A 57671-nucleotide genomic window follows, 5' to 3' on the forward strand; every position below is an offset into this window, starting at 1 on the left:
GTAGATGTCGCAATCCACACCGAGCCAGAAGGCCCTCACCCGTTCAAGCACCCAGCCCGCGTGTCACCAACGTCCCGGGACAACACACCTAGGGCCTGTCCGACGGGTCACGACCGATCACAGCACCCAGATCCGCAATGCACAGCGGAGCATGGCAGCGATACTGACGCCTGCCTCTCTTGGCCCTCCGAGCGATGCGAGCTGCCCATACGAGGGCATCCCACATTGCCCATGCACTCGGCATCACGGCGGCGTACCCAGGGTGGAGATTGCTCTGGGCGCACAGGGTGCCTGATTGCTCGGCACTCCCACACCGACACTGAGCCAGAAGCTGCCTTGGTCAGAAGTGCCATTGACTTTCGGTCGGGCAGACCATCGTCAACGTGTAATCAATTTCCTTCGACAGGCCACCTTCTAGCATCTTCTTCGCGTCGCTGACGGAGCGTTTCGTGCGGAACATCTCGGGGCTCACCGGGACCGAGAATGAAGCAAAGGTCGCGCCGCCATCTTTGATGTTCAACTTCACTTGATACCCACTGGATGATGCCGGGTCAACGCCGAAGTCCTTCTTCCCCGCTCCCTCGACATCAAAGTTGTCCATCGTCAACTCTGTCCAATCGCTGCAAAGGTCCCGAAATTTGCCTCGCACTTCGTTGATTGTGAGGTCAAAGGTAAAGGCGATGGGACTGCGTTGGACGATGTTGTATTGGGCGGTCTCGGCCATCGTGGCGATCTCGGCGGTGGCGAGATCCTTGAGGGTGTACGAGACGGGGACACAGTCCTCCATAAGGATGTCGTCACTGAAGTAGGTGTGCAGCTGATCGGTTCTGATCAGTTGGGCGATGTCCTTGTTCGGACCGCCTCGGGCGATGACGGTGACTTCGGCGGTGTCGAGGATGTTCTGGTACTCCATGGTTACGTTCCCCTCGACCTTGTTCGCCCCGCTGTCCCAGGACGCCTGGAGGGCAGCCCTGGCCTTGGTGACGTCGTGTGTGGTGTGGAAGCCGAAGATGAGGCTGCGCCCATAGGAGAGTGCCGACATGTACAGGGGCGGGTTCTTCTTGCCGATGTACACAGGATCGTAGGTGGCGAGTGCATCCCAGGTGAGATCTTTGGTGAACCAGTTTTGCGGCTTGCCGTGGTTGTCGCAGTTGACGGTGTATGAGCCCTGGATGAAGTAGGCATAGATGGTGTGGCGCTTGGAGTTCTTCTCCAAGCTGGCCTGGGCGCTGGCATTGACCGACAGATATTTGGCGGAGACGTTCATCTCCAAGAGTGCTGCCTCCATAGATGAGGCTTCGCTCATGTTGTACTGCACGCTGGTGTTGGGAGCCTTGTGCCCCTTCAAGGGCGATTTGCTTCCAAGCACTCAGATTCCGCACGTAAGTGTTCATGTCGGCCGGGTCAGTGCCCTTCTGGCCGGTCGGGATCGTGACGGAGGTGGCGCTGATGGTCTTACCGTCTGCAAGTGCGACGATTTTAAAGGAGGTGCAGGTTTGGGCAGCCGTAGCCGGCACGGTGTACGTGGGATTCTCCACTGTTCCCAGGGCGGTTGTGGCTCCGTCCGCGGCGATCCCGGAGATCTCGTAGCGGTCAGCCTTCACCGGTGCCCACCACGACAGTGCCACGCTGCCGTCGTCGAGGACGCGCACCGGCTCCTCGGGGAATGAGTGCTTGACGGTTTCCTGCTGCATGGACATGGTCCACTCCTTTCCGTGAGTTCCTAGAGTTCCTAACGAGCGCCATGACCTGCGAGAGATGGACTTACCCGGGCTGCTGGACTCCTCCTTCATAGACAGCTGAAAAATCCCACTCCAGAGGGACTCCCTTTACACCTGACAGGCCATTGCGTTGCGAGTGTCGCCCCTGGTGGCAGCTGTTTACGGGCCTTGCAGCGGCTAACGCAATGAAGGTGGATGGCTGCTGCTTGCCGTGTCAAGGACAGGAGTTGAGCGTTCGCTCCGTTGTGGGGACATCGCCGTGGATCGTGTCGGATGAGCTGGGGGACCGCTTGGAGCCGCTACTTCCGCAGCGTGAACGGCGCTTTCGGTACCCGGGCCGCAAGCGGCTGCCGGACCGGGAGGTGCTGTGCGGGATCTTGTACGTGCTGCACACCGGAACCCAGTGGGAGTACCTGCCCAGGGAGCTGGGCTTCGGCTCGGGCACGACCTGCTGGCGGCGGCTGTGGGACTGGAATGAGGCCGGCGTCCGGCAACGACTCCACGAAGTTCTGCTCGCAGAGCTGAACGCGGCCTCACGACTTGATCACCGACGGGCATGGCACACCGCTCACCGTCCTGCTGACCGGCGGCAACCGCAACGACGTCACCCAGCTGCTCCCGCTCCTCGATGCGATTCCATCAGTCCGAGGCCGCGTCGGCCCTCCTCGCCGCAAACCTGACGTGCTCTTCGCCGACCGCGGCTACGACCACGACGTCTACCGCGACCAGGTCCGCGAACGTGGCATCGTGCCCGCGATCGCCCGGCGCGGAACACGACACGGCACCGGACTGGGCACCTACCGGTGGGTGGTCGAACGGAGTTTCGCGTGGCTACACGGCTTCCGACGGCTACGGATCCGCTGGGAACGACGAGGCGACATCCACGAAGCGTTCCTCAAACTCGCCTGCTGCCTGATCACTCACCGACGACTCAGCTCGTTGTGTTAGCTGTTGTAAGCGGCTTATCTCGGTCAGGTTCCTGGGGTGTGACGTCGATCTGACCAACCCGGCTCGTTCACAATGACTCGCGCCTTCCCGGACGCGCCACGCCCACGAGTCGCTGGAAATCACCGACGACGGCGTTGACGCCGTCACGCCGGACGTTCCGCGCACAGAGCCGGGGAACGGGCCGGACTACGAGGCCGGGCCCGCCGGGGTCAGGAACGGATGAACGCGAGGATGTCCGGGTTGAGGACCTCCGAGTGCGTCGACAGCATCCCGTGCGGGTAGCCCTCGTAGGACTTGAGGATCCCGTTCTTCAGAAGCTTGACCGTCAGGGGTGCCGAGTCGTCGTACGGGACAACCTGGTCGTCGGTTCCGTGCGCGACGAGGACGGGCACCTCGATCTGCTTCAAGTCCTCGGTGAAGTCGGTCTCGGAGAACGCCGCAACGCACTCATAGTGCGCGATCGCAGCGCCCATCATGCCCTGGCGCCACCAGTTGTCGATCAAACCCTGCGACACCTGCGCGCCGGGACGGTTGAAGCCGTAGAACGGCCCCGAGGGAATATCAATGAACGACTGAGCCCGGTTGCCGGCAACGCCCTCACGGAAGCCGTCGAAGACCTCCATCGGCAGGCCGCCCGGGTTGGCCTCCGTCTTCAGCATCAGCGGCGGCACGGCGCCCACCAGGACCGCCTTTGAGACACGGCCGGGCTTAGCGCGGGCGACGTAGCGGGCGACCTCGCCGCCGCCGGTGGAGTGGCCGATGTGTACGGCGCCGCGCAGGTCGAGGGCGTCGGTCAGGGCGGTCACGTCCGCGGCGTAGGTGTCCATGTCGTGGCCGGTCGCGGTCTGGGTGGAGCGTCCGTGGCCACGGCGGTCGTGGGCGATGACTCGGTAGCCCTGCGCCAGGAAGAACAACATCTGATTGTCCCAGTCGTCGGCGCTCAGCGGCCACCCGTGGTGGAAGACGATCGGCTCCCCTTCCCGAGGACCCCAGTCCTTGTAGAAGATCGTGGTCCCGTCGTCGGTCGTGACTGTGCCCATAGCTGATCCTCCGCTCGTCCGGGCGCACCCCAGTCACGGAGGAATGGGTGGGGGGCGCGCGGGACCTTCACGCCCAGCGGGCGCGGTCCGGATGTATGGCCCACATTACGCCCTGCCGCGGCGGGCCACATCCGCAGCTTGCCGACGTCCGCCAAGCCTCAGATAGAGGCTGCCCGGGCACATCCACCTCATTGTGTTACACGCTGTTACTGCACTCCCGCTGGACACTGCTGGTCGGGGGCACCCGGGGTCGTCATGATTCTTCTGGTGAGACTGCTTTGAGTTCGCGGCGGCGGCCGGGTGGGATCTTGACTGAAAGTTGACCCGTCTCGTTTCTGCATCCTTGCGCACTACGTCTGAGGAGCAACTGTCCAGTCCTGAACTCGACGCTCCGAGCGCCGCCTGGTTCCTCGTCGCCGTCAGTCAGGACGACGGCACCCGTGTGCTCCTTCCGGCGAGCCGACGTGTGGCACTCGGCCATCTCGTCACAGGTGGTGGCCTGTCCAGAGGCTGGACGGCTGCCGTGACCGCTAAGGACTGTCCGGTGGTTCACGAGCGAAGCCACAGGCGAAGAGCAGCAACGGCCACCGTGCCGTGGAAGACATACGCCCTCTTGGCGAAGCGCGTGGCCACGGCGCGGAAGCCCTTGAGCGTTGATCGTTCGCTCGACTTCGTTGCGGCGCTTGTAGATGGTCTGGTCGAAGCCGGTGGGCCGGCCGCCCGCGCCACCGCGGCGCCGGCGGTTGTCCCGCTGATCCTTGCGCTCGGGAATGGTGTGCTTGATCTGCGGTTCAGCCGGTACCAGGAGGTCAACAGCAACGGCTGGGATGCGCTCATCGCCCTAGTAGTGCTTTGTTAGGTGGTGTCGTAGGGCTGCCAGGATGTGTCCGATGGGTCACCCACGATCTACCGGACTCGCCCAACCGCCACCGCTTCAGTGCCCGCAGCCGCGCGGGTGATCTCGTGCCAGTCCTGGTTCCGACCGGGTACGTCTTCAGCGCAAGGACGAGACCCCGACACGTCGGCGACGGAGAGGCAGTTCAACATGATCCAGGGGACTGTGAGGTTCTTCAACGAAGAGAAGAGCTACGGCATGATCGCGATCGAAGGCGGCCAGGATGCCTTCGTCCACTACACCGGGATCCAGGAGGACGAACAAACCTTGCGGGAGGGCCAGCGGGTCGAGTTCGATCTCACCGGGGGCAGAAGGGACCGCAAGCGGAGCATGTCAGGGTGCTGAGTTAGCCAGAGCCGGCCTGTCCCATGGGGCGCTCCGGCTTGCAACCCGTCGGACACTCCTTAGGCACGTGATCCGACGAGCTTGGCTCAGTCGGTGGAAACGGTGATGCAGGCGGATCGGTCCCAGCGGGAGCGGCGCCCGCGGCCCAGCTGGGGGGAGGAGGGCGCTGGCACGGGCGGCGGCGCTGTGGCCCTCCGCGGCGATCTGGCATGCGGCGGCACTTGCTTCAGCGGGTAGGGCGGCCGGCCGGCGCGTACATGACCAAGAAGTCATCCGCTTACAGATCAACATCCTTGTCTGGTCGACCCGTCGTTCCCTGCGGACAGAGGATCTGACAGCGTCTCAGTGCCGTAGCGGCCGCCACCCAAGGTGGACATTGGCCTTGGCCAGGTTCCAGCAGCGGCCTGAATCGTCACCGGCGACGTGGAAGACGTCGTAGCCGCACCGGTGGTCCAGCGCGGCCAGAACTGCCCGCGAGAGGTCGCTGGCCGAAACCGCCGGGATCGGTTGGCCGTCCACCGCCCGCTTCACTACTGGCGCGGCCCCGGGCAGCGCCCAGGCGGGCCACGCCTCGTCAGTGGTCGGCCACGCCAGGCGCAGCACGGTCACCGACATGTCCCAGCGGGCGGCAGCGGCCTGGCAGACCTGCTCGGCCAATCGTTTGGTCAGTCCGTAGAGGTCGGTGGCGTCGGCAGCTACCGACTCGTCCAGTTGGCGGTTTGTGAAGTCCTGGTAGACGGACAGGCTGCTGAGGTGCACGGCGTGGCGGATGCCGGCCTGGTGGGCTGCCTGCAGCGTCAGGTGGACCGAGGTGACGTTGACGTCGAACGTGCGGGTCGCGTACGCGAAGGCGTCCTCGCCGACAGGGGCCAGGGCCGCGTGCAGGACGGCGTCGATGCCACGCATGGCGCGGTGCAGCGCCGAAGGGTCGGTGGATGTGCCCGCCACGTGGTCCAGGTCTTCGTCGGGTGGGGGTGGGTCGAGCACGCGTACCTCATGCCGCGCGGCGAGGGCCGGCATGACGAGGCTGGCGACGTACCCGGAGCCCCCGATCACCAGGATGCGCATGCGGCGAAGGTAGCAGGGCCAGCGGGGGCCGAGGCCCAGATCGAACGAGAGCTGCCTCGGGTCCGGCGGGCGATGCCCAGCAGGTGGTGCATTCGTCCCTCAGGTGTGTCGCCCGCAGGTCTTGCCTTCGCTGGGCATGGCTGTCGTAGGAAGGCCGTTGGGCGGGGCGAGGGGATGTCAGAGGTCGAAGACGCGGTGCTGGAGGCAGCCGATGAGGCGGCCGGTCTGCTGGGCCAGGCTGGTGCACCAGCGGATGCGACTGTGGCGGCGCAGGAGGTGGTGGGGGTGGGCAGCGAGCCAGGCCCATGCGGTGAGGCTGGCGCGGATGCCGGTGCGGGGCAGGCCGAAGAGGCGGAAGTCGCGGTAGAGGCGGGGACGTGCCCGGCCGTATCCGAAGCCTTGCCGAGCGGCGCTGAGCGCGTCGGGCCGGTAGCGGTAGTGGATGACGGCGGCCGGGACAAAGCCGATACTGAAACCGGCTAGTTGGGCACGCCATGAGAACTCGATGTCGTCTCCGCCGCGTCGGTAGGCGGGGTCGAAGCCGCCGAGGGCATGCCAGAGCTCCTTGCGGAAGCCGCAGTTGCCGCCCTTGACATAGGGCAGGAACCGGTGGTGGTTCTCCAGGGCGTGGGTGGCGGGTGGGCGACGCGCGGCCTGGGCGGCCTGGCCGTTGAGGAGGGCGGGGTCCATGGCGCCGCTCACGATGTCATAGCTGCACAGGCCGTCGGCCATGGCTTTGATCCAGCCCGGCGCGACGACGTCGTCCGCGTCGCAGAGCAGGATCACCTCGGCGCGAGCGGCTTGGCAGCCCGCGTTGCGGGCGCGGTTGACGCCCGGTTTCTCTAAGATCACCACGGTCAGGGCGGGCAGGCGCGGTACCCAGGCGCGAGCCAGCGCGGCGGTCTCGTCCCGGCAAGCGTTGGCGACGACAACGACCTCCCAGTCGAGGGCGCGGTCCTGGCCGGCCAGCGCCTCAAGCTGCGCTGGAAGAGTGACCTGGGCATTGCGCGCCGGGATCACTACGGACACGGCCGGCCGAAGGCCCCCGGTCGGTGCGGCCTGCGGGCTCGGCGTGGCCGCGCAGGCCCTGGCCCGGCGGACGGCGCCTGTCACAGTGCAGGCGGCCATGTCCGGGGCCACTGCCCGTAGGGCACGGCCGTATACCGTTTCGAGGGATAGCTGTGCCGCACCGCCAACGTCTTCTCCACGGCTGCATCGTCGTAGGGTGCGCCCAGGAAGGAGAACAGCTCCCTGAGCCGCTGCGTGCGGCCGATCACATCGCTGTAGTCGATCACGAAGCAGTCCACGTGATCCGCGGCATACCGCCTGAACGCGGCATCGGTTCGCGCCAGGGCTGCCCGGGAGCCGGCCGGGTCCTGCTGCCACCAGTCGCTGCGCACCACATCGTTGAGATCACGAGTGTTAAAGACCAGCGCCAGCCGGGGAAAAACCCGCACCAGGAAGTCCAGGTACTCGACCAGGTCCTCCTCCCCCAGATCCGTGTACCGGATCTCCTTGAACCCGTAGCAGCGCGCTGGCCATCCGGCATCCCGCGCTCCGATCAGTTGCCTGCGCACCAGACCCCTGACGTCCCGCAGGAAGACCTCCTCGCTCCAGTGGGTCCCGAACCACGGCGCCTCCACCCGCGGCGACGCCCGCCTCACCGTGCCCACCAGACACTTGTAAGACTGGAAGAGGCCGTAACAGAAGTTGTAGTTCTCGCCCCGCACCTCACAGCCCTCGATGCCATTCAGCAGACCCTGCAACAGGGTCGAGCCGCTGCGCCCATAGGTGACGATGAGAAGCGACTCATAGTTCACCGCTCTGCCCTCCCTCCCATGGCCCGCCGGTTGCCGTCGAGCGTGCCCGCGGCCGCTGTGGAAGGCAACGACCTGCCACCTCCTTGGTTCCGGGCCGGTAGGCGATGGGGCTGACGGCCCTCAACAGGGCCGCACGGCCCGCTGGAAGAGTGTCGTGAGGACCGGGCCTGGTCTGAGGTGCCGGTGAACAGCAGATGGAGCCGGGATTCGAAGAAGGCCCGGTCACCGGCAGACACGCCCAGCAGGTGGCAGGCGGCCTTGGAGGACAGTGGCGCGCCGAAGGCGGAGACGAGGTCCGCGGGCGGGCCCTGTTCCTCGACGGCGTCGAGGAGGGCGTCGGTGATCTGCTGGATGCGCGGTCGCAGGGCGTTGGCGTGCTTGGCGGTGAAGGCGGAGACCAGTGAGCGGCGCTGGAGGGCGTGCGTGGTGGGGATGTGGCGCAGGGCCTCGAAACGCGGTCCAGGTGAGGGGAAGTCGGGGTGCTGGGAGTCATGGGACTTTCTGACGGCTAAGGGCTGTCCCGCAAAAGCTGGTGGGGCAGCCGCGACTCGGGCCCCGCGCCTGTGGCAGCCTGCCGTTATGCCAGCCGAGCTGCGAGAACATGCAGGACATCACTACGCCATTCAGTTCCACTACGCCTTGCCCGACGATGCCTGGGCTGTGGAGCTGAGCGAGGCTGTGCCGGCGCCAGCCGCGTGGGCCGAGAACCCCAGCACCGAGGGGTACCTGCCTGGAGCCGCCTTCTCGGTGGCGTTTGTCCCCGCCGAGGATCCGGACCTGGAACCGACCGTCCACATCCACAGCCATGATGAACACGCCATCCCCTACGAGATCATGCGCTGGTTCATGGAGCAGGTGGCTGAGCAGGTCAAACGCTGCCGCATCGCGTTCGAGCAAGACGGGCGGGAAGCAATGGAATGATCTTGCCGTGGCTGGTGTGATCACGGCATCGGAGCCGTCCTGGATAGCCCCGTTCAGCGGGCTGAGCCCGCGTGCGTTCGGGAAGCTGGTGACGGTTCTGCGGCGCGAGGGCGCGGATGCGGGCCGCAGGGGCCGACCGTGGAGCCTTCCGTTGGAGGACCGGGCACTGCTGGTGGCCGCATATTTGGCGCACGAACTTGACGATGCGGCAGCTCGCTCCGCTGTTCGGCGTCTCGAAGTCGGCGGCGGACCGCACTATCGACCACCTCGGGCCGATGCTCGCGCTCCAGCCCCGCAAGCGGTTCGCTAAGGGCAGCGTGCTCATCGTGGACGGCATGCTGGTTCCCACCCGCGACCACTCCGTAGCGGAGCAGTCGAAGAACTACCGGTACTCCACCGCCCATCAGGTCGTCATCGGCGCGGACACCCTTCTCGTCGTCGTGGTCGGCCGGCCTCTGCCGGGCCACCGGCACGAGTCCCGCGGCTGGGAGGAGTCCGGCGCCAAGACCGCCGTCGGCAGCACCATCACGATCGCCGACGGCGGCTACCAGGGCACTGGACTGGTCATCCCGCACCGAAGGGCGAAGGGGCAGGCCAAACTCCCGGACTGGAAGGAGAAACGCAACCGGTCCCTCAAGCAGGTCCGAGCACGCGTCGACCACGTCTTTGCCCGAATGAAGACCTGGAAGATCCTCCGTGACTGCCGTCTCAAAGGCGACGGCGTCCACCACGCCATGCTCGGCATCGCCCGGATGCACAACCTCGCCCTTGCGGGATAGCTCCTACCCTCGCGAGGGGCCTATACGTCCCACCACCAGGAGATCGAGGGGATCGGCAAGGGAGCGTTGCCCGGTTCGATGGCGTCGTAGGAGAGTTCGACCCGGCCGAGTTCCCCGTCCAGGCCGTAGCGTTGTGATGTTGTCTCCCAAGCAATGCATCCGCCGACGAAGGCATCGCAGCACTCGACGAAGGCAACCGTGGATTCATCCTCACCGCGCAGTCGACGACCGAGCTCGAGGTAGCGGTGCAGGAGCTGGTTGCGCATGCCCATAGCCTTGTCCATTGCTTGTGCAAGGGGGAGTTGCTCGCGCCGACGCAGGATTTCCACCAGGCCGACCCTCCAGCGTTCCTGCTTCAGCTCCTTTGGGTATGACAGGATGTCGTTGTCCCAGCCCATAAGGAGCAGAGCCATTTCGGAGAGAGCGCGGAGCTGCGGACGGTGGCGGGAGTCACCGACCCTGGCTCCGTAGGAGATTTCCGACAGGGGGTGCATCAACGGCCGGCACCCGGGAGTCTCTATACGCACTGGGCAGAAGTCATCGAGGGTCGGAACTTCGTTGCGGGAGCGCCAGTACGCCTCCTGCACTGAAGCGAGAAAGAAGGCCCTGATCCCATCGCGCCACAACTGCTGTTGGGCAGGAGACGCGAACGCTTCGAGCCTCCGGACCACATCGCGTAGCGCGTCAGCCAGCGGATCACCCGGCAGCAGATCCTCCTGCCGAGGGCATTCGGCCACCCGCATCAATTGACCCAAGACGATGGAGAGTTTGCCCGGATTGGTGCTCGTATCGGTGTTCTCGCAGTAGCCATCGTCCACGAAGAACAGCCAGACACCCAGGTCCGCCCAGGACCGGGCCACCTCAACGGTTCCTGTGTCGCAAGCGTAGGCCGCCAATAGTGCCGTGCGGGTCCGGATCAGCTTGTCCCGCAGGGCGGTGTTCTCGCCGCCAAGGTTGAATGCCTTGATCCATTCTTCATGGCCGCGCTCAATCTCCTCGCATGCCGGGTGCAGGCGAGGCGCGAACGGCATAAAGAACGGCGGAATCTCGATTGCCGTGGCAGTCACATGTACCTCCCGGATCGGGGCACCGGAGACCTGTAACGCCGTCATGCGTCAAGAGGTCTCAGCGCCAGACTCCAAAAGACACCCCTCGAACGAAGCAGGCTACTGGCAACCCCACAGTGATGCGTGAACGCGTTGAACGCTTGAGACATTTTAACACCTGGGCGTCGGCAGACTTCAGATCGTCAGCGGTCACCTGGCCCATGCCCAACCGGCATCACGCCAGGGACCCGAGTTACGGGACAACCCTTAGCCAAGAAGGCCAGAGCTTCGTTCTCGGTTCCAATGTGGAACGGGAGGCCGCCAAGTAGGCGAGCAAGGGTGCGAGCCGTCTCGGGGGTTGTGGGGCGCGCGATCCAGTTCACGATTTGAGCCAGCAGCCTGCCTCGCGCGTAAGGGCCAGGTTGTAGACCCTCCATACGGGGTGCCAGCACTCCCGTGACCGGTATCGACGACAACCGTGCCGTGGGTGGTAGATCCAGCACAGGGCCGCTGCCAGCTTGGTATGCCAGGCGCACGAGGGGGTCCGGACATACCTGCCAGCCCACCCGTGCCAGTGGGGAACGGCGCTTGACCAGATGCGACATCCAATGACGGGGAATAGTAATGCCCGCCCCTCTTCGTGCGCGAGCGCCCCGCATTGGACCACAACCTTGCCAGCCGCCGGAACCAGCGGGTGAAACCCTGCCACGATGCGATCCAATACCGGGCGCGCCTCCTGGGCGTTGCGGGTACGGGCCACCAACTCGCCGCCGCGGAAAAGGAGAAACAGCTTTTGTGGCCGTTCCAGAAGCAACGTGACCGGCACATAGCCTCTCTGGTCCGAATGCCCCTTGTCAGCGCCTTCGGCTACATCTGCCGCTACAGCGATGGCGTCCTGGCCCCGTGCGGCGATACCCACCGATCGTTCTCGGGACCAGGCCGTCATCAAGGCGTCTACGGGAGCTGCGCCAACCTTGACCGAACAGGAGGTGGGTAGCTCGCTGACCACCCTGTCGGGAACTCCGCCACTCAACTCAATAAGCGTTGCAGTGACGTGGTCGAAACCCTGTAGCACAACTGCTGTGCCGTCCGGGCCGATGTGGACCGCCGTCGGCGTCCCCAACTGTTCTACGCTTGCGTAGGTCGCCAGCAGGTTCTTCACCAAGCGCGGCTCGAGCCGCATCCCGAGCACTTCGGCCCGGCCGTCCTCCATCAACAGGATGGAAGCACCCATGCTCTCCAAGACAGCGCGGTTGGCCGACAAGTCGGTCTGCAACTGGACGCAGTACGGACACGTTGCGGACATGGCCACGACCAGGACCGCGTGAGGTACTGCGACAGGTTCCGCTTGCTCCAGGTCGGCAGCATCCTGTCCGTGAGATGAATCGTCCGTGGTGCTGCGGGCCAGGGTGAGGCCAGCGGCTTCCCAGGAGTCAGCGCGTACCTGCCCAACATGCTTCGCAGATGCGGCTCCGTGCGAGCCCGTCCTACAACGAGCGGAGCAGCCCGCAGACGGGTCCGTCACCCACCCATCAGCCGAGTGAACAACGCTGCGGGTCAATACACCTAGGCCGTGTCCGGCGGATCGTGCGGTGCCCCGTAGGGGCGCGGGGCCCCTTGTCGATGTGCGGCTGCCGCCGCGTGGGCGCGACAAGCCACGACGTGCCCGCAGATGGGGTACACGCTTCGCCCCGGCGCGTCACCGGTGCTGCGGGCGCCATTCGAACAGCAGGATGGTCGCGTCGTCACGCAGCTTGTTGCGCTGGTAGTCGAGGATGGCGTGGATGAGCAGCCGCAGGACCTCCGCCGGGCGCTGGCCGGCGGAGGAGGAGCGGATGATGAAGTCGGTGAACCGGTCGAGCCCGAACTCCGCGCCGTCCGCGTCGCGGGCCTCCACGACACCGTCGGTGTACAGCAGGACGCAGTCGCCCGGTTCCAGTGTCGTCTCGTGGACCTCCCGGGTCGCCGGGGCGAGGTGGTCGGCCAGGCCGATCGGCGGTTGCGGGGGGCTGTCCAGCGCCCCGTGGAGCACCCGCTCGGAACGGATCAGCAGCGGTGGCGGATGACCGCAGTTCACCCAGCGCAGGACCCCGGTGACCGCGTCGAGTCGGCACAGCACCCCGGTGCAGAAGTGGTCGGGCAGCCACTCGGCGAGCGCCCGGTCGACGGCGTCGACGACGTCGGCCAGGTTGCCGCCGCCGCGGCGGGCGTTGCGTGCCGCCGCCATGGCGACCGACGTGGTCAGGCCGGAGGCCAGGTCGTGCCCCATGGAGTCGAGGATCATGGTGTGCAGCAGATCCTTGATCACCGCGTGGTCGAAGGCGTCGCCGGCAATCTCGTACGCCGGTTCCAGGACGGCGGTCGAGACGCATCTGCTGCTGCCGATGGTGTGGGAGGGCAGGAAGGCCCGCAGCATCTCGGCGGGCAACCGCATGGGCACCGTGCGGGCGCGGGCGGCGAGCCAGTCGCTGTAGGTGCGCTTGGACGTGACCAGCATGGCGAACAGGTAGGCCAGCATGCGGCTGCGACGCATCCGCACCCCGTTGAGCGCGGTGGTCCGCACCGCCAGCACGCCGAGCCGCTCCGCACCGTCGATCAGGGGCAGCCAGACGATGACGCCGGCGTCGGCGTCGTCCACGCGCGGGGAGAGCGTGCGGTACGCCCAGCCGGCCAGCGAGCGGTCCACCGGCAGCGACTCCATGGCCTCGTCGAGGGGGACGAGGAGCTCTTGTTGCAGGTCGACGAGGTAGATCAGCGCGGAGTCCAGACCGAGGGCCATGGCGCACCGGTCCGCCAGGCCCGGCAGCTCGAACGGCAGGGCCGTCTGCGCCTCGACGATCAGCTCCTCCAGCTGGTTCTCGTCGGGGGCGGCGTCGGGACCGGCGGACGCGCGCAAGGGCTCCGGCACGGGGATCACCCCTTCCGTACCCAGTCTCACACCGATCCCGACCTCTCTCACGTCGGGAACCGCGCACGGCCGCCGGCCGCCGGCCGCCGGTCGCCGAGCGGTCAGGACTCGTACCAGACGACTCCCTCGCCGCCGTCATGGCCGATGGTCTTCGTCATGACGTTGCCGTCCTGCCAGTACTTCGGGTGCTGGGCGAAGAAGCCGAGGAGGGACGTCACGGCCGTCGCGTCGCACACCCCGTCGGTGCGGATGCAGAAGCGCTGCACCGGGATGCCGTCGAACTTCTCCGGGCCGGCGCCGGGGGACGTGAAGCCCAGGGCGCTCCAGCCCTTGGGCAGCTTCGCCCAGATGCCGGTGCCCGGCTGCATCGGGTCGGCGTAGAGCTTGCCGTCGACCAGCGAGCGGGGGATGCCGGTGCCGCCGCCGGCTATCGTCTGGAGCACCATGTCGGCCACCTGCGCGCCCTGGGAGTAGCCGACGAGGGTCAGACGGGCGTTCGGGTCGCGGCGATGGGTGTCCTCGGCGGCGGCCAGCAGATTGCGGTAGCCCTCGCGGACGCTGGCGTCGAAGGTCGGCGCGCTCGGGTCCGGGTACTGGTTGCGGCCGTTGAGCCAGGGGCCGGCGCTCGCCGGATAGCACACCGGCACCGCAATGCCGCCGTCGAGGTGCTTGTTGGCGAACTGGTAGCTGCGGGTGCAGTCGGGTGCCGGCGCCCCCGAGCCCGTACCGCCCACCTCCAGGTAGTAGTGGTGCACCGGATCCGCGTGGGCGACGGCCGGTGCGGCGGCCGCTGTCATGACGGTTGCCGCCCCGGCAATGATCGCCTTGCGCCATCTGCGGGTCAGGGCCCGGAACAGGGACATCGCTGCGCTCCTCCTGCTGCTGTTGCTGCGGTTGAGATGACACGGAACTGATGACACGGAACTGACGACACAGAACTGCTGTGAAGCGCTTCGACGTTAGGAGCGGGTGGTGACATCGCGATGAAATGGCCGGAGTGGGGCCATGAGTTCAGCGCCGGCCGTCCCGCCCGAGGCGCTCGACGAGCGCGCGCAGGACGAAGAGGTTCGGGGTCCGGGACAGGTCGGCGTCCAGCTCGTGCGAGGTTGCGTCGTGCGAGGTTGCGTCGACGGTGTCGAGTACGAGGGCGCCCTGCCGGATCCGCAGGTCGCGGACCTGCGGCCACCGTGCGCGCACCTTCCCGCACCCGATCTCCTCGCGGGTGAGCCGGATGCCGCCGAAGGCCAGGCGCTCGCCCCTGCCGAGTGCAGCCAGCGCCCGGGGGAGTTGGGCGCGGGTGACGCCCCGCTCGATCTCGGCCCACCATTGCGACGCGTCGTCCTGCCCCGGTCCGTCACGCAGCACGATCCGCTCGCCGTCGACGCCGGTGAGCGCGTGCGAGGCGGCCCCCGTCCGGAACACCGACGTGGTGTCGTAGCGGACGACATGGATGAGGCCTTTGGCGGCGGCCGTCATCCCGTTCTCGTACAGGTCCAGTCGCGCCTCGTCGCGCACGTCGGCGGCAGAGGAGCCGAGGTGCCGGGCGAGGGTCAGGAGCACGCCGATCCCCTGGTCCCACAAGCCCTTCGGTGACGCGGGGCGGACCACCCCCGTGCAGGTGCCGCGCCGCTTGCCGAGGTGTTCGCGGCCGGCCGCCGCCGTGATCCTCGCCAGCAGCAGCTCCTCGGCGCGCGTGGGCGGTACCGGACCGGTCACCGCGGGGTTCCGGTCAGGTCGAGGCGGACGTCGTCCCCGCGCAGGATCGTGCGGTGCGTCTGCCGCAGCAACGGGCCCGGCGAGACTCCCAGCTCGTCGGCCAGCCGGCGGCGGGTACGGTCGAAGACGCTCAGCGCGTCGGCCTGCCGGCCGTCGAGGTACAGCGCGCGCATCAGCATCGCGGCGACCGGTTCGTTCAGGGGCTGCGCCACGGCCAGCGCCGACAGCTCGGCGATGGCCTCGGAGTGCTGCCCCAGCCGCAGCTGCCAGTCGAGCTTGCGCTGGACGAGGACGACCCTGCGCTCGGTCAGCCGCAGCCGCTCCAGCTCGGCGAACGGCCCCGGCTGGCCGGCCAGGGGCTCCCCGCGGAACAGCTCCAGCGCCCGGGCGCAGGAGCGGACCGCCGCCGTCAGGTCGCCCGCGCGCTCGGCGGCGCCGGCCGCGGTGACCAGTTCCTCCATACGGGCCACGTCCACGGCGACCGCACCGGGCAGCAGCCGGTAGCCGCTGCGGTCACGTGCGATCACCGCATCCGGGCCGCCTGCCGGGTGCAGGGCCTTGCGCAGCCGGTAGACGTACACCGGCACCACGTTCGTGTTCGGCGGCTCCTGCCCCCACACCCCGTCGAGCAGCTCCTGCCGGCTGACCGTCCGGCCCTGGCACAGGACCAGCGCCGCCAGGACGGCCTGCTGGCGCAGGTGCCCCAGGTCCAGGGGCTGCCCGTCGCGCCACGCCCGCAGCGGGCCGAGCACCGAGACCCGTAACCGCGGCCCGGGCCCGTGGTGGCCGGCGGGTGCGGGCTGCGGGTTCGCCGGCTGTCTGCGGGGGCCGCGGCCGGGGGCCACCAGACCGATATCGAACGCGTGGACGATGGCGGCGGCCCGGTCGCGCAGCCCCAGCACGGCGAGGATCCGCGCGAGGTGCCCGGCCACGGCGTCCTCGTCGAGGGCGAGGGCGGCGGCGATCTCGTCGTCCCGCAGACCGCAACCGACCGCGTAGAGGACGTCGCGCTCCTGGCGTCCGAGTGCGGTGGTCTGGGTGATCGGCATCGTGGCTCCCCGGCTTCGGGCCGCTTCCCGCGGCGGATGCCGTCGACGTTCGTTCCGTGTCCGCGGAACGGACAGGCCATACGACCGGCCGTTTGCGGCCGGTGGCCGCGCTAGAGTCCCTCACCTGGGGAAACATCTGTGCGAGGGGGAGGCCCTGACCTGTGGCCAGTGAGTTCAGCACGCTGTTACGGCGGCTGCGGCGCGACGCGGGCATGACGCAGGAGGTGCTGGCGGAACGCGCCGGAGTGGGAGTGCGCACCATCCGGGGGCTGGAGACCGGCGAGCGCGCCGACCCCCGGGTGACCACGGTGCGGCTGCTGGCCGACGCGCTCGGGCTGGCGCCGGCCGAACGCGAGGAGCTGCTGGCGGCCGCCGTCCGCCGGAGCGGGCACGCGGCCCGGCCCGACGACCCGCCCGGCGACGCCCCACCGGCCACCGGGCAGGCCGTTGCGGCCGGATCGGCCGCCGGGCGGATTCTTTGGGACGAGCCGGCCGCCGGGCAGGCCGTCCCGACCGGACCGGCCACCGGTCAGGCCGTCCCGGCACCGGCCATGGACCGGCTGCTTCCGGGACCGGCCACCGGGCAGGGGTTTCCGGTCGAACCGGCCATGGACCGGCTGCTTCCGGCCGGACCGGCCGGACCGGCCGGACCGGCCGGACCGGCCGCCGTCCCCCGGCCCGTCTCGCCGTTGTACGACACCCTGGCCGACGTCGCCGACCAGCTCGCCCACGCGGTCGCCGCCCGTTGGCGGCGCGAGGAGGAGCAGCGGCAGGTGCACGACCCGTACCCGCTGCCGGTGCGCTGGCGGCCGGCGTCCGACGAACTGACCGACCACTGGGCCAACATCCGCCGCCTGCCCGCCGGGGCCGCCCCAAGGCCGCTGGACCTCGGCGGTCGGCTGGACCACATCGTGGACATCCACCGCCGGATCCCCTCGGGGCGGCTGGTGGTGCTGGGCCGGCCCGGTTCCGGGAAGTCCGTCCTCACCACGCGCTTCGTCCTGGACCACACCGCCTCGCGGACCCGTACCGACCCCGTGGCGGTGATCTTCAGTATCGGCGCGTGGGACCCCACCGCCATCACGTTCCGGGACTGGCTCACCGCACAGCTGGTTCGCGACCACCCCGGTCTCGCCGGCCCGGCGCCCGGTGGACCGAGCCTGGCCGCCGCGCTGGTCGAGGCCGGCCGGGTGCTCCCCGTGCTGGACGGCTTCGACGAGATCGCCGGCGGGCTGCACCGCCCCGCGCTGGAGGCGCTCAACGCCACCACGCTGCCGCTGCTGCTGACGAGCCGTCCGGCCGAGTACGCCACGGCGGTCGCCGAGACCGACGTGCTCACCTCGGCCGCCGCCGTCGAGCTGACGGACCTCGCCCCGGAGGACCTGGCCGACTACCTGCCCCGCACCGCCCGCAAAGCCCGCGGCGGGGACGCCGCGACGACCGCGTGGGAGCCCGTGCTGAGCGCACTGCGCGCGCGGCCGCGAAGCCGCGGCGCCACCCACCTCGCCGCGGTGCTGACCACTCCGCTGATGGTCACGCTCGCCCGCGCCGTCTACAGCGACACCCCGGGCCGGGATCCGGCCGTGCTGCTGGACACCGGCCGGTTCGGCGGCCCCGCCGAGCTGGAGGAGCACCTCCTCGACACCTTCACGGCCTCCGCCTACCGCCTCCGTGCGGAGCACCGCCCGGCCGGCGGCCGGCGCCGCGCCTTCGATGCGCAACGCGCCCAGTACTGGCTCGGCTACCTCGCCCACCACCTGACCCGGCTCGACACACCCGACCTGGAGTGGTGGCGGCTCGGCTCGGGGCTGGGCCGCGCCGCGCGCACCGTGGTGACCGCGCTGGTGACCGGCCTGGTCGTCGGGCTCGTCGACTGCGTCGTCGGCACCCTCTTCGACCCGCTGAGCTTCCAGATCGTGGAAGGGCTGATGACGGGGCTGCTCTCCGCGCTGATCTGCGCGCTGGCCCACTGGTTCATGGTCGCGGGCAGGAACACGGCGGTGGCGCCGTCGGGCGTGCGCATGAGGGTGTTCGGCGGAACCGGCCCGCCCGGGCGCAGAATCCTGCTGCGCACCGCCGTCGGTTTCCTGTGCGGGCTCGTCTTCGGCCTCGGCTACGGCTTCGAGCACGGCGTGCTCAAGGGCCTCGTCTACGGCACCGGGCCCCTGAGCATGCTGTACTTCGGCCTCTACGACGCCACGTTCTTCGGGTTCGTCTTCGCCCTGGGCGGCGGTCCCACCCTCGGGCTGCTGACCCTCCTCGCCACCCCTCTCGACATCCGGTCCGCCGTCAACCCGGCCGGCCTGCTGCGCACGAACCGCCGGACGGCCATCGCCCAGGTCCTGGTGTGGGTCCCCGCCTTCGGGCTCCTGGCCGGCGTCGGGTCCGCGGTGGCCGTCCGGCCCCTGTCCATGCTCCTGGGCCCGCTCGTCTGGAACACCGAGGCCTCTTTGAAACTCGGCCTCATCAGCGGGCTCTGCGGCGCCCTGGGCTATGGCCTGGCCCTGACCGCCTGGGGCCAGTGGGCGGTCTTCTCGCGGATCTGGCTGCCCCTGACCGGCCGGCTTCCCTGGTCCGTCGTCGCCTTCCTGGAGGACGCCTATCAGCGGGGCGTGCTCCGCCAGAGCGGTGCGGTCTACCAGTTCCGCCACGCCCGCCTGCAGGACCACCTCGCCCGTACGTACCGCGAACGCCGCACCCACCGGGAACGCCGCGCCGCCGGTGGCCCGAGCGGCCGGGCGGCGCCGCGCCCCCTCGACGACGGTGCCCTCGACGACGGTGCCCTCGACGACGGTGCCCTCACGCGGACCCGAACACCACCGCCGAGTTCTGGCCGCCGAAACCGAAGTTCTGCTTGACGGCCACGTTGATCACGGCGGACCGGCCCACGAGCGGGGTGTAGTCCAGGTCGCAGTCCGGGTCGGGGTTGTCCAGGTTCGCCGTGGGCGGTACGTACTTGTCCTGCATGGCCCGCAGCACGCCGACGCTCTCGATGATCCCGCATGCGCCGCACGCGTGACCGATGACCGACTTGGGTGCGGTGATCGCCACCTGCCGCGCGTGCGGGCCGAACGCGCGCTTGATGGCCGCCGTCTCGGTCCGGTCGTTGAGCGGCGTCGAGGTCCCGTGCGCGCTGATCAGGTCCACGGCGGCGGTCTCCAGACCGGCGTCGGCGCAGGCCAGCTCGATCGTCCTGGCCGCCACCGCGCCGTCCGGCCGGGGCGCCACGGGGTGATGGGCGTCGCAGGTGGACGCGGCGCCCAGCACCTCGCCGTGCACGGTCGCGCCGCGCCGCAGCGCGGACCGCTCGGACTCCAGGACGAGCACGGCGGCGCCCTCGGCGGGCACCATGCCGTCGCGGTCCCGGTCGAACGGCCGGGACGCGGCCGCCGCCTGTGCGGCGGGCCGCTGCGAGAGCGCGTCCAGCAGACAGAACGACGCCAGGGCCGGCACGTCCAGCCAGCTCTCCACCCCGCCGACGAGGACGATGTCGGCGATGCCGTCCCGTATGGCGCGCAGACCGGCTCCGATGGCGTCCGTCGAGGACGCGCAGGCGGTGGAGAGAGTGAGCACCGGGCCGGTGATGCCCAGCTCCTGGGCGACGAGCCCGGCGGCCTGGTTGGGCAGCAGCCGCAGCAGCCCGAGCCGGTCCATCCGCGACCACCCGCTCGCGCGCAGAAGCGTCACCTGTCGGGCGGTCTCGTCGAGCCCGCCACCGCCGGTACCGACGTACAGGGCCCCCGGGGCCGTGCGCAGCCCCGCGTCCTGCCGGGCCTTCAGCGCCGCGGCGAACAGCAGTTGCTGGAAGCGCGAGGTGCGGCGGACCTGGGGGACGGACATGTACTGGCGGGGGTCGAACCCGCTGATCACCCCGCCGACCCGGCACGGCAGCGGTTCGTCGAGATCCAGCGCCGAGATCGCCGAGCGCCCCGTGGCCAGGGCGTCCCACAGCTCGTCCGGCGTGTCACCCGCGCACGACTCCACGCCGATGCCGGTCACCAGCACGCGGCTGCGCGCCGCCGCGTGCATCACCGGGCCGCCGCCATCGCGTCGACGACGTCCCCGACGGTGCGCAAGGATGCGATCCGGATGTCCGTGTCCGCCAGCTCGATGCCGAACTCCCGCTCCAGCGCGGAGATCAGCTCCAGTGCCTCCATGGAGTCCAGCCCCAGCACCGGCTGCCCGGGATCGGTGGCGTAGAACAGGGCGGCATCGCGGGTGACGGCCGCTCCGGGGCCGCCCAGGTCCGGGCGGATGCCGGTGATGACCCGGGTGACGACGTCCAGTACCTCGGTCATGAGAAATTCTTCCTTTCGTCCGGTGGTTACGGCCGGGTGGCGGAGAAGTACACGCAGCGCCGTGTGATGGTGAACGGGGCGCGCTCGTACTGCTTTTCCAGCGAGGCGGTGAGCAGTTCCGCGGCGGTGTGCCGGTCGATGCCGGGCAGCGCGGCCGTGGCGAACATCGGAGTCGAGCACAGTGCGGTGAGAAAACGCGGGCCGAGGGTGAATTCCCGCTCGGCGGTGGCGACATCGGTGAACCCGGCACCGACGAGCGCTGCTCGGTAGTCCCCGGCGGTCCTGCGCAGCCCCGGGGGCCGGCCGGCGGCCGACCGGGTCAGGGGCAGCCCGCGCTCCCGGGCGGCGCGGCGGGCGCCGGCGACCAGCTCGGCGTACCGGGGCAGGTCGGCCCCCGACTCGGCGCCCGCGTAGAAGGCCGAGTTGAACACCAGGCGGCCGCCGCCCCCGAGGACCTCGCCGATCGCATCGAGCGCCTCGGCGAGGTCCGGGACGAGATGAATGCAGTTGGCCAGCACGACGACGTCGAAGACACCCGGGCGGAACAGCCGGGCGACGGCGGACGCGTCACCCTCGACGAACCGCGCCCGCTCGCCCAGCCGGGCCCGCGCCGCATCCAGCAGAGCCGCGTCCGGATCGACGCCGACCAGCGACATCGCCGCATCGCGCAGCAGCAGTTGCTCGCTGACGGCCCCGTCGCCGCACCCCAGATCGAGCACGGCCGGCCCCGAGCCGACCGGGACCAGATCGAGCAGCGCGCGGTTCAACCCGGCGTATTCAGGGTCGCGGCGCAGCATCGCGTAATCCGTGGAAGGCGTGCCTGTGCGTACGTTCATGAATCGACCTCCGTCGACACGGTCATGGAAATGACGGAATGCGGAGTGAATGACGGGCGCCGACGCTAGCAGCGTGATCGGACAGCAACAAGCGCGATGTTCTCCGATTCCGCACCACCATGCTCGTGATCAGCGAAAACACCTCCCTTCATCTTTGTTTCATCGTGATCGGTTAGCTTCCGCCAGCCGTATCGAGGCGTCATGAGACGTCATGAGGTGTCATAGGGAGAAGAAATTCCAGTGGAATTCACGGAATTGGGAGACAGCGGCGTTCCCGCCGGCCGGTTGGCGTTGTGGACGCCGTCCGCCCCGGACGCTGACTGGGCGGACGACCCCCGGGCGCCCGCCCTCGTCCACGAGCACCACGTGCGGGCGGCGGCCGCCCACGGGCCGCGGCACGTGGCTCCGGCATGGATCGGGGTGTCCTTCCGTGTGGGCCGGTGCGACCCGGAGCGGATCGCGGCCGCCTTCTCGGCCTGGCTGCGCGCACACGAGCACCTGCGCAGCGCCCTGATCCCGGCCCCCGGAGGCTGCGTGCGCCGCACGCTCCCCGGCAGCGCCGTCACCCTGCTGCGGCAGGACGTCGGCGACTTCGCCGACGGGGCCTCGGTCGGGCGGCAGATCGAAGCCTTCTTCGACCGCGGCACCGGACCGCTCGGCTGGCCGCCGGTGCTCTTCGCCACGGTCGACGGCGCGGACGGCGTGACGGTGTTCGTCGGCGCCGACCACGGCGTCATGGACGGCTGTACGCTCGCCATGATCCCGGGGGAGATCCGCGACGCCCTGGCCGGCCGCACCGGGCCCACGCCCCGGCCGACCTTCCTGGACTACGGGGCCGAGGAGCCGCAACTCCTGGACCGGCTGTCGGCGGAACCCGACCGCACCGCCCCCTGGCGGGCCCTGCCCACCGACCCGCGCGGCCGTACCCCCGCCTTCCCCCTGCCGCTCGGCGCGCCCGAAACGCCGCTCCCGCAGACGAGCGGCTACCACTGGCTGCTCGACGGGCCTGCCGCCACCAGCTTCGCCACCGCCTCCCGCGCCGCCGGAGGCACGACCGCCGCCGGACTGCTCGCCTGCCTGGCGCTCGCCTCGGCCGAGGTCACGGGCGGACGGCAGCTGTCCTTGATCAGTCTCGCCAACACCCGGCCAGAAGCGTGGCGGGCGGCCCCGGGCTGGTTCGTCGGCCTGCACCCCGTACGGATCCCGGCGGCCCCCGGAGCGGCCTTCGCCGACACCGTCGCCCCCGCCGCCGCCGAACTGCGCCGGCGCGCACCGGGGCCGGGCAGCTCACTGCCCCACATCAGCCGCATGCTGCGCAAGCCGATCCACCCCCGGTTCGTCGTCTCCTACCTCGACGTGCGTCGGGTGACGGGCACCCGGCCCCGGCCCGAGGACGTGATGCTGCGCAGCCGGATCCACGGCCCGGCCGAGGTGTACGTGTGGCTGACCAGGAGCGAACGCGGCGTCCACCTGTCGACGCGCTTCCCCGACACGGCCGTGGCACGGGCGAACGTCGGACGCTTCGTCCTCGCCGCCGCGCACGCCGCAGATCGCGTTGTGCAGGGTCACCGTGCCGAAGCGGTGCCGGCGCCCGCCTGACCCCCGCGCTATCTCGTATCACCCGAGGGAAAAAAGGAGACCCCACCGTGCGCATGACCCAGATCGTCGACTGGCGGCCCGAGCCGGGCGAGGTGACCGAGTTCGAACTGACCACCGACCGGGCACCCGAACCGCACGACGTACCCGCCTCGCACTTCCAGCGGGCGCACCTGCAGCTGGCGGCCGCCCACCGCATTGCCGGTCGGCAGCAGTCGCCCTGGGTGGCCATGACGTTCGACCTGCCGGGCCGCGCGGACCTCGACGCCCTCACCGAGGCGTGGCAGGGGCTGGTGCGCCGGCACGAGGCGTTCCACACCTGGTATGCGCCGGACGGCGACACCTTCACCGGGTTCCGCATACCGCCCGACTCCCTCACCGTGCACCCGGCGCGCGTTGGCGACTTCCCGGACACGGCCGACCTGCGGGCCCGTCTGCACCGGCGGATCGACGAGAAGACCTCGGTGAACGGCCTGGGCCTGCTGGCCGGAGTGATCCGCCGCGCGACGACGTCCACGGTGTACTTCGCGATCGACCACGCCTACACCGACGGACACTCCCTGACCCTGCTGTTCCACGAGCTCCGCATCCGCTACCGCGCGGCGCGCTCCGCAACCCCGGTCGACCTGCCGCCGGCCCCCGGCTACCTGGACCTCAACCGCCGCGAGCACCAGCGCTCGGCGTCGCTGACGAAGGGTGCGCCGGAGCTCGCCGCATGGTCGGAGTTCCTGGCCGTCAAGGACGGCGGCTTCCCCGCCTTCCCCGTCGACCTCGGCAACGACGCCGGCGAACTGCTGCCCGCCACGCGCCTGGAGTACCCGGTGTTCACCGGGGAGGAGGCACGCGCGTTCCGCGCCACCTGTGCCCGGCACGGCGGCGGCCTGGCCGCGGGCTTCTTCGCCGCGCTGGCCCTCGCCCAGGAGGAGTTCACCGGCAACGACACCTACCGCGTCCTGACCGCCGTGTCGACCAGGGCCTACCCCCGGCTGCTGCGCGTGCACGGCTGGCTGGTCAACCTCGCACCCCTGCTGTTCCGCCTGCCCGCCTCACCGGACCTCGCCGGCGCGATCGCCGCCGCGCAGCAGGGCTTCCAGCGGGCCCGCGAAGGGTACGACGTGCCCCTGCACCGGGCGCTCGACCTGCTCGTCGAGGACGGCGAGACCCCCGCCATCCCGCCCATGGCGTCCTACGTGGACGGACGCTCCGCACCGGGCGCCCGCGACTATCTCGACGCGGACGCGACGGTCCTGACCGGACCCGACAACGCCAGCGGTGTGTCGCTGTGGCTCAACTGGTTCCCCGACCGGGCCGACCTGGTGGTCAGCATGCCGGACACCCCGCAGGCCGCCGCGGGCGTGCCGAAGTACCTGGACCGGGTCAGGGAGATCATGCTCTCCGCGGCGACGGGCTCGCACGGCGCCCGCTGACCTCCACCACGGGCTGCGCCCGGTGCGGTCGCTGCCGCTGCACGAATGGCGTCCCCCCGTCACTCGTCCGGCCCCCTCACCGCCGCCGGGGGAGCGCCGAGCCGCGAGGATGGACGCAGCAGCGGCACGGCGCGGGAGCACAGGCGCAGCAGCAGGCGAGAACGGGAGCGACGTATGACGGCCCACGCCCCGACCGAGCGGCTCGGTCCCGACACCGACCTGGCCCAGGTCTTCGAGCTGGCGCAGCAGCTGCGGGTGGACTCCGTCCGCGCCAGCACCGCGGCCGGGTCCGGGCATCCCACCTCCAGTCTGTCGGCGGCCGACCTGATGGCCGTCCTGATGGCCCGGCACCTGCGCTACGACTGGGACGACCCCGACAACCCGGCCAACGACCATCTGGTCTTCTCCAAGGGGCACGCCTCGCCCCTGCTGTACGCGATGTTCCGTGCCGCCGGCGTCGTCGGCGAGGACGAGCTGCTGGACACCTACCGCCGCTTCGGCTCCCGGCTGCAGGGGCATCCGACCCCGGTGCTGCCCTGGGTGGACGTGGCCACCGGCTCCCTGGGCCAGGGCATCGCCTACGCCGTCGGCATCGCCCTGGCCGGGCGCGAGCTGGAACGGCAGCCGTACCGCGTGTGGACGCTGTGCGGTGACAGCGAGATGGCCGAGGGGTCGGTCTGGGAGGCGCTCGACAAGGCCGGCCGGCACCGGCTGGCCAACTTCGTCGCCGTCGTCGACGTCAACCGGCTGGGCCAGTGCGGCCCCACCGAGCTGGGGTGGGACACCGGCGCGTACGCCCGCCGCGCCGAGGCGTTCGGCTGCCGCGCGATCACGATCGACGGGCACGACCTCGGCGCCGTCGACAAGGCTCTCGCCACCGCTGCGGACGACCAGGCCCCCACCGTCGTCCTGGCCCGCACCGTCAAGGGCCGGGGCGTCAGCGAGGTCGCCGACCAGAACGGCTGGCACGGCAAGCCCCTGCCCGAGGACCTCGCGGAGCGGGCCGTCGCCGAACTCGGTGGCCTCCGCAACCTGTCCGTCCGCGGCCCCCGGCCACCCGCCGGTGCACCGGCCACACGCCCGGCCGCCCGCCCCGTCGAGCTGCCCCGCTACGACACCGGCAAGGACGTGGCCACGCGCAGCGCCTTCGGCAAAACCCTGGCCGCCCTCGGCGCCCGCCCCGACGTCGTCGTCCTCGACGCGGAGGTCGGCAACTCCACCCACACCGAGGACTTCAAGAAGGCCCACCCGGAGCGCTACTTCGAGACCTACATCGCCGAACAGCAGATGATCGCCACGGCCGTCGCCATGGGCGTACGCGGCTACCGCCCGTACGCCGCCACCTTCGCCGCCTTCCTCACCCGTGCGCACGACTTCATCCGCATGGCAGCGGTCTCCCAGGCCACCATGGCCCTGTGCGGCTCCCACTGCGGCGTGGAGATCGGCGCCGACGGCCCCTCCCAGATGGGCCTGGAGGACCTCGCCATGATGCGGGCCGTCCACGGCTCCACCGTGCTGTACCCGAGCGACGCCACCTCCGCCACGGCCCTGACCTCCGCCATGGCAGACCTGCCCGGCATCTCCTACCTGCGCACCACGCGGGGCGCCTACCCCGTCCTGTACGCCCCCGACGAGGACTTCCCCGTCGGCGGTTCCAAGACCCTGCGCAGCAGCGACCACGACGCGGTCACCCTCGTCGGCGCCGGCGTCACCCTCCACGAATGCCTCGCCGCCGCCGACCAGTTGGCTGCCGACGGCATCCACGCCCGCGTTGTCGACCTGTACTGCGTCAAACCCGTCGACGCCGCGACGCTGGCCCGCGCAGCCCGGGAGACCGGTGCGCTCGTCATCGCCGAGGACCACCACCCCGAGGGCGGCATCGGCGAAGCCGTCCTGTCCGCCCTGTCGGCACTTTCGGCCGAGCGTCTCGCTCCCGCGGTCGCCCACCTCGCCGTCACGGTCCTGCCCGGCTCCGGAACGACGGCCGAACTCCTCGACGAGGCCGGTATCTCCCGCACGCACATTGCCCGGGCCGCACGCGGTCTTGCCGATGGCGGCTAGGCCGTGCCGCGTACCGGCAGCCGGCGACGGGACGGCGTTCGAGGGCAGACGCCCGAGACGACCACCTGCCCCGCATCGCCCGGACCCTTGCCGGCCGCGACGCCGACTGCGTGCGGTGAGCCGACTGCCCGCCAGGCGTAGGGGGAGCAGAGCAGGGGAGCGGCCTGCCATGTGGCATCGGGAAAGAAATGGAGCGGATCGCCCGGGCGGTCGCCGGCCGGGCGCTTGTCGGCCGGGAGGTGGGCAACGGCTGCGCCCTGATCGCGCTGAACGGCAGGGCCGGGGACGGGAAGACGACGCTGGCAGCCCTCCGGGCCGAACACTTGGGAGGGCCGGACTGTGCGGCGGTCGTCCACGGGGACGACTTCCTGCAGCCGACGCCCGACGACCAGCGGTTCTCGCTGGACACGGTCGAGGACTACCGCGGCTATTTCGACTGGCCACGGCTGCGCAACCAGGTCCTCGCACCCCTCACGGGGTGGCCGGTGGCCTACGAGCGGTACGACGCAGCGGCGAACACCGTGCCACCTGGCAGCCCGCGCCCCCTCCAGCCCCACGGGACGGTGGTCGTCGAGGGCGTGCTCACCGCCCGCCCGGAGCTGCCCGTCTGCTACGACCTGGTCGTCCTCGTGGACACCCGGACGCGGTGTGCCTGCGCCGCTTGCACGCCCGGGGACGCGACCCGCGGCGCGAGACGTGGATCGCCGCTGGTACACCGTCGAGGGGTACTGTCTGGCGTCCACCGCGCTGTCCGTACGAGCGGACCTCGTCGTCCGGGGCCGGTGACGTCCGCGCTAGCGCAGGTCGTCGGCGCGCCGGTGGTGAGGAGCACGTAGTCTTCTGACTCCCATCTCCGGGCGCCGGAGGGCGGCTTTCCGTGGCCCGTGCGCCGTCCGAGCTCGTTGACCGGAACAGTCCGGGCCCGGCAGTCCGTACAGCGGGCACTCAGCCGGCCCGGCAGGGTCGATGCGGACGTGCCCGTGCTCTTCACCTCCTTCGCGCCCGCCCCGGTACCATCGCGGCCACGGAACTGGGGGAGGAACCATGGCAGCAATCGTGGTGGTGCACGGCATCGGCAAGCAGTACTCGGGTGCCCATTCGCTGCACACGTCGGTGTCCACCGCACTTTTGGACGGTTTGAGCCGCGCTGGTGTCACGCACGTAGCTCCGGAGAGCGTACGCGTCGCCTTTTACGGTCACCTGTTCCGCCCGCCAGGTTCCGCACCGACCAAGGGCGAACCGTCCTACACCTACCGCGACGTCACGGATCCGTTCGAGGTGGAACTGCTCCTTGCCTGGTGGGCAGAGGCGCATCGCATCGAGCCGGACCTGGTTCCGCCGCCCGCAGCGACAGGCACCAGCAAGGCCGCGGTGCCGCAGAGCGTGCAACGTGGCTTGCACGCACTCAGCAATTCCCGTGGCTTTGCACGCGTGGCCGACAGGTTTCTCATCGGGGTGCTCAAACAGGTGCGCGCCTACCTCACCTCGCCCGACGTCCGCGAGCACGTCCAGAAGGAGATTGCCGCTGCCGTAACGGCGGACACCAGAGTCCTCGTCGGCCACTCACTCGGCTCGGTCATCGCCTACGAGGCCCTGTGCGCTCATCCGGAATGGCCGGTGCATTCCTTCGTGACCCTGGGGTCCCCCCTGGGCATTCCCAAGCTGGTCTTCGACCGCTTGTCACCCGCACCACGCTCGGGGCGGGGCATGTGGCCCGCCGGAGTGGGGACTTGGACCAACCTGTGTGACCGTCACGACGTTGTCGCCCTCGCCAAACGGCTCGCCCCACTATTCGGCGACGCCGACTTCGTCATACGGGACCTCATGATCGACAACGGCCGGCAAGCCCACGCCATCGAACCCCACCTCACCGCGGTGGAGACGGGCACGGCCATCGCGGAGGCTCTGCGGGTGGCCTCGTGACCCGAGGGGCACAGCAAGGCATACGCCACACGCTCTTCATCGGCGGAACGGCGACCTACGACCACCAACCGGAACTTCGAGGCGTGCGCTCAGACATCGAAGTGGTCAGCGGCCTCTTCGGCGCTCTGGGCTACGAGACCGAGCCGCCGTTGCTGGACAGGACCAGCGCCGAATTCCGCACCGGCCTGTCCGCCTGGGCCGCAGCCGAGGACCGGACGGACGACGCACTCGTCCTTTATTACAGCGGCCACGGAGAGCTCAGCCACGAACGTCACTATCTGATGTGCCGAGACAGCTGTAGCAACCAGCTCACGGGCACTGCCGTGGCCACCGAGGACGTCGTGCGGATCGTCAGCGAAGGCGGCGTCCGGCGGCTCCTGCTGATCATCGACACGTGCTACGCGGCACAGGGCGGCATCGACGCCGCACGTTCACTGGCCTGCGATCTCGGCATCCGGCTCAGCACCACCCGGGCCGCCGACGGGCACCGCCTCACCGCCTTCTCGGTGATCGCGGCTGCTCGCTCCCAGGAGCTGGCCGAGGACGGGGCCTTCACCCACGCCCTTCGCGCGGCGATCGACGATCCGGGGCTGGGCGGGCACCGTCAGCCGAAGCTGTACCTGGAACAGGTCGTGGACCGGGTCAACGAGATCCTGGCTACACACAGCCCCTATCAGCACGCCGCCTGGGGAACACTCCCGAGTGGTGAAGGCTTTTCCTTCATCCCCAATCCCCGCTACGCCCCGGACATGCCGGACGAGGACATGGACGTCGCCGAGCAGCGCACCTGGGCCAGCGCGGAAGGGCGGCGACGCCGTGAGGAACTGCTCACCCATTTCGGGCCGCGCGGCCGCGGAACCGATGTCTTCGCCGATGCCACGGGTTCCTACTTCACCGGCCGCGCGGCTGCGCTGGCCGTGCTGACGGCCTGGCTCGACGCCCGGTCGTCGCGGCTCGGCCGCTGCGTCGTGGTCACAGGGCGCGGCGGCGTCGGCAAGTCCTCGCTCCTTGGCCGGCTCGTCCTGCTCGCCGACCCTGGGCTGCGGGCGGCGCTGCCCGACGTGGCCCAGGACTTCGTCCCCCCTCGCCGGCAGGTGCACGCCGCCGTACACGCACGGCACAAGCTCCTGGAGGACGTGACGGCGGGCATCGCAGACGCCGCGGGCCTGTCAGAGACCGACCCGGAGCGACTCGCCACCGCCCTCGCCGCCCGGGCCGAGCCCCTGGTCGTCGTGATCGACGCCCTCGACGAGGCGGGCACGGCGGGGACCGACGAGGAACCGCACCGCATCGCCGCCCTCCTGCTCGCCCCACTGAGCCGACTGTCCTGCGTGCAGCTGCTCGTCGGCACCCGTCCGCACGTACTCGACTCCCTCGGCGACCAGTTCATCCCCTTGGATCTCGACGAGGCGCAGTGGACCGGCGAACGGGACATCGCCGCGTACGCACGCAGGCTGCTCCTTGCCCCCGACGGTCCGGGCAGCGTCGGCGTCTACACTGAGGCCACCACTGAACCCGTCAGTGACGCCGTATCCGTGCGTGCCGACGGCAATTATCTCGTCGCTCGCCTCATCGCGAGATCGCTCGCCCACCGCCCGGCGCCCCTCGACACGACATGCCCCGGCTGGGAAGGGCAGCTCCCGGCTCTGAGCGAGTCCCCGGACCGCTCTGCAGGACCAGCGTTCCGGTGGGTACTTCACGAGCAGCTGCGCACCCGCGCGGACCGCGGTCTTGCGTTGCTGACGGCCCTGGCTCACGCGGAGGGCACCGGGCTCCCCGGCGAAATGTGGCGTGCGGCTGCATCCACCTTCACCACCGACCCGGTGACCGGCCAGGACATCCGCTGGATCCTGGAGTCGGCAGGCGCTCACATCATCGAGGGCCGGGACACCGGCCCGGACGGCGAAGCCCGTTCCGTCTATCGCCTCTACCACCAGTCGTACGCGGACGAACTACGGTCCACCGCCGGCTCGGACGCGAACGCACGCATCGCCGCGGCACTGATGGCGACCGTACCTCCTGCGCCCGTGGGCCAAGGACGGGTGTGGTCGACCGCGGACTCGTACGTACGTGCACACCTCGCCAGCCACGCCACGGGCAGCTCGTTGTTCGACGAGCTCGTCATCGATCCGTCCTACCTGCTGGCAGCCGAGCCGTCGACTCTTCTGCGGGCATTGCGGCACGTGAAGTCCTCACAGGCAACAGCCGCCCGGTTCTCCTACGAGAGTTGCGCACCTGTGCTGCGCACCGAGAGCGATCTCATGGTGCGAGCAGCCCAATTACGGCTCGCGGCCCTGCAGACCGGTGATGAGGTTCTCGCCGACGCGGTGCGCGGCTGCTTCCCCGAACTTCCCTGGGACACGTTGTGGGCCGATGTGCCCACAAGCAGCGATCCCTTCCGTGCTGTTGGCACGTTCTCGAACCCTTTGAGGGGTGTCGAGGTCCTGGACGTCTCGGGTACGAGGGTCATGGCTACGGCTCAGGAACCCAATCGGACAGAACTATGGGATCTCGACACAGGAGCCCCACTGGGACCACTGCCTTCCACTGCCTCTCCGCACGTTCTGGCGCTCGCCTCCTGCCAGGAGAAACCGGCAGCCTGGCTGCTGGCTCACTCCCGTGACGTGCCGGGTTGGGACAGCACCATCGAGGTCTTCGACGCGCGCACGAGACACCGTCTGGGCAAGCCTCTGGTGACACGGGCCGTCCATTGTGCACTCGCCGAGATCGAAGGTACCTGCGTGGTCGGGGTGGTGAACACCGATGGGACTGTAGAACTGGTCGAGGCGCGCACAGGCTCCGTTTTGGTCAGGCTGACCTCGCGCCTTCGGACTTCGAAGCTGGAGCCTGAGTCAAGTCAATTGGTCCGAGCCAGGATGAGCGGACGACGTCATCCCCAGCACCTTGCCATGGGAGTGGTGGACGGTCACCTGGTCGTTACGGCGGCAGTAGGAGTCTCGTACCACGCGTCGTCCCGGTCGGGCCGCGCGGAGCTCGCGGTGTGGTGGGTGGACGCTCGCGACGGTTGGCGTGTCCGCAACAGTTCACACTACCGCTTGACCGGCCGGGAGGTGACGGCTCTGACTGTCCGACGAGGCCGCATCCTGGTATCCACTATCGGACGCCTGCGGATCACTGGGCGAGCACAGGCGATCCGCCGGCAAGGAATCGTCACCGAGTGGTTCGTCCGCCGGGGTCCGGGACCGGTTGCCTTCGTCTCGACGGACCTCGGCAGGTACAGGGTGCGCGCCTCGGGTTCCGGCATACAGGTGACTGATGGGGAGGGAAGACGGACCAACAGCATTGACTGTGAGGCGCCATGGTCCGCACACATCACCGCAACTCCCGTCGGCACCAATCGTGCTTCTCTTCTCATCTGGCGCGAGGACAGTCCTTCCGTTCAGGCGAGGGAGCTGTCTCTCGTAGGTGAGGCGGGCAATAAAGGGAGCGGAGTGAGCATCGCCGCACACCGGGCCTTCGGCACGGTCATGGGCCAGGTCGACGGACGAGCGGTTCTCGCTGAATGCACTTATTCCGGATCGCACCGTCTCCTCGATCCGACTTCCGGCGAGGCGGTGGCAGCCGATGGCCGATTCTCGTTCTGGGCCACAAGCTACTGCGGGACCCGGGGACTCCCGATCATCGGATACCGGTGGTTGCGCCAGTGGCGCGCCTTGCACTGGGTGCGGGTGTACGAGGAGTTCTCCCCCCGCCGCGTGCGTCTGCACGGCGGCTTCCTGCCGCCCGTCTCGGACATGTGGGTCACGAAAGAGGGCGGACGTCCACTACTCGTCGGCCAGGCCTCAGGAGGTCATTTCATCGCATGGACCCTTGATGGCAGGGTTGCGGGGCGGGCCCGGCTGACCGGCTGCTTCGATGCACGGACGCTGGCCGTGGGGCGCCGAGCGATCCTCTCCGTGCACGACCTTCGGGCGCGTGCCATCAGGGTCTACGAACTGCCGGATTTCGCTCCGATCGCGAGCATCCCTGACCGCAGGTACACGTCTGCATATGACCTGGCAATGTGTGGCGGGACACCGGTTGTCGTTCATGCAGACGGGATGGGGCTGGTTCGCGTCCGCTCCTTTCTGGACACTTCGATCGAGTGGCGGTGGCGACTGCCGGAGACTCATCCGATCACACACTTGGCGCTCACCACCGTCGCGGGACGCGGCGCGGCTGTCGTGTGCACGAGTGCGGGCAGCGTCCTGATGGCGGAGGCCGACTCTGGGCGTCTGCTGTCATACGTCCGCCTTGGCACGGCGATCAGGTCGCTCACTGTTGTGGAGGAAGCGACGGTGGTACTCGTCACCGCGAAGGGCGGCACCCTCTGCCTGCGACTTGCGCCGGCGCGGGGCGGTCCTTGACAAGTTGGCCTCCCGCACGATGTCGGAGAGCGGACGGTAGCGGCCTCACTTGTGTTCGTACAGGAAGCCGGGATCTCATCGCGGGTCGGGTGGTTCGGCAAGGCGCCGGCTTGTCCTCCAGATGTGATGCGCCACACCCGGCATGTACTCGGTGTGCTGGGCGGCGGAGTTGTCGGCAAGGATGGTGGTCGCCCCTCGCGGTTGCCTCGCTGGTGGCCTGGCACACTCCGAGGGTGCACGAAGACTCCCTCGAACTGCGCCAGGTCGTCTCCGGCGACCAGGTCGACGCCCGGCTTCGTCAGGCCCTGACCGACTGCTGGGTCGACGTCACCAACGCCGGCGGTGCGGCCGGATTCCCCTTCCCGCCCATCGACGCCGAGCAGGCCGCATCCGCTCTGGACGCCGTCGTCGCCGGCCTCGCCCCGGAGACCTGCCGGCTGATCGTGGCCCTGCTGGACGGGGAGGCGGTGGGCTGGCTGGTCATACGTCGCGACGTGTTCCGTCTCGTCTCCCACTGGGGCACCCTGCATCACGTCCAGACACACCCCGGCGTCCGCGGGCGTGGCATCGGTGGTGCGCTCCTCGAACGGGCCCGTCAGGTGGCCCGGGACGACATGGGCCTCGAACACCTGCGGCTGGCCGCGCGCGGAGGAGTTGGGCTGGAGGACTTCTACGGACGGCTCGGCTGGAAGGAGACAGGCCGCTGGCCCGGCGCCCTGCGTTTCGCCCCCGGGGACGACCGCGACGAGATCCTCATGGTCCTCCAGCCCCTCTGACCGCCGCCCCGGCTTGCGTTGCCCGCCCGGTGCCCGCCGAGGCGTTCAGTGCGGAATCACCCAGCCCGGCCGCCAGGTCCCGGCGGCGTCGTGGCCGGCCGCCGTGGCGGTGAGGTGGGCGCGGAGGGTGGCCAGCGCCGGGTGGGGGTTGTCGCGGTGCCACAGGAGCGCGTGCGGGTAGACGGGGGTCGGGTCGGTCACCGGGATGCGCCGCAGGCCGTGGCCGGCGGGCCAGATGAGCCGGGTGTGCTCGCCCATGAAGGTGGCCAGGGCCGGGGTGTCGGCGATGGTGTCGAGGAGGGCGTCGGAGCCGAAGTTGGGGCCGGTCGCCTCGATGGTGAGGCCGAACTCGGCGACGAGGTCGTCGTAGTAGGCGGTCCATTCGGTGCCGGGGACGACGCCGGGCATCCAGATCCGGTGCCCGGCCAGCTCGGCGAGCGTCACCGACCTGGCGCCCGCCAGCGCGTGGGCGGGGCCGGTGAGGAGCTGGAGCGGCTCGTCGAGCACCCGGGCGGAGGCGATGTCCTCGGGCAGGGGCCGGCCGGGCGCGGCGACGGCGCGGAAGGACGCGTCGATCGCACCGGAGCGGAGGGCGGCGACGGCCTGCTCGATGTCGAAGAGCATCAGGACGTCGAGCTCGATCCCGGGGTGCGCGCGGTGGAAGCCGCGCATCAGGCCTGAGGCCGCGCCGCGCGAGTTGATCACGTCGACCCGCAGCGGGCGGTGGCCGGTGCGCACGGACGCGACCGCGCGCTCGGCGGTGCGCAGCAGCTCGCGTGCGTGGGGGAGGAACGCCTGTCCGTCGATGGTGGGCTCGGCGCCGCGCGGCGTGCGGGTGAACAGCCGCACGCCGAGGTCGCGCTCCAGCGCGGCGATGCGCTTGGAGACGGCCTGCTGGGTGATCGACAGGTCGGTGGCGGCCTTCTGGAACTGGCCCGCTTCCGCGACGGCGACGAAGGTGCGTACCGCTTCGAGATCCACGCCGCCACCCTAATGAACAACCAATGGTTGTGCACAGCTGGCAGGACGGTTGTTTGACCTGCTGCTGTGCTGCTCGCTTTGCTCTTTCTGGTCAACATCGGTTTGTGACAGGGGGCGCCGGCATGGTGGTCAGGAGACGGTTGGGCCGGCGGTTCGGCTGGCTGTGGGCGGCGTACGCGGTGAGCGCGTACGGGTCCGGGCTGGGGTTCGGGGCGCTCCCGCTGATCGCCGTACTGGTGCTGCACGCCGGCCCGGACGAGGTGTCCGCGCTGTCCGCGGTGGGGCCCGCGGTGGGCGCGCTGATCGCGGTGCCGCTCGGGCCCTGGGTGGAGTTCCGGCGCAAACGCCCGGTCATGATCGTGACGGATCTGGCCCGGTGCGCGGCCATGGCGACGATCCCGGTCGCCTACGCCTTCGGCTGCCTCGGCTTCGTCCAGCTGCTCGTGATCTCGGCCGTGGTCGCCGCAGCCAGGATCGCGTCCGGCGCGGCGAGCGGCGCCTACCTCAAGTCCCTCGTCCGGCCGGACGACCTGCTCGTGGCCAATGCGCGGTTCGAGTCCACGAACTGGAGCTCCATCGCGGTCGGGCCCCCGCTGGGCGGGGCGGCGATCGGCGCGTTCGGGCCGGTCACCACGGTGGTGGCGGACGCGCTCAGCTACCTGTGTTCCGCGCTGTGCATCACCGCGATCCGCGGTCGGGAGGAGGCGCCGCACCAGCCCGCCAAAGGACCGGCCCGAGCGAGCGCACTGCTCGACGGCTGGCGACACATCATGGGCCATCCCGTTCTGCGGGCGCTCTACCTCAACCAGATGCTCGTCGCCGGTCTGATCATGGCCACCGAGCCGCTGCTGGCCGTGCTCCTCCTTCGCCGGCTCGGGTTCCCGCCCTGGCAGTACGGCCTCGCCTTCGCCGCCCCCTGCCTCGGCGGGCTCATCGGCTCCCGGCTGGCCCGCCGCGTCGTCGCCCGCCACGGCCGGCACCGCATCTTCCGGATCGTCGGCACCCTGCGTGCCGTCTGGCTGATCGGCCTGGCCTTCGTCCGCCCCGGCGTCGTCGGCCTCGTCACCGTGATGGCCGTCGAGCTGGCGATCATCATCAACATGAGCCTGTACACCCCGGTGCTCGCCACCTACCGGCTCGAACACACCCCGGAGCACCTCGTCGCCCGCACCCTGTCGGCCTGGTCGATCGGCCAGCAGGCATCCATCGCCGTCCTCACCACGCTCGGCGGGCTGCTCGCCGACGCCACCGGCCCACGCACCGCCCTCGCCGTTGCGGGCCTGCTCGTCCTGGCCACCCCGCTCCTGCTGCCCCGGCACGACCGGACGCCGCAGCACGAGCCGGAACCGGCCCGCACCCCGAGCCCCACACCCTGAGCAAGGAGACACCGTGAGCAAGGAGAGCCCTCCCGTGAGCACTGCCCCCGCACTCGACCCGACCCGCACCGCCCTTCTCGTCATGGACTGCCAACCCGCGATCCTTGCCGCTCTGCCCGACGGCGGGGACCGCGAAGCCCTGCTCGGTCGCGTGGAAGGAGCCATCGCCGACGTGCGCGCACACGGCGGCACCATCGCCTCCGTACGCGTCGGCTTCACCGAGGCCGACTGGGACGCGATCCCCGCCGCCAACAAGTCCTTCGCCCCGCTGGCCCAGCACCGCGTCCTGCACCACGAGGACCCTGCCACCGCCGTCCACGAGCGCCTGGCTCCCCGGAGCGGCGACATCGTCGTGCGCAAGACCCGCTACGGCGCCATGTCCACGACCGACCTCGACCGGCAGCTGCGCGAGCGCGGCATCACCACCCTTGTGGTCTGCGGCATCAGTACCAGCGGCGCCGTCCTGTCCACCGTCCTCGACGCGGCGGACCGCGACTACCGGCTCCACGTCCTGTCCGACGGCGTCGCCGACCCGGACCCCGACGCCCACGACGCCCTGCTCCGGCACGTCTTCCCCGCACGGGCCCACGTCGTCGACACCGCTGCACTGCGCGCCGCGTTGCACGGGTCAACGGCTGTTCCCGGGTTGAGGTATTGAGGTCCATTGTCAAGCGGAATATGATGCGCGGGCGCCAAATGGATTCTCGTGTGTGCAACTGTGCGCCCTGCAACCGGACTTGATCCATGGTTGCGGGCGTGGAAGGTTGATCCGGAACGTTTGCTGCCGAGGCGCAAACCACCGCGGAGGCAGGGACGGTCGTCCTTGGCTCCGGCTCCTCCGGCATGGTCCAGATTCCGCAGTCCCTGGGGAGCGTGGGGAGCCGCCTTCGTGGTGCAGCCAACCGTCATCGGTGTCAGTCCTTTCTGGGAGGCGGACCCGCGACTCGTCGCCGCGGTCCACAGAGCCGGTGGGCTCGGCGTCCTCGACCTCGGCGACGGGGGCCCGCGGGCCCGCGAAGCCCTCGTTCTCGCCCGCCGCTGGACCGGCGGCGCCTTCGGCGTGCGCCTCGCGGAGGGCTGCGCGCTCCGTCCGGACGAGCTGCACGACCGGCACACCCCGGGGCCGCACACCGTCCTGCTCGCCCCCGGCGCCGGCCGGCCCGCCGACTGCGGCGAAGGCGTCACCGTCCTGGCCGAGGTCCGCTCCCGGGCCGAGGCGCGTGCCGCGGTACGGGCCGGGGCGGCCGGTGTCGTCGCGCGGGGCAGCGAGTGCGGTGGCCCGGCCGGCGAACTGTCCACCTTCGTCCTGCTGCAACAGCTGCTCGCCGACACCGAGGTCGGCGTTCCCCTGTGGGCGTGCGGCGGCATCGGGCCGAACACCGCCGCGGCGGCCGTCCTCGCGGGTGCCACCGGCGTCGTGCTCGACGTACAGCTCGCGCTGCTGGAGGACGCGACCGTCCCGCCCGCGCTCGCCCGCCTGCTGCGCACGACGGACGCGGTCGGCACGATCCTCGCCGGCGGACGGCGCCTGCTGGACACCGACCGGCCGGGCACCCCCGCCGACCTGCGGGAGCGCCCCGTGCCGCTGGGACAGGACGCCTTCCTCGCCCGCCGTTTCGCCCGGGACCACCGCACGGTGGGCGCCGCGGTACGGGCCGTGCGCGAGGGAATCGACACCGCGCTGCGGACCCCCGGTGCGCCCGGGGCCCTGCGCCCCGGATCCGCCCTGAGCCGCTCCTTCGGCACCGACCTGCCCGTCGCGCAGGGCCCGATGACCCGGGTCAGCGACCAGGCGCGCTTCGCCGCCGCCGTCGCGGAGGGCGGCGGCCTGCCGTTCCTCGCGCTGGCCCTGTCCGGCCCCGAGCGGACCAGGGCGCTCCTGGAGGAGACCAGGACGGTGCTCGGTGGACGGCCCTGGGGCGTCGGCATCCTGGGCTTCGCGCCGGACGACGTGCGCAGCGCCCAGCTCGAAGCCGTACGCGCCCTGCGGCCCACGCATGCCGTCCTCGCCGGGGGCCGCCCCACGCAGGCCGCCGCCCTGGAGGCCCAGGGCATCCGCACCTTCCTGCAGGTCCCGACGCCCGGGCTGCTCGGGCAGTTCCTCGACGCGGGCGCCCGGCGCTTCGTCTTCGAGGGCGCCGAGTGCGGCGGCCACGTCGGCCCCAGCAACTCCTTCCCGCTCTGGGAGGCCCAACTGGACATCCTGGAACGGTTCCTGGACGACCGCGGGCCACAGCGGGACGAACCACCGGGCATCGAGGTGCTGTTCGCCGGCGGGATCCACGACGAGCGCTCGGCGGCCATGGTCGCGGCCCTGTCCACCGGGCTCACCCGGCGCGGCGCAGCGGTCGGCGTCCTGATGGGCACCGCGTACCTCTTCACCCGCGAGGCGGTGGCGAGCGGCGCGGTCCGGCCGGCCTTCCAGCACACGGTGCTCGGCGCCGAGAGCACGGTCCTGCTGGACACCGCGCCGGGCCACGTCACCCGCTGCGTACCGAGCCCGTACACCACCACCTACCGCGGGCTCCAGGAGGACCTGCGCCGCCAGGGCGTCCGCGGACGGGACGCCTGGGAGCGGCTGGAACGGCTCAACCTGGGACGGCTGCGCATCGCCGCCAAAGGCGTCGAGCGCGTGGACGGCGAACTGTGCCACGTGGGAGAGGAACGCCAGCTCGACGCGGGGATGTTCATGGCCGGCGAGGTGGCGGTGCTGCGCAACGCCACCACGACCGTGACCGCACTGCACCGGTCCGTCACCGACGGGGCGGCCGCCTTCTACGAGCGGCGCGCCGCGGAACTGACCGGCCAAGCCCCGTCCGTGGCCAGAACCGGAACGACCCCGCCCGCCCCCGCGCCCCCACCGCTCGACGTCGCGATCATCGGCATGGCCGGCATGTTCCCCGCAGCCCCCGACCTGCCCGCCTTCTGGGCCCAGATACTCGCCGGCACGGACGCGGTGACCGAAGTGCCCCGGGACCGCTGGGATCCGGACCTCCACCACGGCGCGGACGCGCCCGCCCACGACACCTCGGCCTCCCGGTGGGGCGGCTTCCTGCCCCCCGTCCCCTTCGACCCGCTGCGCTTCGGCATTCCGCCGTCCTCCCTCGCCTCCGTCGACCCCGTGCAACTGCTCGCCCTGGAGGCGGCCCGGCGCGCCCTGGCCGACGCGGGCTACGAGGAGCGCGACTTCCCGCGCGCACGCACCGCCGTGGTCTTCGGGGCGGAGGCCGGCAGCGAGCTGTCCCACGCGACCGCGCTGCGCACCGTCCTGCCCTCCTACCTGGGCGGACGGCTCCCGGAGGACCTGGCGCAGCAGCTGCCCGCCCTCACCGAGGACTCCTTCCCCGGGATGCTCGCCAACGTCATCTCCGGCCGGATCGCCAACCGCCTGGACCTCGGCGGGGCCAACTACACCGTCGACGCCGCCTGCGCCTCCTCGCTGGCCGCCGTCGACATCGCCTGCAAAGAGCTGACGACGGGCACGGCGGACCTCGTCCTGTGCGGCGGCGCCGACCTGCACAACGGCATCAACGACTACGTCCTCTTCTCGTCCGTGCACGCACTGTCCCCCACCGGCCGCTGCCGGCCCTTCGACGCCGGGGCGGACGGCATCGCCCTGGGCGAGGGCGTCGCCTGCGTGGTGCTCAAACGACTGGCCGACGCACAGCGCGACGGCGACCGCATCTACGCCGTCGTCAAAGGCGTCGGCTCCTCCAGCGACGGACGCTCCCGCGGCCTGACCGCGCCCCGGCCGGAAGGCCAGCGCACCGCGCTGGAGCGGGCCTACGCCCAGGCCCGGATCCCACCGGCCCGGGTCGGCCTGGTCGAGGCGCACGGCACCGGCACGGTGGTCGGCGACCGCACCGAACTCGACGTCCTCACCGAGGTGTTCAGGGAATCGGGGGCCGCGCCGGGGGAGTGCGTGATCGGTTCGGTGAAGTCGCAGATCGGCCACACCAAGTGCGCGGCCGGGCTCGCCGGTGTGATCAAGACGGCCCTGGCGCTGTACACCGGGGTGCGCCCGCCGACCCTGCACATCCGCCGGCCCAATCCGGCCTGGCGGCCGGAGAGCAGCCCGTTCGTCTTCCACCAACGGGCCCTGCCGTGGGCCGCGCCGGCGGAGCACCGGGTGGGCGGCGTGAGCGCCTTCGGCTTCGGCGGCACCAACTTCCACGTGGTACTGGAAGGGTGCCACAACGGCGCGCCGCCGCGCCGGGCCGCCGACGCCTGGCCCGCCGAGCTGTTCCTCTTCCGCGGCGAGGCGGCGATCGAGGAGCTGCTGCGCCTGGCGGAGCCGGACGCGGACCGCGCGGCGAGCGGAACGGACGCCGCCGCGGACGGGAAGGACACGCAGCCCTGGCGGCTCCGCGACCTCGCACGCACAGCGGCGCGCCGGGCCGCGGACCCGGCCGCCGGGCCGGTGACCGCGGCCGTGGTCGCCGCCGACCTCGCCGAACTGCCCGGCCTACTGAGGGCCGCGCTGGAAGGCCGCGCGACGCCGGGCGTCTTCACGGGCGGGCCCGAGCGGTACGGCCCCGCGGCTGCCGGTGAGCGGTACGACCCGGCGGCCACCGGCGAGCGGTACGCCCCTGCCGCCGCCGGCGAGCGGTACGGCCCCGCGGCCGCCGCCGGGCCCGGGAACGGCAGGGCCGACCGCGAGAGCGGCACACTGGCCTTCCTCTTCCCGGGCCAGGGCAGCCAGCGGCCCGGCATGCTGGCGGACCTGTTCACCGCCTTCCCCGAGACGCACGAGCACCTGCGCCGGGTCCCGGCCGCCGCGATGTTCCCGCCGGCCGTGTTCGACCCGGCCGGCCGGGACGCACAGCGTGCCCGGCTCGCCGACACCCGGCGGGCCCAGCCCGCCCTGGGCGCCGCCGGCCTGGCCGTCCACGACGTGCTCGCGCAGCTCGGAGTGCGCCCCGACATGGTGGCCGGGCACTCCTACGGGGAACTCGTGGCACTGTGCGTGGCCGGCGCGTTCCCTGCCGCCGACCTGCCGGAGCTGAGCGAGCTGCGCGCCGAGGCGATGCTGGGCGCGGCCGGGGACGAGCCGGGCACCATGGCCGCCGTCGCCGCCGGGGCGACCGCGGTGGAAGCCGTACTGGCCGGGGCCGGGCTCGCCGGCGAGGTGGTGGTCGCGGGCCACAACTCCCCGTCCCAGACGACGGTCGCGGGGCCGGAGCGGGCGGTGCACCGGGCAGCGGCAGCACTGCGGGACGCCGGCTTCGACACGCAACAGCTCGACGTGGCGTGCGCCTTCCACAGCCCGATGATGGCCGGCGCGGCGGAGACCTTCGCCGAAGTGCTCGCCGCCCGCCCCCTGCGGGCACCGCGGATCCCGGTGTGGTCCGGGCTGACCGCGACCCCCTACCCCGAGGACACCGCACACCTGCGGGCCCGCCTCGCCGGACAGATCACGGCGCCGGTGCGCTTCGCCGAGCAGATCGAGGCGATGTACGCGGCCGGAGCGCGGATCTTCGTCGAAGCGGGCCCGGGCACCGTGCTCACCGGCCTGGTGCGTGCCGTCCTCGGCGACCGGCCGCACCTGGCCGTCCCCTTCGAGCCGCACCCCGGGGCGGGGCTGCGCGGCCACCTGGAGGCGCTGGCCCGGCTGGCGGTCGCAGGCGGGGTCCACGTCGACGCGGAAGCGCTGTTCGCCGGCAGGGACGCGGTGGTGGCCGAGCCCGGGCGGGCGCCGCAGCGCCCCGGCTGGATTGTGGACGGGCACCTGGTCCGTACCGCGGACGGCGGGTTGCTGCCCGGGGGACTGCAACCGGCCCGGCGGATCGCACCGCTGACACCGCCGCAGGGCGGTGGCGGCCCGAACGGGACTGCAGGAGCGGACCGGGCGGTCCTCATCCAGGACTTCCTGCGCGGCAGCCGTGAGCTGATTGCGGCGCAGCGGGACGTGCTGCTGACGTACTTCGGCGGGACGGCGGCCGTCCCACCGCAGGCTGCGGCGCCGGTGACGGAGTCGGTTGCCGTTCCCGCACCGGCGGTCACGGCCCTGCCTGCGGAAGCCGAGGAGCCCGACCTGTTGCGCACGGTGCTGGCGGTCATCAGCGAACGGACCGGCTACCCCGTGGAGATCCTCGATCCCCGGCTCGACCTCGAGGCCGACCTGAGCGTGGACTCGATCAAGCGGACGGAGATCGCGGGCGAACTGGTGAAGCGGCTGGGAGGCGCAAAGGCGCGGATCCCGGACGACGCGGACCTGGAGGGCCTGATCCGCGCACGGACCGCGGCGTCGATCGTGGAATGGATGGACGCGCACACGGGCGATCCGGGAGATGCGGAGCCCCCCGCGTCGCACGCGGAGCGGGAGCCGGAGGACACCGCGGCCACGGAGCCGACCGGAGTCGCGCCCCGGCGCTACGTCCTGCACAACACGGCGCTGGACGACGCACCGCCAACCGACGCTCCACCAACCGACGCTCCACCAACCGATGCACCGTCACGCGGTGGCTCCCCGGCCCTGCGGGACACGCACGTCCTCGTGCTCGGCGGCAGCACCGACGTCACCCGGGCCCTCCTCGCCCGGCTCCGCGAGCACGGTGCGCACACGACCCACGCCGACGGCGCGTCGATCGACCCGGCCGGACCGCTGGACGCGGTGATCCTGCTTCCGGGGCCCACCGGCCCCGTACTGCCGGGCGCCTTCCCTCTCCTGAAGGTCCTCCTCCAGCGCGGCCCGCGCCGTCTGCTGTGCGTCCGGCCGGCCGAGGACGACGGCCGAGGCGGCGGAACGAGCGACGGAATGGGCGCTTTCCTGCGTACCGTCGCCCGCGAGTATCCGGACACGACAGCCCGGCTGGTGTCCGTCCCCGACGGACCGGACGCCGACGACGTGGCGGATGTGGTCATCGGGGAACTCCTGGCACCCGACCGGGAGCCCGTCGTCGTCCGCACCGAGGACGGCCGGCGGTTCGGCATCGAGCCGCAGGAGGCCCCACTGGGGCCGCTGCTCACGGACGACGAGTCCACGGCTAAGCGGGCGGCCGAGGCCCTCGGGCTCGGGCCGCAGTCCGTCCTGCTGTTCGCGGGCGGGGCGCGCGGCATCGCCGCCCGCTTCGCCGTGGCCCTCGCGGCCGCCGCCCACTGCCGCATCGAGCTGCTCGGTCGTACCGCTTTGGCCGACGTCCCCGAGCCGCCCGCGACCGCCGGCGTCACCGGGCGCGCCGCACTGCGGGCCGCGCTCGCCGCGGGCGGCGAGCTGCGCCCCGCGGACATCGACCGGCAGGCCGGCCTCGTCCTGGCCCGCCGGGAGATCGAGGCGACCCTGGCCGCGATCCGCGCGGCCGGCGGCGAGGCCCGGTACCGCTGCGTCGACCTGCGGGACGCGGCGGCCGTCGAGCAGGCGGTCAAGGAGACCCACGCCCGCCACGGGCGCCTCGACGGCCTGGTGCACGCCGCCGGCGTCATCGAGGACAGGCTCATCGCCGACAAGGACCCGGCGTCCTTCGCACGCGTCCACGACACGAAGGCGGACAGTGCCCGTACGCTCTTCGCCGCGCTGCGCCGGCTCCCCGCGCCACCCCGCTTCACCGTGCTGTTCGGTTCCGTCGCGGCCGTGCACGGCAACCGGGGCCAGGCGGACTACGCCGCCGGCAACGACGCCCTGGCCGCACTGGGCCGGGCATGGCACCGCTCCACGGGCATGCGGGCGCTGACCGTCCACTGGGGCCCGTGGGCCCCGGACGACACGCACGGCGGGATGGTCGGCCCGGAACTCGCCCGGGAGTACGCCCGCCGCGGCATCGGCCTGATCGACCCGAGGGAGGGGACGCTCGCCCTGCTGCGCGAACTGACCTGGGGCGACGACGGTACGTGCGAGGTCGTCCTCGCCCCTCCGGGGTGGTGACGGTGCCCCAGGGTCACTTCGGGAACCGCCCCCAGGAACCGGTGGCCGTCACCGGCATGGCGGTCACGCTGCCCGGCGCCGACGACCTGGAACGCTACTGGCACAACCTGCGCACCGGCGTGGACGCCATCACCGAGGTGCCGCCGGGGCGCTGGGACCCGGAGGAGTACCGCTCCGGTGCCGTCTACTGCCGGCGCGGCGGCTTCGTCGACGACCGGCTCGCCGGCTTCGACCCCGTCGCCTTCGGCATCATGCCGGACTCCGTCCCGGCCACCGAGCCCGACCAGCTGATCGCCCTGCGCACGGCCGCCGCCGCGATCGCCGACGCGGGCGGCCTGGCCACGGTGCCCCCCACCCGCATCGGCGTGGTGCTGGGCCGCGGCGGCTACCTCACGGCCGGGCTGGCGCGGCTCGACCAACGCGTGCGCACCGCCGGTCAATTGGTCCACACCCTGCGCGAACTGCTGCCCGGGCTCGGCGAGGAGCGGCTGGCCCGGGTCCGTACCGCCTTCGAGGAGGCCCTGGGGCCGGACCGCCCCGAAGCGGCCATCGGCCTGGTTCCCAACTTCGCCGCCTCGCGCATCGCCAACCGGCTCGACCTGCGCGGACCCGCCTACACGGTCGACGCGGCCTGCGCCTCCTCCCTGCTGGCGGTCGACCAGGCCGTGGGCGAGCTGACCGCGGGACGCTGCGACGTGATGCTCGCCGGCGGCGTGCACCACTGCCACGACGTCACCCTCTGGTCGGTCTTCGCCCGGCTCGGGGCCCTCTCCCCGACCCAGCGGATCCGCCCCTTCCACCGGGACGCGGACGGAGTGCTCATCGGCGAGGGCACCGCGGTGCTCGTCCTCAAACGGCTCGCCGACGCCGTGCGCGCCGGCGACCGGGTGTACGCGGTGGTACGGGGCACGGGGGTGGCCGGTGACGGGCGCACCGCCACCCTGGTGAACCCGGACCCGGACGGCCAGACCCGGGCGGTCCGGCTCGCGTGGGAGGCGGCCGGCCTGGACCCCGCCGCCCCCGGCGCGATCGGCCTGCTGGAAGCCCACGGAACGGGAACACCCCACGGTGACGCGGCCGAGATCACCACGCTCCACCGCGTGTTCGGCACCCCGCGCGCGCCGGACGCGGTGATCGGCTCGGTCAAATCCATGATCGGCCACACCATGCCGGCAGCGGGCGCCGCGGGCCTGGTCAAGGCCGCGCTGGCCCTCCACCACCGGGTGCTGCCGCCCACCCTGCACTGCGACGACCCCCACCCCGGGTTGCTCGCCACCCGCTTCCGCCCGTCCCCGCAGGCCCGCCCCTGGGAGGCGGAGGTGCGCCGGGCAGGGGTGAACGCCTTCGGCTTCGGCGGCATCAACGCCCATGTGGTGCTGGAGGAGTTCGCCCCCGCGGCGGGCAGGAGACGCCCCGCGCCCACGGCCCTGCGCGTCGAGGAACCCGAACCGGTCCTGCGGATCGCGGCCGACACGCCGGAGGAGCTGCGCGCACTCCTCGACGCCGAGGACACCCGGCTGCGCGCCGGAGAGCACATCGGCACCGGAGCCACCCGGCTGGTCGTGGCCGGGCCCGGGGCCGAGCGCCTCGCACTGGCCCGCAACGTGGTCGCCCGCGGCCGGGCCTGGGCGGGCCGGCGCGAGGTGTGGTTCGCGCCCCGGCCCCTGCTCGGGGCGGCCGGCGGCCGTACCGCCTTCCTCTTCCCCGGCCTGGAGGCCGGATTCGCCCCCCAGGGCGAGGACGTCGCCCGCCACTTCGGGCTGCCCCGCCCCGCCTGGCAGCAGGCCCGGGTCGGCGCCGTCGCCGAGCACGGCGCCGCCGTCGTCGACGCCGGCCGGCTCCTGGCCACCGCGCTGCGCCGCTGCGGCATCGCCCCCGACGCCCTGGCCGGGCACAGCGTGGGGGAGTGGACCGCCATGGCCGTCGGCGGCATCTTCGCCGACAAGGAAGTGGACGCCTTCCTCAGGGACTTCGACCCCCTGGAACTGCGCGTCCCCGACCTTGTCTTCGTGACCTACGGGGCGCCCGCGGACCAGGTGAGGGCGGCCCTGGCCGGAATCGGCGAGGTGGTGCTCTCCCACGACAACGCCCCGCACCAGTGCGTGGTGTGCGGCCCCGCGGCCCAGGTGGAGAAGGTGACGCAGCGGCTGCGCCGCGACGGCGTGCTCGGCCGCGCCCTGCCCTTCGCGTCCGGCTTCCACACACCGATGCTGGCCCCCTACCTGGGGCCGATCAGGGATGCCATGCGGCGCTTCACCCTGCACCGGCCCTCGGTGCCGGTCTGGTCGGGCACGACCTGCGCGCCGTTCCCGGACGGCGAGAGGGAGGTCCGTGAGCTCGCCGTGCGCCATCTGCTGGAGCCGGTCCGGTTCCGCGGCCTCGTCGAAGCGCTGTACGGGGCCGGGTTCCGGGCCTTCGTCCAGGCCGGCCAGGGCCAGCTGCCGTCGCTGGTCGGTGACATCCTCGCCGACCGCGAGCACGTGGCGGTCACCGCCGGGGGCGGCGCCGGCGGCGACGGCCTCGGCCAGGTGCGGCGCGCCGTGGCCGGCCTGTGGGCGTACGGGGCGGAGCCCGACCTCGCGGCCCTGACCCCCGGAGCAGGCCGCTCCACCGGTACGGCCGCGGTGCCGGCCCGGCCGGGCGTACGGCTCGGCCTGGACGCCGGCCCTGTCCGCCTCGACCCCGCCGCCCGGGAACGGCTCCGCACGGAGCTGCGCGGGGCGCTCGCCGGCGAGGGGACACCGGACACCGGCCGGCTCGCGGACGCCGCGCGGCGACACCCCGAAGCGGCACAACTGCGTGCCCTGCTGACCGAGACGGCCGACGCGGCCGCAGCGCTCTTCGCGGCGCACGACGCTCCCCGAACGGCGGCGGCCCCGGCCACCACGGCCCGCGTCGGCACCGTCCGCGTGGCCCTCGACACCATGCCGTACCTCGCCGACCACTGCTTCTACCGCCAGCGGCCGGACTGGCCCGACATGGGCGACCGCTGGCCCGTCGTCCCCGCGACGAGCCTGATCCGGCACATGACCGAGGCGGCGACCGCGCCCGGCACCGGTGTCACGGTCGCCGTCCGCGACGCCCGCTTCCTCGCCTGGCTGGTCGCCGAGCCCGCCGTCGACGTGACCGTGACGGTCCGCACCGCCCCCGGCCGGCCGGGCCACCGCACCGTCGACTTCGGACCGTACGCACGCGCGGAGATCGAAACCGCCCCCCGCCACCCGGCACCGCCCGCCCGCTGGCCCGTCCCGGCCGACGAGGAGCCGCCCACGGTCTCGGCCCGGCGGATGTACGACGAGCGCTGGATGTTCCACGGCCCGCTGTTCCAGGGCGTCACCGCGGTCACCGGACTCGGTGCACGGCACGTCCGGGGCGTCATCACCGCTTTGCCCGCGCCCGGCGCACTCCTCGACAATGCCGGACAGCTCCTCGGCTACTGGCTGATGGCCACCCGGTCCGAGCGCACGGTCGTGCTGCCGGCCACCATCCGCGAGATCCGTTTCCACGGACCGGAACCTCCCGCCGGTGAGCGCCTCGACTGCCACATCCGCATCACCTCCCTCACCGAAACCCGGCTGACAGCCGACGTTCAGCTCAGCCACCGCGGAATCGTCCGGTGCGAGATCGACGGCTGGGAGGACCGCCGCTTCGACTCGCCCGCCGCCACCGACGCCTTCCGGCGCCACCCCGAGCACAGCACCCTGTCCCGGGCCCGGCCCGGCGGCTGGCACCTGGTCTTCGCCTACTGGCCCGACCCGGCCTCCCGCGAGCTCATGATGCGCAACGTGCTGGGCGGTGCCGAACGGGACGCCTACGCGGCCCGGCCCCGGGAGGACAGAGCACAGTGGCTGCTCGGCCGCATCGCCGCCAAGGACGCCGTACGCCACCACCTGTGGCAGCACGGCGCGGGCCCGGTCTTCCCCGCCGAGATCCGGGTGCGCGACGACGACGGCGGCCGCCCGCACCCCGAAGGAGTGCACGGCCGGGAACTGCCGCCCCTGTCCTTGTCCCTCGCCCACTGCGCGGAAGCGGCCGTCGCCCTGGCCCGTCCGGCCGGCGGAGCGCCGGCCGGCATCGCCGTCGAGGAGATCACCGAGCACCCGAAGGCGGCCCGCGACGCGATCCTGACCCCCGAGGAACACCCGCTGTACGACCGCCTCGGCGGCGACGCCCACACCCTCGTCCGCTTCCGGGCGGCCAAAGAGGCCGCGGCCAAGGCCGAGGGCACCGGCCCGCCGGGACGACCGCGGGACTTGTGCATCACCGTCGCGGACGGTGACCGGCTGACGGTCCGTACGCCGTCCGGCCGCACGTATCCCGTGTCACTCGCCGAGGTCGCCAATCCACCGGGCCTGCGGCCCCGCCGCTACGTCGTCGCCTGGACCGAGGACACCCACCGGCAGCACCACGAGGAGAGCCCTTCATGACCACCACCCCCACGTCCGACACCGTCACCCCCCTCCCGGGGGCCGACGAGAGCGCCGTGCTCGCCGAGGTCACCGAAGCACTGCACGCCGTCCTGCCCGAGCTCGGCCTCGAAGGCACGGCCATCACCATGGACACCCGCTTCGTCGAGGACCTCGACCTGGAGTCCATCGACCTGGTCACCCTCACCGGCGAGCTCGGCCGCCGCTACGGCGACCGGGTCGACTTCCCGGCCTTCTTCGCCTCCCTCGAACTCACCGAGATCATCGAGCTGTCCGTCGGCCGGATGGTCCACTACATCGCAGGGCGCCCGAGGTGACGCAGGCCGGCCGCCCGCGCCTGAACACCGTACGCCTGGGACCACGCGGCGGGCAGACCGTCGTCCTGGTCCACGGCATCGCCACCGACAACCTGACCAGCTACTACTTCACCGTGGCCCCGGCGCTCGCCGCGGCCGGACACGACGTGGTGATGTACGACCAGCGTGGCCACGGCCGCAGTGAGCGCCCCGCCACCGGCTACCGCCTGGAAGACTTCACCGGCGACCTCGCCGCCCTCCTCGACGGCCTGGACACCACCGGGCCGGTACACCTGGTCGGCAACTCCTTCGGCGGCACCGTCGCCTTCGACTTCGCCCTGCACCACCCCGACCGGGTCGCCGGTCTCCTCACCGTGGAGTCCGAGCCGCCCACCGCGGCCTGGGCGGCGAAGATGAGCACCCTCCTCGGGGGCTCGGCGCACCGGCTCCACGACGGGCGGAGCCTGCCCTGGATCGAGCGGACCTACGGCTGGCACGCGGCCCGGCTGGTCCGCCGGGCCCGCCCGCTGCTGCAGGAGACGACGATCGCCGCCGACATCGCGGCCAGCCGCATCCCCGCCGAGGACCGCTGGCGGGAGCTCGACCTGCCCGTCCACGCGGTGTACGGGGCCACCTCCGACCTCGCGGCCATGGCGCCCCGGCTGGAATCCCTGCTCCCCGACTGCCGCACCCACATGGTCCCCGGCCACGGCCACGCCGTCCTCGTGGGCGACCCGCGGACCGTCGGCGCGCTCATCCTCGACCGGCTCGGGGCGGCCCGTCGACAACGGGCGGAGGCCGTCCGGGCATGAGCCGGTTCCTCTTCGTGGTGCCGCCGCTCGTCGGGCACGTCAATCCGACCGTCGCGGTGGCCGCCGAACTCACCCGGCGCGGACACCGCGTCGCCTGGGCCGGGCACCCCGGGCTCGTCGGGGAACTGGCGGGACCCGGAGCCGAAGTCCACCCCTGCGCGACCCCCGCCGACCCGCACCGGCCCCCGCACCTGCGCGGGGTCGCCGCGCTGCGCTTCCTGTGGCAGGACTTCCTCGCCCCGCTCGCCACGGCGATGGCACCCGGCGTCGAACGGGCCGCCGCCGTCTTCCGCCCGGACGTGGTCGTCGCCGACCAGCAGGCGCTCGCCGGAGCCCTGACGGCCGAACGGCTCGGCATCCCCTGGGCGACCTCCGCCACCACCTCCGCCGAGTTCTCCGGCGCGCTCTCCGCCATGCCCAAAGTGGAGGAATGGATCCGGGCACTGCTGGCCGGCCTGCGCGGTACGCTCGGCGACCCGGCGCGCACCCACGACCCCCGCTTCTCGCCCGACCTCGTCCTCGCCTTCACCACCCCCGCCCTGACGGGCGCGTGCGCCCCGCCCCCGCAGACCCGCTTCGTCGGGCCCGCCCTCGCCCGGCGGCGGCCCTCCGCCGCGGACTTCCCCTGGGCGTGGCTGGATCCCGCACGGCACACCGTCCTGGTGTCCCTCGGCACCGCCAACACCGACCTCGGCGGCCGCTTCCTCGCCGAGTGCGCGGCGGCCGTACGGGAGCGGGCACCCCACGTCCAGGCCGTCGTCGCCGACCCGGGCGGGGCACTCGACGGCCCCTCGGACGACACCGTGCTGGCCCTGCGGCGCGTACCGCAACCCGCCCTGCTCGGCCGGGCCTCGGCGGTTGTCTGCCACGCCGGCCACAACACCGTCGCGGAGTCCCTGCTGCACGGGGTTCCCCTGGTCGTCGCCCCCATCCGGGACGACCAGCCCGTGATCGCCCACCAGCTCACCACGGCCGGGGCCGGGATCCGCATCCGGTTCGGCCGCGCCGACCGCCACGCGATCGGCGCCGCACTGGACGCCGTACTGACCACCCCCCGGTACCGCGCGGCCGCCCACCGCGTCGGGGAATCCTTCCGCGCCGCCGGAGGCGCCGCCGCGGCCGCCACCCACCTCGAAGAGCTCGCCCCCGCAGGACCATCCCCCACAGAACAATCCCCCACAGAACAATCCCTCACAGGACAAGGAGGACCGGGAAGACCATGAACCGGACCCAGGAGGTAGCCCGGCTCCGCGTCGACTACCAGCGCGAACTCGCCCTCGGTACCGACCGCTTCCACGAGCCGAAAAGCACCGCGTGCCCCTGGTGCGGCTCCGCGCGCCTGCGCACCCGCCTGCGCACCGTCGACCTGCTCCAGCACAAGCCTGGCACCTTCGTGATCGACCAGTGCCGCGACTGCTCCCACTCCTTCCAGAACCCCCGACTCACCCCCGAGGGACTGAACTTCTACTACCGCGACTTCTACGACGGCCTCGGAGCGGACCTGACGGAATGGGTCTTCAACGGCAGGGGCAACCACAAGCGCTACCGTGCCAGTGCCCGCGCTCTCCTCCCGTTCGGCACCCCCCGCCGCTGGCTGGACGTCGGCACCGGGCACGGGCACTTCCCCCAGACGGCCAGGACGGTGCATCCGGCCACCGTCTTCGACGGACTCGACGTCGGCGAAGGCGTCGAGGAGGGCAAGCGCCAGGGGCGGATCGCCGAGGCGCACCGCGGCTTCCTCACCGACCTCGCCCCCAAACTGGAGGGCAGCTACGACACGGTGAGCATGTTCCACTACCTGGAGCACACCACCGACCCGCGCGCCGAGCTGACCGCCGCCCGGACGGTCCTCGCTCCCGGCGGTCACCTGATCATCGAGGTCCCGGACCCGGAATGCCTCTCGAGCGGGCTCCTGGGGCGTTGGTGGATGCCCTACTTCCAGCCCCAGCATCTGCACCTCATCCCCCTCGCCAACCTCCGCCGCGAACTGGAGTCGCTCGGCTGCACCGTCGTCGCCGTCGAACGGCACGAGCCGCACATCCCGTTCGACCTCACCGGCGCCGCGGTCCTCGCCCTCGTCCACGCGCTCCCGCCCGCCGACGCCCCCTGGCACGCCGCACCGCCCAGCAGCCTGCAGAGCACCGCCCGTGAGGCCCTGTTCTGGTCGTCGGTCCCCTTGCTGGCCGGTGTCTACGGGGTGGAACAGCTGCTCGCCCCGCTCATCCGCCGGACGCGGTTGTCCAACGCCTACCGGATCGTGGCACGCATGTGACGGCGCGCTTCCCGGGGGCGAACCGCCGCGCCACGCGGCGGGCAAATCGCAGCACATCATCTTCAAGAGTCGTATGAACAACGTCGACTGTTGACCCTCTTCCGTTCACCAATTTAAGGTCGCGGGGCTCTTGGAAGAGATCCAGACGACGGAGAACAATGACGTACTCTCCCGGTGCGCGGCCGCGTCCTGCCCGCATGTCCGCACTGCTGCTCGCAGGCGCGCTCGTCGCCTCGGTACCGCCCGCGGCCGTCGCGCAAGCGCCGCATCCCCCCACCACCGACCGTCCTTCCGACTCCGCCCCGCCCACCGGCAGTTGCCGGACCGGCGACGGCTGGACCCTCGCAACCGATCGCATCGACACGGACGACACCCACCACGCCTACGTCGGCAACGGCTACCTGGGCCAGCGCATACCGCCCAACGGCGCCGGCTACAGCGACAGCAGTGCGAAGACCGGCTGGCCGCTGTTCACCCCGAGCTACGACGGCTCGTTCGTCTCCGGCCTCTACGCGCACAACCCGCAGACCGCCGCCGACCGGCAGGCCGTCGCCGCCCTGCCCACCTGGACCGGCCTCACCGTCGGCACCGGCGGGGCACACGCCGATACCTTCAACTCTTTGACGAAAGCGGGTCGAATATCCGGCTATCGTCAGACCCTCTTCCTGCATTGCGGAATCGTCCGCACCTCCCTGACCTGGACCGCCGCCGACGGCCGGGCGACCGACCTGGTCTACGACGTCCTGGCCGACCGCGACGACCCGCACACCGGCGCCGTACGGCTGAGCATCACGCCCCGCTGGAGCGGCCGGGCCACCGTCACCGACCTGCTCGACGGACACGGCGCCCGGCGCATCCGGCAGACCGGCGGCGGCGACCGGACCGCACAGAGTGCTCATGACGGCCGGACCATGGACGTCGCCTTCCGCACCGACGGCACGGACACCGACGGAGCCGTCGCCTCCACCCTGCAGGCCGGCCGCTCCGTGCACCCGTCCACATCCCGACGGGCCGAAGCCGCCCGGGACTTGAGCGCCAGTCAGTCCCTCACCTTCCCCGTCCGCAAGGGCCACGCGTACGAAGTCATCAAGTACATCGGCGTCGACACCGCACTGACCTCGCGCGCGCCCCGTCAGGAGGCCACCGCCGCCTCCCTGCGCGCCGCCCGGCGCGGCTGGGACGGGCTGCTGCGCGCCCACACCGCCGCCTGGGCCCGGCTGTGGCGCTCCGGCATCGAGGTGCCGGGGCAGCGCGACCTGCAGGCATGGGTGCGCTCCGCCCAGTACGGACTGCTCTCCAGCGCCCGGCAGGGCGCGTCCGACAGCATCGCCCCGGCCGGCCTGACCAGCGACAACTACGCGGGCCTCGTCTTCTGGGACGCCGAGACCTGGATGTACCCGGCCCTGCTGGCCACCGCCCCCGACCTCGCCCGGACCGTGGTCGACTACCGCTACCGCACCCTGCCCGGAGCCCGCGAGAACGCGCGCAAGCTCGGCTACCAGGGCCTGTTCTACCCGTGGAACAGCGGCAGCAAGGGCGACCTCGCCCAGGAGTGCCACAGCGTCGACCCGCCCCACTGCCGCACCCAGATCCACCTCCAGTCCGACATATCCCTCGCCACGTGGCAGTACTACCTGGCCACCGGCGACACCGGCTGGCTGCGCGAGCGCGGCTGGCCCGTCATGAAGGGCATAGCCGAGTTCTGGGCCGGCAGAGTCAGTCGCAACACCGACGGCAGCTACTCCATCAAGGACACCGCCGGCCCCGACGAGTACAGCAACGGCGTGAACGACGCCGTCTTCACCAACGCCGGAGCCGTCACCGCCCTGCGCAACGCCGCCCACGCCGCACACCTGCTGGGCGAGCGCGCCCCGGCCGAGTGGACGGCGATCGCCGACCGCATCCGCATTCCGTACGACGCCGCACGCAAGGTCTACCTGCAGTACGACGGCTACGCCGGCAGCAGGATCAAGCAGGCCGACACCGTGCTGCTGACCTACCCCCTGGAGTGGCCCATGCCCCGGGGCGCGGCGGCCGGCACCCTCGACTACTACGCCCGGCGCACCGACCCCGACGGCCCCGCCATGACGGACTCCGTCCACGCCGTCGCCGCCGCCGGCACGGGCGAGGCCGGCTGCTCGACGTACACCTACCTGCAGCGCTCCATCAGGCCCTTCGTCCGCGGCCCCTTCGCCCAGTTCTCCGAGGCACGCGGCGCCAAGGCCGGCGCCGAGGACCCGCTGGCCGGCTCGCCCGCCCACGACTTCCTCACCGGCAAGGGCGGCTTCCTGCAGATCTTCACCAACGGCCTGACCGGCATGCGGATGCGCGAGGACCGGCTGCACCTCGACCCGATGCTGCCCCCGCAGCTCGCCCGCGGCGTCACCCTGCGCGGCCTGCACTGGCAGGGCCGCACGTACGACATCGAACTCGGCGCCCGCGTCACCACCGTCCGGCTCACCGGCGGCGCGCCCATGACCCTCGACACCCCGCAGGGCGCCCGTGTCCTGACCGGGGCCGCCCCGGTCGTCCTCGAAACCCGCCGTCCCGACCTCGCCCCCACCGGCAACCTCGCCCGCTGCACCGCCGCCACCGCCTCCTCCGAGGAGCCCGGCCTGTACGCGGCCGCCGCCGTCGACGGCAACCCGGCCACGGCCTGGGTCCCCGACGGACGGGACGGCGAACTGACCACCGACCTCGGCAAACCGGTACGCGTCACCAAGGTCACCCCCGACTGGAGCGGCCCGGCACCGGCCGCGTACGAGGTCCGCTACTCCCTCGACGGCCGCCACTGGCACGCTGCCGCCCCCGGCGGACGACCGGTGTCCGCGCGCTACGTACGGGTGGTCGTGCACGGCGGGGACAGGGCCGGGTCCCGCACGGGGATCGCCGAGCTGACGGTCTCGTAGCGGATGCGGTGACGAGGCGGCCGGTCCCAGGGCGCTCCCGGGCGCACGGGAATGATGACGCGCGCTCCTGGCACATTGCGTGCGCCCCCGTGCGCTCCCCCGGGGCTCTGGACCGGCCGTGCGCCTCCCGGCACGGTGGACGGCGGCACCCGCCGAAGCACGCTCCCGCATCCAGCCGGTCATGGAGGCAGCGTGATCCACATCAGCGAAACCCTGGTACTGCAGACCGTCGAGGACTTCCTCGACGCCGACGAGCTCACCCACCTCCGCAAGGTGATGGCAGAGGAACGGCACGCCACGGGCTGGACCCCGCGCCATCAGGCCGAGGTCGTGCCGGCCCCGGCAGCGGCGCAGGAGGTCCTGGGCCGGGCCACCGAGCGTGCGCTGCCCGCCATCCGCCGGGCCATGCCCTCCATCGCGGCTGCCGCACCCTGGGGCTACACCGAGCTCGGTACCGGCCAGCGGGTACCCACCCACCTGGACGGCATCCCCCGGCATGCGGTCGCGCCGCGCCGCATCGGCCGCATCCGGGTCGTGCTCGAAGAAGCCGACGAGGGCGGCGACTTCTATGTCGAGACCACCTCCAGCGATGCGGTGTGGACCGGCGAACTCGCCGGCGAGGCGGAGGGCTTCCACGCCGGTACGGCCCTGACGCACCGCCTTCCGCACGCGCCGGGCCCCGACACCCACCAGCACGACTCCGAGCCCACCTGGCTGCGGAACGCCCGCCGTACCCGCTGGACCACCGCGGCCGGGGCGGGCGTCGCCGTCGCCTACGGCGCCCAGGTGATCCACGGCGTCCTGCCCGTGCGCGCGGGCAGGGTCCGCAAGTTCGTCACCGACTTGCTGGACACGCAGTAGTCGTCCCGCGCCCGGCCCGGCTCCGGTACGGCCTGCGCACAGCAGGAAGCGCCCGGATTTCACCTGTACGGCCCTGTCAGGGGTGCGCTCCGGGCACCGGTGATGCACAAAGGTGTCACACGCCCCAGCAGCCGATCCGCGGGTGGCTGTCACTGGGCGAAAGGTCGTCACCGGATGCTTTCACGAACAGACGGCAGAACTGCTGTGGACGCAGGGCGCAGCCCGCGGACGGTGCTGTGGGGCGCGGCGGGCCTGGTGACCTTCGGATTTCTCATCGCGCTGGAGGTCACCGCGCGTCATTACGGCATGCGCGGGCCGATCACCAACCAGGCGCGCGAGGTGATTTTCGCTCCGAAATCCGGTCCGCTGCTCTACGGCAGCATGGCATTGATGATGGTGGTGCTGCCGTGGCGGCAGCGGTTCATCGCAGCCGGTGTCGCGGTGGGCATCGACGTCGTCTTTTTCTTGGTGCGGTGGGTTTTCGACGCCAAGATGATGTTCGGCAACGGTGCGTTGTGGGTGGTGCTGGGGTGTGCGGTCATCGCCGTCACACGCCGTACCGGCAGGGAACGCGCGCTGCTGCTCAAGGGTGTGGGGCTGGGTCTGCTGCTGGTGGCCGGCCGTAAGACCGGTGACACGTGGCTGCTGATCACGTCGAAGACGCGTCCGATGGTCCTCGACCAGTACCTGGCGGTCGCCGATCACGCGCTGGGCAATCCGTCGTGGTTCGTGGGCCGGTTCGTCAGGGCCACCGGCCCGATCGGCGAACATCTCCTGGACTACGTCTACATCCAGCTTGCGGTGGCGGCGGTCCTCGTCTCGTTCTACCAGCTGCGCAATGTGGCGGCCGAGCGCCGTTTTCCGAGACATCACCTGGTGCGGACCTTCCTGGTGATCGGGCTGCTGGGGCCGGCCATCTACATGATCTTCCCGGTGGTCGGGCCGATCTTCGCGTACGGCTCCGGCGGCGTTGCCGGGGGGCACCGGGCGGTGGTGGACCTGTGGCCGGACACGCAGGTGATCATCACCGCACCGCACGCGATACCGTTCGAGGGGACCGTCTTCCGCAACTGCATGCCCAGCCTGCACACCGCATGGGTCACCGCGATCTTCATTCATTCGCGCAAGGGCCCGCGGCTGCTGCGCTTCTTCGGCACGTTCTGGCTGGTCGCCACGTTCGTCGCCATGCTGGGATTCGGCTACCACTACGGCGCGGACATCATCGCCGGTGTGGTGTTCGCCCTCACGATCGAGACGGCTCTGCGCTCCCAGGTACGCGGCTGGGACCGGCGGGGAATGCGGCTGGTCGCTTACGGCGCCACGGTGTTCACGGCGCTCCTGGTGTCGTACCGCTGCCTGCCGGTGGAGATGGCCACGTATCCGTGGGTGTTCGGACCCCTTCTCCTGCTGGCGACGGCCTCGGTGATCTACGGCTATGTGCGGGTCTCGGCGTTCCCACCGCCGTCTCGAAGCTCCCGGCCCCTCTCCGGTCCCCCTGACCGGTCCGCTGCCTGCGCCGGTGCTCCCGGGACCACCGGGGCTTCGCCGAGGGAGGGCTGAGAGACCATGGCCACCCGTTCGTATGCTGATGCCCTCTCCGACGTTGTTCGTCCGGTTGGCCGGGGAATGGACGCCGCAGGGGGTGGTGGTACGTGATGCCGGAACCGCCGGTCACCTCGCACAACGAGTGGGACCCGCTGGAGGAAGTCGTCGTCGGGCGTCTCGACGGCGCGGTGATCCCCTCCAGCCTGCCGGTCGTGGCGTACAGCGTCGCGCCCTGGGCGGCGCGGCTGCACGGGCTTGCCGCCGGGCGCAGGTATCCGCGCGTCCTGATGGAGCGCGCCCAGCAGGAGCTCGATCAGTTCGTCGCCCTCCTGCAGTCCCTCGGCATCACGGTGACCCGCCCGGACGCGGTCGACCACAGGCGGCGTTTCGCCACCCCGGACTGGTCGTCACGCGGCTTCTGCAACACCTGTCCGCGGGACAGCATGCTCGTGATCGGCGACGAGATCATCGAGACCCCGATGGCATGGCCCTGCCGGTATTTCGAGACGCATTCCTACCGCGGACTCCTCAAGGACTACTTCCGGCGCGGTGCGCGCTGGACCGCCGCGCCGAAGCCGCAACTGACGGACGAGTTGTTCGAGAAGGACTTCCGTGCCCCGGAGGCCGGTGAGCCCCTCCGGTACATCGTCACCGAATTCGAGCCGGTATTCGACGCGGCGGACTTCGTACGCGCCGGACGCGACCTGTTCGTCACGCGGAGCAACGTGACCAACCGCATGGGCATCGAGTGGTTGCGCCGCCATCTCGGGCCCGGCTACCGCATCCACGAG

The 57671-nt window shown here is 71.5% G+C and carries 37 protein-coding genes and 4 pseudogenes (1 of these 41 running past the window's edge); 25 read left to right on the forward strand and 16 right to left on the reverse strand.

The window, feature by feature from the left end; genetic code table 11:
- Positions 1 to 340: 340 nt before the first annotated feature.
- On the reverse strand, positions 341 to 1369 hold the full coding sequence (locus AB0K17_RS24870) for a thiol-activated cytolysin family protein (protein WP_365970097.1): 1029 nt from the start codon (positions 1367 to 1369) through the stop codon (positions 341 to 343).
- Positions 1370 to 1927: 558 nt separating this feature from the next.
- Between AB0K17_RS24870 and AB0K17_RS24875 the strand changes: the two are divergent.
- Positions 1928 to 2669, forward strand: a pseudogene (locus AB0K17_RS24875) (IS5 family transposase).
- Positions 2670 to 2878: 209 nt separating this feature from the next.
- On the opposite strand, the gene AB0K17_RS24880 reads toward AB0K17_RS24875, so the two are convergent.
- Positions 2879 to 3709: an alpha/beta hydrolase gene (locus tag AB0K17_RS24880; protein WP_365970098.1), complete on the reverse strand. Its 831-nt coding sequence runs from the start codon at positions 3707 to 3709 to the stop codon at positions 2879 to 2881.
- Between the two features lie 549 nt (positions 3710 to 4258).
- Positions 4259 to 4496: pseudogene (locus AB0K17_RS24885) on the reverse strand (transposase); the annotation flags it as partial.
- Between the two features lie 258 nt (positions 4497 to 4754).
- Between AB0K17_RS24885 and AB0K17_RS24890 the strand changes: the two are divergent.
- A pseudogene (locus AB0K17_RS24890) lies at positions 4755 to 4954 on the forward strand (cold shock domain-containing protein).
- Positions 4955 to 5291: 337 nt separating this feature from the next.
- On the opposite strand, the gene AB0K17_RS24895 reads toward AB0K17_RS24890, so the two are convergent.
- The 3 genes from AB0K17_RS24895 to AB0K17_RS24905 all read right to left on the reverse strand — a co-directional run bounded on the left by AB0K17_RS24895 (position 5292) and on the right by AB0K17_RS24905 (position 7837).
- Positions 5292 to 6017, reverse strand: coding sequence for an NAD(P)-dependent oxidoreductase (locus tag AB0K17_RS24895; protein ID WP_365984298.1), 726 nt, complete (start codon positions 6015 to 6017; stop codon positions 5292 to 5294).
- 177 nt (positions 6018 to 6194) lie between these two features.
- Positions 6195 to 7046 carry a glycosyltransferase family 2 protein gene (locus AB0K17_RS24900; protein WP_365970100.1) on the reverse strand — a complete coding sequence of 284 codons (852 nt, stop codon included), beginning with the start codon at positions 7044 to 7046 and terminating at the stop codon, positions 6195 to 6197.
- A gap of 80 nt (positions 7047 to 7126) precedes the next feature.
- Complete coding sequence (locus tag AB0K17_RS24905; protein WP_365970101.1) at positions 7127 to 7837, reverse strand: sulfotransferase; 711 nt, start codon at positions 7835 to 7837, stop codon at positions 7127 to 7129.
- A 194-nt stretch (positions 7838 to 8031) separates the two neighbouring features.
- On the opposite strand from AB0K17_RS24905, the gene AB0K17_RS24910 reads away from it, so the two are divergent.
- From AB0K17_RS24910 to AB0K17_RS24920, 3 genes and pseudogenes are all read left to right on the forward strand, one after another.
- Positions 8032 to 8241 (forward strand): hypothetical protein, encoded by a 210-nt coding sequence (locus AB0K17_RS24910; protein WP_365970102.1) that lies wholly within the window; start codon positions 8032 to 8034, stop codon positions 8239 to 8241.
- A 175-nt stretch (positions 8242 to 8416) separates the two neighbouring features.
- Entirely contained in the window at positions 8417 to 8758 is a 342-nt protein-coding gene (locus tag AB0K17_RS24915; RefSeq protein WP_365970103.1) for a hypothetical protein, read from the forward strand.
- Positions 8759 to 8765: 7 nt separating this feature from the next.
- A pseudogene (locus AB0K17_RS24920) lies at positions 8766 to 9537 on the forward strand (transposase).
- A 20-nt stretch (positions 9538 to 9557) separates the two neighbouring features.
- Here the strand turns inward: AB0K17_RS24920 and AB0K17_RS24925 are convergent.
- The 6 genes from AB0K17_RS24925 to AB0K17_RS24950 form a co-directional block, all read right to left on the reverse strand.
- Positions 9558 to 10604, reverse strand: coding sequence for a terpene synthase family protein (locus AB0K17_RS24925; RefSeq protein WP_365970104.1), 1047 nt, complete (start codon positions 10602 to 10604; stop codon positions 9558 to 9560).
- Between the two features lie 358 nt (positions 10605 to 10962).
- Positions 10963 to 11817: a hypothetical protein gene (locus AB0K17_RS24930; RefSeq protein WP_365970105.1), complete on the reverse strand. Its 855-nt coding sequence runs from the start codon at positions 11815 to 11817 to the stop codon at positions 10963 to 10965.
- A 465-nt stretch (positions 11818 to 12282) separates the two neighbouring features.
- Entirely contained in the window at positions 12283 to 13491 is a 1209-nt protein-coding gene (locus AB0K17_RS24935; RefSeq protein WP_365984299.1) for a PP2C family protein-serine/threonine phosphatase, read from the reverse strand.
- Positions 13492 to 13592: 101 nt separating this feature from the next.
- The gene (locus AB0K17_RS24940) at positions 13593 to 14354 is read right to left on the reverse strand and encodes a PE-PPE domain-containing protein (protein ID WP_365970125.1); all 762 of its coding nucleotides are present in this window, start codon (positions 14352 to 14354) and stop codon (positions 13593 to 13595) included.
- A 148-nt stretch (positions 14355 to 14502) separates the two neighbouring features.
- Positions 14503 to 15207, reverse strand: a complete 705-nt coding sequence (locus AB0K17_RS24945) for a DUF6585 family protein (RefSeq protein ID WP_365984300.1) — start codon at positions 15205 to 15207, stop codon at positions 14503 to 14505.
- Positions 15204 to 16256: a BTAD domain-containing putative transcriptional regulator gene (locus AB0K17_RS24950; protein ID WP_365984301.1), complete on the reverse strand. Its 1053-nt coding sequence runs from the start codon at positions 16254 to 16256 to the stop codon at positions 15204 to 15206. Before AB0K17_RS24950 ends, AB0K17_RS24945 begins: the two co-directional genes overlap by 4 nt.
- 161 nt (positions 16257 to 16417) lie before the next feature.
- Between AB0K17_RS24950 and AB0K17_RS24955 the strand changes: the two genes are divergently transcribed.
- On the forward strand, positions 16418 to 19114 hold the full coding sequence (locus AB0K17_RS24955) for a helix-turn-helix domain-containing protein (RefSeq protein WP_365984302.1): 2697 nt from the start codon (positions 16418 to 16420) through the stop codon (positions 19112 to 19114).
- Here AB0K17_RS24955 and AB0K17_RS24960 read toward each other — a convergent pair.
- The 3 genes from AB0K17_RS24960 to AB0K17_RS24970 are packed head-to-tail and all read right to left on the reverse strand — an operon-like array spanning position 19056 to position 21390.
- Positions 19056 to 20285 carry a beta-ketoacyl-[acyl-carrier-protein] synthase family protein gene (locus tag AB0K17_RS24960; RefSeq protein ID WP_365984303.1) on the reverse strand — a complete coding sequence of 410 codons (1230 nt, stop codon included), beginning with the start codon at positions 20283 to 20285 and terminating at the stop codon, positions 19056 to 19058. The two genes, AB0K17_RS24955 and AB0K17_RS24960, sit on opposite strands and share 59 nt — an antisense overlap.
- Positions 20285 to 20554, reverse strand: coding sequence for an acyl carrier protein (locus tag AB0K17_RS24965; protein WP_365970130.1), 270 nt, complete (start codon positions 20552 to 20554; stop codon positions 20285 to 20287). The genes AB0K17_RS24960 and AB0K17_RS24965 overlap by 1 nt, the downstream gene beginning before the upstream one ends.
- Before the next feature lie 26 nt (positions 20555 to 20580).
- Positions 20581 to 21390: a class I SAM-dependent methyltransferase gene (locus tag AB0K17_RS24970; RefSeq protein WP_365984304.1), complete on the reverse strand. Its 810-nt coding sequence runs from the start codon at positions 21388 to 21390 to the stop codon at positions 20581 to 20583.
- A 240-nt stretch (positions 21391 to 21630) separates the two neighbouring features.
- Here AB0K17_RS24970 and AB0K17_RS24975 point away from each other — a divergent pair, with 240 nt between their 5' ends.
- From AB0K17_RS24975 to AB0K17_RS25005, 7 genes are all read left to right on the forward strand, one after another.
- Positions 21631 to 22989, forward strand: a complete 1359-nt coding sequence (locus tag AB0K17_RS24975; RefSeq protein WP_365984305.1) for a hypothetical protein — start codon at positions 21631 to 21633, stop codon at positions 22987 to 22989.
- Positions 22990 to 23042: 53 nt separating this feature from the next.
- Positions 23043 to 24413, forward strand: a complete 1371-nt coding sequence (locus AB0K17_RS24980; protein ID WP_365984318.1) for a condensation domain-containing protein — start codon at positions 23043 to 23045, stop codon at positions 24411 to 24413.
- A gap of 174 nt (positions 24414 to 24587) precedes the next feature.
- Positions 24588 to 26474, forward strand: coding sequence for a transketolase (locus AB0K17_RS24985; protein ID WP_365970133.1), 1887 nt, complete (start codon positions 24588 to 24590; stop codon positions 26472 to 26474).
- Positions 26475 to 26662: 188 nt separating this feature from the next.
- Positions 26663 to 27310: a hypothetical protein gene (locus AB0K17_RS24990; protein ID WP_365984306.1), complete on the forward strand. Its 648-nt coding sequence runs from the start codon at positions 26663 to 26665 to the stop codon at positions 27308 to 27310.
- Positions 27311 to 27518: 208 nt separating this feature from the next.
- On the forward strand, positions 27519 to 28397 hold the full coding sequence (locus AB0K17_RS24995; RefSeq protein ID WP_365969821.1) for a hypothetical protein: 879 nt from the start codon (positions 27519 to 27521) through the stop codon (positions 28395 to 28397).
- Positions 28394 to 32764: a caspase family protein gene (locus AB0K17_RS25000; RefSeq protein WP_365969820.1), complete on the forward strand. Its 4371-nt coding sequence runs from the start codon at positions 28394 to 28396 to the stop codon at positions 32762 to 32764. Before AB0K17_RS24995 ends, AB0K17_RS25000 begins: the two co-directional genes overlap by 4 nt.
- A 233-nt stretch (positions 32765 to 32997) precedes the next feature.
- Positions 32998 to 33540: a GNAT family N-acetyltransferase gene (locus AB0K17_RS25005; RefSeq protein ID WP_365969819.1), complete on the forward strand. Its 543-nt coding sequence runs from the start codon at positions 32998 to 33000 to the stop codon at positions 33538 to 33540.
- A 45-nt stretch (positions 33541 to 33585) separates the two neighbouring features.
- Here AB0K17_RS25005 and AB0K17_RS25010 read toward each other — a convergent pair whose 3' ends face one another.
- Entirely contained in the window at positions 33586 to 34521 is a 936-nt protein-coding gene (locus AB0K17_RS25010; RefSeq protein WP_365984307.1) for a LysR family transcriptional regulator, read from the reverse strand.
- A 122-nt stretch (positions 34522 to 34643) separates the two neighbouring features.
- Here AB0K17_RS25010 and AB0K17_RS25015 point away from each other — a divergent pair, with 122 nt between their 5' ends.
- From AB0K17_RS25015 to AB0K17_RS25070, 12 genes are all read left to right on the forward strand, one after another.
- Entirely contained in the window at positions 34644 to 35897 is a 1254-nt protein-coding gene (locus tag AB0K17_RS25015; protein ID WP_365984308.1) for an MFS transporter, read from the forward strand.
- A gap of 34 nt (positions 35898 to 35931) precedes the next feature.
- Complete coding sequence (locus tag AB0K17_RS25020; protein ID WP_365984310.1) at positions 35932 to 36555, forward strand: cysteine hydrolase; 624 nt, start codon at positions 35932 to 35934, stop codon at positions 36553 to 36555.
- 231 nt (positions 36556 to 36786) lie between these two features.
- Complete coding sequence (locus AB0K17_RS25025; protein WP_365984311.1) at positions 36787 to 43758, forward strand: SDR family oxidoreductase; 6972 nt, start codon at positions 36787 to 36789, stop codon at positions 43756 to 43758.
- Positions 43759 to 43760: 2 nt separating this feature from the next.
- A complete protein-coding gene (locus AB0K17_RS25030) occupies positions 43761 to 48185 on the forward strand; it encodes a beta-ketoacyl synthase N-terminal-like domain-containing protein (RefSeq protein ID WP_365984312.1) in 4425 nt (1474 codons plus the stop codon).
- Positions 48182 to 48502, forward strand: a complete 321-nt coding sequence (locus AB0K17_RS25035) for a phosphopantetheine-binding protein (RefSeq protein WP_365984313.1) — start codon at positions 48182 to 48184, stop codon at positions 48500 to 48502. Before AB0K17_RS25030 ends, AB0K17_RS25035 begins: the two co-directional genes overlap by 4 nt.
- Positions 48499 to 49293 carry an alpha/beta hydrolase gene (locus AB0K17_RS25040; protein WP_365984314.1) on the forward strand — a complete coding sequence of 265 codons (795 nt, stop codon included), beginning with the start codon at positions 48499 to 48501 and terminating at the stop codon, positions 49291 to 49293. The genes AB0K17_RS25035 and AB0K17_RS25040 overlap by 4 nt, the downstream gene beginning before the upstream one ends.
- Positions 49290 to 50516, forward strand: coding sequence for a glycosyltransferase (locus AB0K17_RS25045; RefSeq protein WP_365984315.1), 1227 nt, complete (start codon positions 49290 to 49292; stop codon positions 50514 to 50516). The genes AB0K17_RS25040 and AB0K17_RS25045 overlap by 4 nt, the downstream gene beginning before the upstream one ends.
- Positions 50513 to 51565 carry a class I SAM-dependent methyltransferase gene (locus tag AB0K17_RS25050; RefSeq protein WP_365984316.1) on the forward strand — a complete coding sequence of 351 codons (1053 nt, stop codon included), beginning with the start codon at positions 50513 to 50515 and terminating at the stop codon, positions 51563 to 51565. Before AB0K17_RS25045 ends, AB0K17_RS25050 begins: the two co-directional genes overlap by 4 nt.
- Positions 51566 to 51762: 197 nt before the next feature.
- Complete coding sequence (locus AB0K17_RS25055) at positions 51763 to 54474, forward strand: discoidin domain-containing protein (protein ID WP_365969809.1); 2712 nt, start codon at positions 51763 to 51765, stop codon at positions 54472 to 54474.
- A gap of 192 nt (positions 54475 to 54666) precedes the next feature.
- Positions 54667 to 55335 carry a hypothetical protein gene (locus AB0K17_RS25060; protein WP_365969807.1) on the forward strand — a complete coding sequence of 223 codons (669 nt, stop codon included), beginning with the start codon at positions 54667 to 54669 and terminating at the stop codon, positions 55333 to 55335.
- Positions 55336 to 55509: 174 nt separating this feature from the next.
- The gene (locus tag AB0K17_RS25065; protein ID WP_365984317.1) at positions 55510 to 56895 is read left to right on the forward strand and encodes a phosphatase PAP2 family protein; all 1386 of its coding nucleotides are present in this window, start codon (positions 55510 to 55512) and stop codon (positions 56893 to 56895) included.
- A gap of 95 nt (positions 56896 to 56990) precedes the next feature.
- On the forward strand, positions 56991 to 57671 hold the 5' portion of the coding sequence (locus AB0K17_RS25070; RefSeq protein ID WP_365968129.1) for an amidinotransferase. It continues 402 nt past the right edge of the window; only the first 681 of its 1083 coding nucleotides appear in the window; the start codon lies at positions 56991 to 56993; the stop codon falls past the right edge of the window.

It is taken from the genome of Streptomyces sp. NPDC049585 (genome assembly GCF_040675615.1).
Taxonomy (GTDB): Bacteria; Actinomycetota; Actinomycetes; order Streptomycetales; family Streptomycetaceae; genus Streptomyces; species Streptomyces luteosporeus.

Bases quoted from the DNA above. Each gene is read 5' to 3' on its own strand.
- AB0K17_RS24880 (WP_365970098.1), bottom strand. From the start codon at position 3,709: ATGGGCACAGTCACGACCGACGACGGGACCACGATCTTCTACAAGGAC.
- AB0K17_RS24895 (WP_365984298.1), bottom strand. From the start codon at position 6,017: ATGCGCATCCTGGTGATCGGGGGCTCCGGGTACGTCGCCAGCCTCGTC.
- AB0K17_RS24910 (WP_365970102.1), top strand. From the start codon at position 8,032: ATGGAGCCGGGATTCGAAGAAGGCCCGGTCACCGGCAGACACGCCCAG.
- AB0K17_RS24915 (WP_365970103.1), top strand. From the start codon at position 8,417: ATGCCAGCCGAGCTGCGAGAACATGCAGGACATCACTACGCCATTCAG.
- AB0K17_RS24930 (WP_365970105.1), bottom strand. From the start codon at position 11,817: ATGGGTGCTTCCATCCTGTTGATGGAGGACGGCCGGGCCGAAGTGCTC.
- AB0K17_RS24940 (WP_365970125.1), bottom strand. From the start codon at position 14,354: ATGTCCCTGTTCCGGGCCCTGACCCGCAGATGGCGCAAGGCGATCATT.
- AB0K17_RS24950 (WP_365984301.1), bottom strand. From the start codon at position 16,256: ATGCCGATCACCCAGACCACCGCACTCGGACGCCAGGAGCGCGACGTC.
- AB0K17_RS24960 (WP_365984303.1), bottom strand. From the start codon at position 20,285: ATGCACGCGGCGGCGCGCAGCCGCGTGCTGGTGACCGGCATCGGCGTG.
- AB0K17_RS24965 (WP_365970130.1), bottom strand. From the start codon at position 20,554: ATGACCGAGGTACTGGACGTCGTCACCCGGGTCATCACCGGCATCCGC.
- AB0K17_RS24970 (WP_365984304.1), bottom strand. From the start codon at position 21,390: ATGAACGTACGCACAGGCACGCCTTCCACGGATTACGCGATGCTGCGC.
- AB0K17_RS24980 (WP_365984318.1), top strand. From the start codon at position 23,043: ATGACCCAGATCGTCGACTGGCGGCCCGAGCCGGGCGAGGTGACCGAG.
- AB0K17_RS24985 (WP_365970133.1), top strand. From the start codon at position 24,588: ATGACGGCCCACGCCCCGACCGAGCGGCTCGGTCCCGACACCGACCTG.
- AB0K17_RS24990 (WP_365984306.1), top strand. From the start codon at position 26,663: ATGGAGCGGATCGCCCGGGCGGTCGCCGGCCGGGCGCTTGTCGGCCGG.
- AB0K17_RS24995 (WP_365969821.1), top strand. From the start codon at position 27,519: ATGGCAGCAATCGTGGTGGTGCACGGCATCGGCAAGCAGTACTCGGGT.
- AB0K17_RS25015 (WP_365984308.1), top strand. From the start codon at position 34,644: ATGGTGGTCAGGAGACGGTTGGGCCGGCGGTTCGGCTGGCTGTGGGCG.
- AB0K17_RS25035 (WP_365984313.1), top strand. From the start codon at position 48,182: ATGACCACCACCCCCACGTCCGACACCGTCACCCCCCTCCCGGGGGCC.
- AB0K17_RS25045 (WP_365984315.1), top strand. From the start codon at position 49,290: ATGAGCCGGTTCCTCTTCGTGGTGCCGCCGCTCGTCGGGCACGTCAAT.
- AB0K17_RS25050 (WP_365984316.1), top strand. From the start codon at position 50,513: ATGAACCGGACCCAGGAGGTAGCCCGGCTCCGCGTCGACTACCAGCGC.
- AB0K17_RS25055 (WP_365969809.1), top strand. From the start codon at position 51,763: ATGTCCGCACTGCTGCTCGCAGGCGCGCTCGTCGCCTCGGTACCGCCC.
- AB0K17_RS25065 (WP_365984317.1), top strand. From the start codon at position 55,510: ATGCTTTCACGAACAGACGGCAGAACTGCTGTGGACGCAGGGCGCAGC.